54 protein-coding genes and 1 tRNA gene (1 of these 55 running past the window's edge) are annotated in these 57,671 nt (G+C 37.3%); 29 read left to right on the forward strand and 26 right to left on the reverse strand.

The window, feature by feature from the left end:
• The 3 genes from QW284_08555 to QW284_08565 all read left to right on the forward strand — a co-directional run.
• Nucleotides 1-812, forward strand: an 812-nt coding sequence (locus QW284_08555; protein MEM0339715.1) for a TCP-1/cpn60 chaperonin family protein, incomplete at its 5' end; no start/stop codon positions are given.
• 119 nt (nucleotides 813-931) lie between these two features.
• Nucleotides 932-1,303 carry a DNA-directed RNA polymerase subunit K gene (locus QW284_08560; GenBank protein ID MEM0339716.1) on the forward strand — a complete coding sequence of 124 codons (372 nt, stop codon included), beginning with the start codon at nucleotides 932-934 and terminating at the stop codon, nucleotides 1,301-1,303.
• A 135-nt stretch (nucleotides 1,304-1,438) separates the two neighbouring features.
• A complete protein-coding gene (locus QW284_08565) occupies nucleotides 1,439-3,520 on the forward strand; it encodes a DNA topoisomerase I (protein MEM0339717.1) in 2,082 nt (693 codons plus the stop codon).
• On the opposite strand, the gene QW284_08570 is transcribed toward QW284_08565, so the two are convergent.
• Nucleotides 3,510-4,052 (reverse strand): signal peptidase I, encoded by a 543-nt coding sequence (locus tag QW284_08570; protein ID MEM0339718.1) that lies wholly within the window; start codon nucleotides 4,050-4,052, stop codon nucleotides 3,510-3,512. The genes QW284_08565 and QW284_08570 overlap by 11 nt on opposite strands.
• Nucleotides 4,036-4,359, reverse strand: a complete 324-nt coding sequence (locus QW284_08575; protein ID MEM0339719.1) for a chromatin protein Cren7 — start codon at nucleotides 4,357-4,359, stop codon at nucleotides 4,036-4,038. Before QW284_08575 ends, QW284_08570 begins: the two co-directional genes overlap by 17 nt.
• Before the next feature lie 108 nt (nucleotides 4,360-4,467).
• Here QW284_08575 and eno point away from each other — a divergent pair, with 108 nt between their 5' ends.
• The 3 genes from eno (at nucleotide 4,468) to QW284_08590 (ending at nucleotide 7,466) form a co-directional block, all read left to right on the forward strand.
• Nucleotides 4,468-5,757, forward strand: a complete 1,290-nt coding sequence (gene eno / locus QW284_08580; GenBank protein ID MEM0339720.1) for a phosphopyruvate hydratase — start codon at nucleotides 4,468-4,470, stop codon at nucleotides 5,755-5,757.
• Between the two features lie 187 nt (nucleotides 5,758-5,944).
• The gene (locus tag QW284_08585; GenBank protein ID MEM0339721.1) at nucleotides 5,945-7,099 is read left to right on the forward strand and encodes a TGS domain-containing protein; all 1,155 of its coding nucleotides are present in this window, start codon (nucleotides 5,945-5,947) and stop codon (nucleotides 7,097-7,099) included.
• A gap of 55 nt (nucleotides 7,100-7,154) precedes the next feature.
• On the forward strand, nucleotides 7,155-7,466 hold the full coding sequence (locus QW284_08590) for a hypothetical protein (protein ID MEM0339722.1): 312 nt from the start codon (nucleotides 7,155-7,157) through the stop codon (nucleotides 7,464-7,466).
• A 7-nt stretch (nucleotides 7,467-7,473) separates the two neighbouring features.
• Here QW284_08590 and QW284_08595 read toward each other — a convergent pair whose 3' ends face one another.
• The 4 genes from QW284_08595 to QW284_08610 form a co-directional block, all read right to left on the reverse strand.
• The gene (locus QW284_08595) at nucleotides 7,474-7,899 is read right to left on the reverse strand and encodes a DUF2286 domain-containing protein (protein MEM0339723.1); all 426 of its coding nucleotides are present in this window, start codon (nucleotides 7,897-7,899) and stop codon (nucleotides 7,474-7,476) included.
• A 63-nt stretch (nucleotides 7,900-7,962) separates the two neighbouring features.
• Nucleotides 7,963-8,205, reverse strand: coding sequence for a hypothetical protein (locus tag QW284_08600; GenBank protein ID MEM0339724.1), 243 nt, complete (start codon nucleotides 8,203-8,205; stop codon nucleotides 7,963-7,965).
• A 166-nt stretch (nucleotides 8,206-8,371) separates the two neighbouring features.
• Entirely contained in the window at nucleotides 8,372-11,188 is a 2,817-nt protein-coding gene (locus QW284_08605; GenBank protein MEM0339725.1) for a DNA-directed DNA polymerase I, read from the reverse strand.
• A gap of 106 nt (nucleotides 11,189-11,294) precedes the next feature.
• Entirely contained in the window at nucleotides 11,295-12,032 is a 738-nt protein-coding gene (locus tag QW284_08610) for a DapH/DapD/GlmU-related protein (protein MEM0339726.1), read from the reverse strand.
• Between the two features lie 151 nt (nucleotides 12,033-12,183).
• On the opposite strand from QW284_08610, the gene ppdK reads away from it, so the two are divergent.
• The 4 genes from ppdK to QW284_08630 all read left to right on the forward strand — a co-directional run bounded on the left by ppdK (nucleotide 12,184) and on the right by QW284_08630 (nucleotide 20,363).
• Entirely contained in the window at nucleotides 12,184-15,039 is a 2,856-nt protein-coding gene (gene ppdK, locus QW284_08615; protein MEM0339727.1) for a pyruvate, phosphate dikinase, read from the forward strand.
• A gap of 121 nt (nucleotides 15,040-15,160) precedes the next feature.
• The gene (locus QW284_08620; GenBank protein ID MEM0339728.1) at nucleotides 15,161-17,374 is read left to right on the forward strand and encodes a CDC48 family AAA ATPase; all 2,214 of its coding nucleotides are present in this window, start codon (nucleotides 15,161-15,163) and stop codon (nucleotides 17,372-17,374) included.
• 107 nt (nucleotides 17,375-17,481) lie between these two features.
• Nucleotides 17,482-19,965: a tRNA(Met) cytidine acetyltransferase TmcA gene (locus QW284_08625; protein ID MEM0339729.1), complete on the forward strand. Its 2,484-nt coding sequence runs from the start codon at nucleotides 17,482-17,484 to the stop codon at nucleotides 19,963-19,965.
• 5 nt (nucleotides 19,966-19,970) lie between these two features.
• On the forward strand, nucleotides 19,971-20,363 hold the full coding sequence (locus QW284_08630) for a hypothetical protein (protein MEM0339730.1): 393 nt from the start codon (nucleotides 19,971-19,973) through the stop codon (nucleotides 20,361-20,363).
• Here QW284_08630 and QW284_08635 read toward each other — a convergent pair.
• From QW284_08635 to QW284_08655, 5 genes are read right to left on the reverse strand one after another with little or no spacing between them, the layout of a single operon-like run.
• Nucleotides 20,347-21,042: a metallophosphoesterase gene (locus QW284_08635; GenBank protein ID MEM0339731.1), complete on the reverse strand. Its 696-nt coding sequence runs from the start codon at nucleotides 21,040-21,042 to the stop codon at nucleotides 20,347-20,349. The genes QW284_08630 and QW284_08635 overlap by 17 nt on opposite strands.
• Nucleotides 21,035-21,961, reverse strand: coding sequence for a hypothetical protein (locus QW284_08640; GenBank protein ID MEM0339732.1), 927 nt, complete (start codon nucleotides 21,959-21,961; stop codon nucleotides 21,035-21,037). The genes QW284_08635 and QW284_08640 overlap by 8 nt, the downstream gene beginning before the upstream one ends.
• A 2-nt stretch (nucleotides 21,962-21,963) precedes the next feature.
• Complete coding sequence (locus tag QW284_08645) at nucleotides 21,964-22,377, reverse strand: hotdog fold domain-containing protein (GenBank protein MEM0339733.1); 414 nt, start codon at nucleotides 22,375-22,377, stop codon at nucleotides 21,964-21,966.
• A 14-nt stretch (nucleotides 22,378-22,391) separates the two neighbouring features.
• Nucleotides 22,392-23,171 carry an endonuclease NucS gene (gene nucS / locus QW284_08650; GenBank protein ID MEM0339734.1) on the reverse strand — a complete coding sequence of 260 codons (780 nt, stop codon included), beginning with the start codon at nucleotides 23,169-23,171 and terminating at the stop codon, nucleotides 22,392-22,394.
• Nucleotides 23,168-24,178, reverse strand: a complete 1,011-nt coding sequence (locus QW284_08655; GenBank protein ID MEM0339735.1) for a DHH family phosphoesterase — start codon at nucleotides 24,176-24,178, stop codon at nucleotides 23,168-23,170. The genes nucS and QW284_08655 overlap by 4 nt, the downstream gene beginning before the upstream one ends.
• A gap of 168 nt (nucleotides 24,179-24,346) precedes the next feature.
• On the opposite strand from QW284_08655, the gene twy1 reads away from it, so the two are divergent.
• The 4 genes from twy1 to alaS all read left to right on the forward strand — a co-directional run bounded on the left by twy1 (nucleotide 24,347) and on the right by alaS (nucleotide 29,715).
• Nucleotides 24,347-25,408, forward strand: coding sequence for a 4-demethylwyosine synthase TYW1 (gene twy1, locus QW284_08660; GenBank protein ID MEM0339736.1), 1,062 nt, complete (start codon nucleotides 24,347-24,349; stop codon nucleotides 25,406-25,408).
• Between the two features lie 51 nt (nucleotides 25,409-25,459).
• A complete protein-coding gene (locus QW284_08665) occupies nucleotides 25,460-26,464 on the forward strand; it encodes an MBL fold metallo-hydrolase (protein MEM0339737.1) in 1,005 nt (334 codons plus the stop codon).
• Nucleotides 26,465-26,547: 83 nt separating this feature from the next.
• The gene (rpl12p, locus tag QW284_08670) at nucleotides 26,548-26,883 is read left to right on the forward strand and encodes a 50S ribosomal protein P1 (protein ID MEM0339738.1); all 336 of its coding nucleotides are present in this window, start codon (nucleotides 26,548-26,550) and stop codon (nucleotides 26,881-26,883) included.
• Nucleotides 26,884-26,973: 90 nt separating this feature from the next.
• Nucleotides 26,974-29,715 carry an alanine--tRNA ligase gene (alaS, locus tag QW284_08675; GenBank protein MEM0339739.1) on the forward strand — a complete coding sequence of 914 codons (2,742 nt, stop codon included), beginning with the start codon at nucleotides 26,974-26,976 and terminating at the stop codon, nucleotides 29,713-29,715.
• Between the two features lie 44 nt (nucleotides 29,716-29,759).
• Here the strand turns inward: alaS and QW284_08680 are convergent, their stop codons facing one another.
• Nucleotides 29,760-30,125 (reverse strand): hypothetical protein, encoded by a 366-nt coding sequence (locus QW284_08680; protein ID MEM0339740.1) that lies wholly within the window; start codon nucleotides 30,123-30,125, stop codon nucleotides 29,760-29,762.
• A gap of 603 nt (nucleotides 30,126-30,728) precedes the next feature.
• Between QW284_08680 and QW284_08685 the strand changes: the two genes are divergently transcribed.
• From QW284_08685 to QW284_08705, 5 genes are read left to right on the forward strand one after another with little or no spacing between them, the layout of a single operon-like run.
• Complete coding sequence (locus QW284_08685; protein ID MEM0339741.1) at nucleotides 30,729-31,229, forward strand: hypothetical protein; 501 nt, start codon at nucleotides 30,729-30,731, stop codon at nucleotides 31,227-31,229.
• Nucleotides 31,226-31,504, forward strand: a complete 279-nt coding sequence (locus QW284_08690; protein ID MEM0339742.1) for a hypothetical protein — start codon at nucleotides 31,226-31,228, stop codon at nucleotides 31,502-31,504. The genes QW284_08685 and QW284_08690 overlap by 4 nt, the downstream gene beginning before the upstream one ends.
• Nucleotides 31,505-31,555: 51 nt before the next feature.
• Nucleotides 31,556-33,772, forward strand: coding sequence for a glycoside hydrolase family 31 protein (locus QW284_08695; GenBank protein MEM0339743.1), 2,217 nt, complete (start codon nucleotides 31,556-31,558; stop codon nucleotides 33,770-33,772).
• Between the two features lie 60 nt (nucleotides 33,773-33,832).
• Nucleotides 33,833-35,182 (forward strand): FAD-dependent oxidoreductase, encoded by a 1,350-nt coding sequence (locus QW284_08700; GenBank protein ID MEM0339744.1) that lies wholly within the window; start codon nucleotides 33,833-33,835, stop codon nucleotides 35,180-35,182.
• A gap of 57 nt (nucleotides 35,183-35,239) precedes the next feature.
• Nucleotides 35,240-36,355, forward strand: coding sequence for a hypothetical protein (locus QW284_08705; protein ID MEM0339745.1), 1,116 nt, complete (start codon nucleotides 35,240-35,242; stop codon nucleotides 36,353-36,355).
• Nucleotides 36,356-36,401: 46 nt separating this feature from the next.
• Here the strand turns inward: QW284_08705 and QW284_08710 are convergent, their stop codons facing one another.
• Together QW284_08710 and QW284_08715 are read right to left on the reverse strand one after the other, a co-directional pair.
• Nucleotides 36,402-37,289, reverse strand: coding sequence for a hypothetical protein (locus tag QW284_08710; protein ID MEM0339746.1), 888 nt, complete (start codon nucleotides 37,287-37,289; stop codon nucleotides 36,402-36,404).
• 172 nt (nucleotides 37,290-37,461) lie between these two features.
• Nucleotides 37,462-38,238: a hypothetical protein gene (locus QW284_08715; protein MEM0339747.1), complete on the reverse strand. Its 777-nt coding sequence runs from the start codon at nucleotides 38,236-38,238 to the stop codon at nucleotides 37,462-37,464.
• A gap of 40 nt (nucleotides 38,239-38,278) precedes the next feature.
• Here QW284_08715 and QW284_08720 point away from each other — a divergent pair, with 40 nt between their 5' ends.
• Entirely contained in the window at nucleotides 38,279-40,093 is a 1,815-nt protein-coding gene (locus tag QW284_08720; GenBank protein MEM0339748.1) for a hypothetical protein, read from the forward strand.
• Here the strand turns inward: QW284_08720 and QW284_08725 are convergent.
• The 9 genes from QW284_08725 to QW284_08765 all read right to left on the reverse strand — a co-directional run bounded on the left by QW284_08725 (nucleotide 40,067) and on the right by QW284_08765 (nucleotide 48,631).
• Nucleotides 40,067-40,699, reverse strand: coding sequence for a V-type ATP synthase subunit D (locus tag QW284_08725; protein ID MEM0339749.1), 633 nt, complete (start codon nucleotides 40,697-40,699; stop codon nucleotides 40,067-40,069). The genes QW284_08720 and QW284_08725 overlap by 27 nt on opposite strands.
• On the reverse strand, nucleotides 40,696-42,111 hold the full coding sequence (locus tag QW284_08730; protein ID MEM0339750.1) for a V-type ATP synthase subunit B: 1,416 nt from the start codon (nucleotides 42,109-42,111) through the stop codon (nucleotides 40,696-40,698). The genes QW284_08725 and QW284_08730 overlap by 4 nt, the downstream gene beginning before the upstream one ends.
• Nucleotides 42,111-43,886, reverse strand: coding sequence for a V-type ATP synthase subunit A (locus QW284_08735; GenBank protein ID MEM0339751.1), 1,776 nt, complete (start codon nucleotides 43,884-43,886; stop codon nucleotides 42,111-42,113). The genes QW284_08730 and QW284_08735 overlap by 1 nt, the downstream gene beginning before the upstream one ends.
• Before the next feature lie 5 nt (nucleotides 43,887-43,891).
• Nucleotides 43,892-44,236 carry a V-type ATP synthase subunit F gene (locus QW284_08740; GenBank protein ID MEM0339752.1) on the reverse strand — a complete coding sequence of 115 codons (345 nt, stop codon included), beginning with the start codon at nucleotides 44,234-44,236 and terminating at the stop codon, nucleotides 43,892-43,894.
• Nucleotides 44,233-45,102: a hypothetical protein gene (locus tag QW284_08745; GenBank protein MEM0339753.1), complete on the reverse strand. Its 870-nt coding sequence runs from the start codon at nucleotides 45,100-45,102 to the stop codon at nucleotides 44,233-44,235. The genes QW284_08740 and QW284_08745 overlap by 4 nt, the downstream gene beginning before the upstream one ends.
• Before the next feature lie 5 nt (nucleotides 45,103-45,107).
• On the reverse strand, nucleotides 45,108-45,704 hold the full coding sequence (locus tag QW284_08750) for a V-type ATP synthase subunit E family protein (GenBank protein ID MEM0339754.1): 597 nt from the start codon (nucleotides 45,702-45,704) through the stop codon (nucleotides 45,108-45,110).
• Nucleotides 45,705-45,710: 6 nt separating this feature from the next.
• A complete protein-coding gene (locus QW284_08755) occupies nucleotides 45,711-46,193 on the reverse strand; it encodes an ATPase (GenBank protein ID MEM0339755.1) in 483 nt (160 codons plus the stop codon).
• Nucleotides 46,194-46,291: 98 nt separating this feature from the next.
• A complete protein-coding gene (locus QW284_08760; GenBank protein MEM0339756.1) occupies nucleotides 46,292-48,307 on the reverse strand; it encodes a hypothetical protein in 2,016 nt (671 codons plus the stop codon).
• Nucleotides 48,308-48,316: 9 nt separating this feature from the next.
• Nucleotides 48,317-48,631 carry a hypothetical protein gene (locus QW284_08765; protein ID MEM0339757.1) on the reverse strand — a complete coding sequence of 105 codons (315 nt, stop codon included), beginning with the start codon at nucleotides 48,629-48,631 and terminating at the stop codon, nucleotides 48,317-48,319.
• Nucleotides 48,632-48,797: 166 nt separating this feature from the next.
• Between QW284_08765 and QW284_08770 the strand changes: the two genes are divergently transcribed.
• The gene (locus QW284_08770; GenBank protein ID MEM0339758.1) at nucleotides 48,798-49,547 is read left to right on the forward strand and encodes a nucleotidyltransferase family protein; all 750 of its coding nucleotides are present in this window, start codon (nucleotides 48,798-48,800) and stop codon (nucleotides 49,545-49,547) included.
• Nucleotides 49,548-49,562: 15 nt separating this feature from the next.
• Here QW284_08770 and QW284_08775 read toward each other — a convergent pair whose 3' ends face one another.
• Together QW284_08775 and QW284_08780 are read right to left on the reverse strand one after the other, a co-directional pair.
• Nucleotides 49,563-50,474 carry a 4Fe-4S cluster-binding domain-containing protein gene (locus QW284_08775; GenBank protein ID MEM0339759.1) on the reverse strand — a complete coding sequence of 304 codons (912 nt, stop codon included), beginning with the start codon at nucleotides 50,472-50,474 and terminating at the stop codon, nucleotides 49,563-49,565.
• Nucleotides 50,458-51,171 carry a DNA polymerase subunit beta gene (locus QW284_08780; GenBank protein MEM0339760.1) on the reverse strand — a complete coding sequence of 238 codons (714 nt, stop codon included), beginning with the start codon at nucleotides 51,169-51,171 and terminating at the stop codon, nucleotides 50,458-50,460. Before QW284_08780 ends, QW284_08775 begins: the two co-directional genes overlap by 17 nt.
• Nucleotides 51,172-51,299: 128 nt before the next feature.
• On the opposite strand from QW284_08780, the gene QW284_08785 reads away from it, so the two are divergent.
• From QW284_08785 to QW284_08820, 8 genes are all read left to right on the forward strand, one after another.
• A complete protein-coding gene (locus tag QW284_08785) occupies nucleotides 51,300-52,499 on the forward strand; it encodes a site-2 protease family protein (protein MEM0339761.1) in 1,200 nt (399 codons plus the stop codon).
• A 2-nt stretch (nucleotides 52,500-52,501) separates the two neighbouring features.
• On the forward strand, nucleotides 52,502-52,951 hold the full coding sequence (gene rimI / locus QW284_08790) for a ribosomal protein S18-alanine N-acetyltransferase (protein MEM0339762.1): 450 nt from the start codon (nucleotides 52,502-52,504) through the stop codon (nucleotides 52,949-52,951).
• A 99-nt stretch (nucleotides 52,952-53,050) separates the two neighbouring features.
• A complete protein-coding gene (locus QW284_08795) occupies nucleotides 53,051-54,196 on the forward strand; it encodes an iron-containing alcohol dehydrogenase (GenBank protein ID MEM0339763.1) in 1,146 nt (381 codons plus the stop codon).
• 105 nt (nucleotides 54,197-54,301) lie between these two features.
• Nucleotides 54,302-55,438, forward strand: coding sequence for an AmmeMemoRadiSam system radical SAM enzyme (amrS, locus tag QW284_08800; GenBank protein MEM0339764.1), 1,137 nt, complete (start codon nucleotides 54,302-54,304; stop codon nucleotides 55,436-55,438).
• Between the two features lie 31 nt (nucleotides 55,439-55,469).
• Nucleotides 55,470-56,231: a TatD family hydrolase gene (locus QW284_08805; protein MEM0339765.1), complete on the forward strand. Its 762-nt coding sequence runs from the start codon at nucleotides 55,470-55,472 to the stop codon at nucleotides 56,229-56,231.
• 149 nt (nucleotides 56,232-56,380) lie between these two features.
• On the forward strand, nucleotides 56,381-56,974 hold the full coding sequence (locus QW284_08810) for a winged helix-turn-helix domain-containing protein (GenBank protein ID MEM0339766.1): 594 nt from the start codon (nucleotides 56,381-56,383) through the stop codon (nucleotides 56,972-56,974).
• 29 nt (nucleotides 56,975-57,003) lie between these two features.
• Entirely contained in the window at nucleotides 57,004-57,321 is a 318-nt protein-coding gene (locus QW284_08815) for an ASCH domain-containing protein (GenBank protein ID MEM0339767.1), read from the forward strand.
• Between the two features lie 64 nt (nucleotides 57,322-57,385).
• Nucleotides 57,386-57,473 (forward strand) — tRNA-Leu (locus tag QW284_08820).
• Between the two features lie 135 nt (nucleotides 57,474-57,608).
• On the opposite strand, the gene QW284_08825 is transcribed toward QW284_08820, so the two are convergent.
• Nucleotides 57,609-57,671, reverse strand: the end of a protein-coding gene (locus QW284_08825) for an aspartate aminotransferase family protein (protein MEM0339768.1). 1,305 nt of this gene lie beyond the right edge of the window; the window shows 63 of its 1,368 coding nt (coding positions 1,306-1,368); its start codon lies beyond the right edge, outside the window — the gene reads right to left on this strand; it ends in the stop codon at nucleotides 57,609-57,611.

A 57,671-nucleotide genomic window follows, 5' to 3' on the forward strand; every position in this document is an offset into this window, starting at 1 on the left:
AGATTTCTGCTGTTGGTGCTAATGTTGTTATTTGTCAGAAGGGTATTGATGATGTTGCTCAGCATTATCTGGCTAAGAAGGGTATTATGGCTGTTAGAAGGGTTAAGAGAAGTGACATGGAGAAACTAGAAAAAGCTACAGGTGGGAGAATAGTTACTAGTGTTAGGGATCTGACTGAGAAAGACCTTGGACAATGTGCTGTTGTAGAAGAGAGAAGGGTAGGCAACGACAAGATGGTATTTGTTGAGAACTGTAAGAACCCAAGAGCAGTCACCATTTTGCTAAGAGGAGCCAATGACATGTTGCTTGATGAGGTTGAGAGAAGCTTGAATGATGCTCTCAATACTGTTAGAAATATACTTAGAGATCCAAAGATCGTCTATGGTGGTGGAGCAGCAGAGGTAGAGGTGGCAATGAGGTTAAGGAAATGGGCAGAGACAGTTGGAGGGAGGGAACAGCTAGCTATAATGGCTTTTGCTGATGCGTTGGAGGAAATACCAACGGTGCTTGCCCAGACAGCTGGCATGGATGTTTTAGAGACCCTTATGGAGCTAAGAAAGCTCCACTCAGAAGGGAAAACAGCAGCTGGCATAGATGTAGTTAATGGTAAAGTTGCTGAAAGCATGGAGAAACTCAACGTTATCGAACCTGTAATAGTAAAGAAGCAGATACTGAAGAGTGCAACAGAGACCGCAACAACGGTACTCAAAATAGATGATGTCATAGCAGCCTCGCCAAAGAGGGAAGAGAAAGGGAAGAAAGAAGAGAAGAAAGAAGAGGAGGAAGAATCAAAAACACCTTCTCTAGACTGAGGACAACATTACAATAGAGCGATTGTTTTTAAACATAAGTTTACAGATTTTTAATCTAATAAAACTTTTATTCGCTTTATTTAAATTACAATACATGAACAACTGATAAGGTTTTTACAATGAGTAAAGATCAGCAAGTTCCAACATTAGTAAAGTCGTTAAATGAGATTAGAATAGGGCCGAAAAGACTAACAAAATACGAGAAGGCACGCATTATTTCTGCAAGGGCTATCCAACTAGCTCTAGGAGCACCTCCACTCATTGATGTTGCTAAACTAGAGTTGAAGGATCCAATTATAATCGCCTATCATGAGCTATTAGCTGGGGTTTTACCGCTACTGATTAAACGAGTAAAGCCAAATGGTGAATATCAGTTAATTCCAGTACAGCTGCTGGCACGTGTAGAAAGAGATAGAATTGAAAAATTAAAAAGCTTGCTTGAGAACATTTTTTCACTTGAAGAAAAAGAGATTATGAGATATCTTATCTGAGATTAAAATGATTTAAGAGCTATCTAGGATATTCCCTATTGGCCCACATACCTTATATATTAATTTAGTTAAGGTGGTATAGTCATAGATAGAATAGAAATATAATAAGCATATTTTGGTAAAGGATGTGCTAAAATGAAGGATTATTTGAAACAAAAAGGTATTTCAATAAATAATTATGTTCTTGTAATAGCAGAGAAGCCAAAAGCTGCTCAAAAGATTGCAGAAGCTCTAAATGCGAGCAAAAAGATTATGATTAATGGGGTTTCTATCTGGTTTACACAATGGAATGGAGCTTTTTACGTTATAGCGCCAGCAGCAGGCCATTTATTTACCTTGGCAACAGATGATGTAGGTTACCCAACATTTAATTTTAAATGGGTTCCCAGACATGTAGTCGATAAAGAGAGTAGGTATGCAAGAAAATATTTTGAAGTCCTTAGAATTCTTTCGCAGAAAGCCGTTGGATTCATTAATGCATGTGATTATGATGTGGAAGGCTCTTTAATCGGCTACATGATTATCAAGAATTTTGGTGACATTAAGAAGGCTAAGAGAGCCAAGTTTTCTAGTTTAACTCCCGCAGATATTCGAAAGGCTTTTTCTAATCTTTCAAGCATTGACTATAATATGGTTGAAGCTGGTTATTGTAGACATGTACTGGATTGGCTATGGGGCATAAACATATCAAGGATGCTAATGGATTTGCATAAACAGGTATTTGGAAAAAAGAGCATATTAAGTGCTGGAAGAGTTCAAACACCAACACTAGTTTATGCAACTGATATGGTGCTGAAAAGACGTTTACATGTTCCTGTGCCATATGCTGTAATAGATATTTCACTAGAACTAGGCAATAAAACGCTTAAACCAGTATATGAAGGAGACCCTATAGACTCTTTAGACAAGGCAAAGCAGATAATCGAAAAAATAAAGATGAAGCCCTATGCCACCATTAAAAAGGTTTATAAAGAAATAAAGGTTTATAACCCACCTCATCCATTCAATCTTCCAGATCTGCAAAAAGAGGCATATAGGATCTACAGGATAAGTCCACATAAAACACAGAAGATAGCTGAAGACCTTTATTTAGATGCCTTAATAAGCTATCCGAGGACCAACAGCCAGAAGATTCCTCAAACACTAGACATTAAAAACATATTAAACATGATTGGATTAAATAAAAACTATAGAGACCTTGTAAAGCAGATCATCAAAGAAACTAGCGGTATTTTAAAACCCAATAACGGTCCTCTAGATGATCCTGCACACCCCGCGATTTATCCTACTGGTGAAATGCCTAAAAAGCTGGATCCTCAACATGAAAAAATATATGATATTATTGTCAGAAGATTTTTAGCTACACTCTCTACACCTTTAAAGATCATGGAATTGAATGTAGTGTTAGACATTCACGGCTTACGATATTCTATTACCACAAATAAAGTTTTGGACCATGGATGGCTCAAATACTATCCATATTTCCACATAGTGGAGGATCAGTATTTGACTAATTACAAGTTTATTGAGGGTGAAGAGATCCCTATAAAGAGTTTTAATATAAAGATCATGTACACAAAAGCACCTCAAGCACCATCTAAAATATCCTTATTGAAATGGATGGAAAGCATGAACATAGGTACTGAGTCGACAAGAGCCGAGATAATAGAGTTGCTTTTTAACAGAGGATACCTAAAATCTAAGTCAAGATCTGTAGACGTATCAGACACAGGCTTTTTCGTAACTTTTCTGCTCAAGAAGTATGTAGAGGACTTGGTTAGTGTTTCACTAACTAGGAAATTTGAAGAATATTTGAGAGATATAAGGGAAGGCAAAGCCAAGTGCGACAGCGTTGTTGAGGAGGCAAAGAATGTTTTGCTGAGGTATATAAGCAATGTATTGAAAATTAAATCAGCAATAATTTACGACATATTCTCTGTGGTGCCATGTATAGATAATGTAAATTGCAAAACAATAAGCAATAAAGGAATATGTAAAGTGTGCAGGAGATTTGCAGATGAAAATGGTTTTTGCGTTTTTCATAGAGCTGCCTGGGAGAATATTCTAAGGGAATTTGAGAAATGGAGGAAGTTCGGTTTTGACTGGAGAGGTTATTTAAAAAAGATCTTATCGCTCAAATCCTCAGGACTATATGTAAAGGAGGTTGCATATTATATTCTAAACCATGAACCAGAAAAACATAGTCCTATCTCGTGATAAGACCTGTTATTTTTATTACAACGCCATTTATCTGCAAAACCTTTCCTACTACTCTCGAAACATCTATACCTCTATAACTATCATCGATTGCTTGAAGTATGTTTTCAACAAAGACATTGTTAACACCATGCAAAATTTCTATGGTGCCTTTTCTGCATTCAATGCTAGTTCTATATGAGATGAATGTTGCTTGATCAACAAACTGATTGTTATCACCTTTTGTCATATAAAGGTTCTTGCCAGAACAATTTATTATACCTATTACTCTATGTATCACAAATTCATTATAGTCATTTCTAAAAATAATTATGTCGCCAAGGTGTATGTTATCAGATGGAATAATTAACACAATATCACCGTCGTGAAGCAATGGATACATACTATACCCTTCAACAACAGCTATGGTTATTTGTTTCCATAAATAATAAGCCAAATTGGCGTAAAGCAGTAACAATATAAGCAATAAAAGCAATACTGTTTCAAGAGTTTTTAGTGTTTTGCTCATTTCCATTCTACTCTTCCTCCTCATTAGAAATCTCATCTAAATCAAGTTCGATTACATTTTCGCTTCTTTCGCTTCTACCACTACCTAGAGTAATAGTTTTCTTAGCACTCTCTATCTCTACATTCTCACTACCGACTTTCATTTTCGATATAACACTACGCCATTTGTAACCGCAGTTGGGACACTCATATATTCCCATTATAGTTATAGTCACTCTTCCTGCACTATCAGGTATTGGTGCTATTAATTGCCATGTTTTGGTGGGAGAAGATACAACTGTTCCACACTTTGGACACTTGTTTGAGATCTTTTGACTTTCCTTTTTGGGCATTCCCACTCACATGCATACCATTACTTAAGTCGCGTATATAAACCTTTGATAGAGGAGCAAAATATATTATGTTCTAACAATAATAATTTTAATCGCAAGTGATGAGCAATGTCCAATCCATACATAATAAAATTTGTAGATGCATTACAAGTGCTTGATTCACGTGGGGATCCTACCGTAGAGGTAGTTGTAGAAACTGTTGGTGGTGGCGTTGGTAGAGCCATTGCACCAGCAGGAGCATCTAGAGGTAAATTTGAGGCTCTAGAGCTTAGGGATGAAGATGCGAAAAAGTTTAAAGGGCGAGGCGTAAGCAAAGCTGTTTCAAATGTTGTAAATTATATTGCGCCAGCAATACAAGGAATTGATGCAAGAAAACAGAGAGAAGTAGATAAAATAATGATGCAGATAGATGGTACCCCCACCAAATCTAGGTTAGGTGCAAATGCAATTTTAGCAACGAGTTTAGCTGTAGCAAAGGCAGCTGCTGATACATCAAAAATTCCCCTATTTCAGTATCTAGGAGGCATGAATAGCAGAATTTTACCTGTGCCACTTTTGAATATTATTAACGGAGGTGCGCATGCAGGAAATGAACTAGCTGTCCAAGAGTTTATGATAGTTCCAATAGATTTTGATTCATTTTCAGATGCAATAAGAGCTGCAGTTGAAATATACAAGGAATTGAAATCAGTGCTAAAAAACAGGTACGGATCCTTGGCAGTCAACGTAGGTGATGAAGGCGGATATGCCCCTCCAATGAAATTTGTGAGAGAGGCTATAGAGGCTCTTTTAACAGCCATTAAAAACTGTGGCTATGATTCAGAGAAGCAGGTGAGGATATCACTAGATGCAGCAGCTTCTCAGTTTTACGATGAGGCAAATAACGTTTATGTAGTAGATGGTAACAGGCTCAGTAAAGAAAAGCTTATTGAATATTGGAAATCGTTAGCTACAGAATTCAACATTTTAAGCATTGAAGATCCATTCAACGAAGAGGAGTTTGAGGCTTATGCTGAGCTTAGAAAAGAGCTAAAAGATAAAACAATTATTGTTGGTGACGATCTTACCGTAACAAACGTTAACAGACTTGAAACAGCAATCAAATATGGCTCTGTCTCTGCTGTTATTGTTAAACCTAATCAGATAGGTACACTATCGGAGACTCTAGACTTCATATCGTTAGCTAAAAACAATGGTGTCTATACAATTATAAGTCATAGAAGTGGGGAAAGCGAAGATAATACAATAGCCCACCTTGCTGTGGCTGTGAACGGACCATTTATAAAAACTGGAGCCCCAGCAAGAGGAGAACGAACTGCCAAGTACAATGAATTGCTGAGGATAGAAAAATACCTTGCCGGCAATGCAATATACGCTGGGAAGTTCTTAAAGTTGTAGCAATTTTGTTCAGCAAAGGGCTCTTCATCAATTTTATTCAGTAGCGCCCTAGACCTCATCATGTTGCAACGCTATAGTTAATTGAGGCACAACAATTAATTAATTTTTATACCAAAATATATCACAGTGTCTAAATTAGTAGAAAGAGAAGCATAAAACATATACTGTTTTTGCTGGGTTTGAGAGAATGGTTACAAACTTACCTGCTGAAGCTAAAGCAAAATTTGCAAAATACATGGAGGCTAGAACACCTGAGGAAAAGCTTCGAGCACTAGAGGAGTTTCTTTCAGCAGTTCCAAAACATAAGGGTACAGAGAATCTTGTACGCTGGGTTAGAAAAAGGATGGCTGAGCTTAGAGAAGAAATTGAGGAGAAAAGACAGAAGAGGTCAGGAGGTGGACTCTCCTTTTTTGTTGAAAAAGAGGGGGCCGCTCAACTGATTTTACTGGGCTTCACAAAGTCTGGCAAGAGTGCTTTACTGAGATTCTTAACTGGGGCCAAAGCCGAGGTCTCAGACGTTCCATATACTACTAAGTTCCCTGTTGTCGGTATGATGCAATATGAAGATGTACAATTTCAGATTGTTGAAGCACCTTCAATAATACCAGAAGGAGGAGGATGGAACACAAAAGTAGCTGGCCTAGTTAAGAATAGTGATGGTATCATAATAGTGTTGGATGCTTCAAAAGATTATGAGAATGATTTTAAACGTATTATCGAATTTTTGAATGACAATGGAATTAGTATTGAGAGGCCTAGAGGATTTGTGGAAATTGAGAAGAGCCATGCTGGTGGGATAAGAATAGTTAATTATGGCAGATTTTTAGGTACTGAAGAGGATGTTGTCAAACTTCTTAATAGCTATAGAATATACAATGCAATAGTTAAAATATATGGTGAAGCAAATCTAGACGATGTTGAAAAAGCAATTTTTGAAAGGGTAGTGTATAAACCAGCCCTAGTTTTATTAAATAAAATAGACCTTGTTAATGATTCAAGTAACTTACATGATAGATTCTTAAAGGAATTAAAATTGCCTGCCATCTCTGTTTCAATAGTGAAGGGATTTAACAAAGATGTTATAGGAGATGCAATATTTAGATTGGTCAATATCATAAGAATATATACTAAACCTCCCAATGGAGAGCCATCATCTAGACCGCTAGTGCTAAAAAAGGGAGCTACAGTACTTGATGTCGCAAAAGCAATTCACAAAGATTTTGTGAGAAAATTTGCCTATGCCAGGGTCTGGGGTACCTCTGTAAAATATCCTGGGCAGAGGGTGGGTCTGGATCATATTTTGCATGATAGAGATGTAGTTGAAATAGTTCTTAGAAAATAAATTCATAACAATTTAAATACCTTTCACATACCTAAACACTTAGAAGGTAATTAAAATGAATGTTAAAAAACTAATACTAGTAACTGCAAAGCATCTTCCACAACATAAGTACTTTGAGGCATTGGCGAAGCAGCTAGCAGAGCAGTTAAAGGTGCCTCTGGATATAATTGAAGAGGATTATGTGTTCGTAAATACATATGGTGAGAAGGACGAATTTGGTATGGCTTGGCTTCCACAATTATTCGCGGAATTGAATGGGGAAATAAAGCCTGTTCTAACAAGGCTACCAATAAGTGAAAAGACTTTAGATGTTGATCTAGAAAAAGCGAGAAAAGAAGTACTAAATGCGTTAGGCCTTGCACAATAACATACCATTATTCCTCTTCAGTTTCTTCTTCCTCTCTATGTTCAGGCGATGTTATTCCTTTTGCCAGTTCCTCTACTTTCTCCGAAATGAACTCATCTATATATGGTGCAACAATAAATACTTTCGAATCAATTATATTATCGTCTATCCACTGATTCTCAAAGCTTACAAGGTAAACAATCACCTCCACAGTTGCAACATCACCTTTTCTCCTAAGATTAAGCTGTGAATAAAGATCATACTGCTCTTTTTTTATGGGCAACTTAATGTTTATTTCATGTTTATGTTTCATCACTATCAAATCAGATTTTTGTGGCTCCCAAATATTCAAAGCCTTCATTACAACGTCCTTTAAAACATTATTAAATTCTCCTTCGACTATGTTTTTCTCCTTTATTTCCCCTAATTCAGCTCTTAGAACTAGTATTCTCAATATTCATTACCTCTCTAATTTATTCATAGAAACAATGTATGTCGGTTTAAAAAATTATATAGTTTATATGATCAATGAAATAGTTATGAATATTATTCCTAACATTAATACAACCAAGCCGAGGTATTTTACATTCATTTTCCAAAAGGCTTTTGCTAGTTTTGCTATTCCCACACTAAGATAATATACTGTGACTATCATCACTAGTACTACACCAATCCATGCAAACATCTTTGCAATATTGCTACTATTGTTTATTAATAGCGTAAAATGATTAAGCACATCAGTTAGTTCTTCTAACCCCATATTGATTTTCCCAAAAATTTTTGTTCCAAAATGGGATATAATAAAAGTAGTACGGCATTTGCAACTGTGATGAAGGTTAAAAGCGCTGATTAATGATGAGAGCCCACAACTGAGTGGAAAATATACAGATATAAACAAGTCTATTCCAGGTCAAAATCATGCGCTTTTAACTTATTTTACCTCCTCCAACGATGTCCTCCCATGATATGTTTAAAGCTGTAAATAACTGTTCTAAAGAAGTCTTCATAGTCTCAACATATTTCTGTACATCAAGTTCTGTTATCTTTGCTAATTGTATTGGTTTTACACCTTCCTTAGACTTGGTCTTAATATATGTTATAACATCACCAGGGGATATCTGCATGCCGTATCTTTGGAGCATTAAAGCTGCTTTTACATGTTGTGGGGTGTTCTTCTTGTATTCAGAGAGTGGTTTAGATAATGTTGTTTGAAATGCTATTTCATCTAATGTGAGGAGCTTGTACTTTAGCAATATATAGTATTTTTCAAGTTCATTTCTTATCTCATTTATTACCTTAAAGGCATCTTCAGGTTCTTCTATTGTTGATAGCTGTTTGAGAATATAGGAAAACAGCTGTTTTATGAAATCAGGGGTATTCCTCTTTTTGCCAACCATTCCTTTAACATCTATTTCGCCTGATGATAACACCCCAACGTAGTTTTTCTTCAAGGCTGGGAAAGCAACGAATTTATAGATTTTATCTGTTTCTAATTCAAGACCAAATGTTTCCTCAACCCATTTTTTAAGCTCATTTAACTTAGATTCATCAGGATTCCATATAAATAGTGAGTCTGTATCACCATACAGAACGATAAGTCCTAGTTCCAAGGCTTTATCTTTTGTAGCCATAATAACCCTCCTTCCAGTTGCAGTTACGCTTTCTGCAACTGATGGGGCATAGAATGAGAAGTTCTCTGCTCCGAAAACACCATAAGCAGCATTGATAAATACCTTCATAGCTCTTTGTACAACATCATACCAGCTTCTAGTGGCATCATCAAGATTTTTGTCCTTTGCCTTCTTTTTGTATATTTTAACCCTGAAATCTCGGAGCATACCAACAATCGCTGCAGTTATTCCCGGTCTATCGAGGCATACGTGGTGTATAACTTTACCATTTTCATCTATAACATTGCTTATTTTTTTACAGACATTTGTATCTGGGTCTATAGTTTCATAGCTTAGGTTCCATCTCTTCATGATTGAAGGATATAGAGAAGCAAAATCTAGTACAATAACGTTGAAGAATATTCCTTGTGGCGGCTCCATGACAATGGCTCCAGCATATTTCTTCCCCTTAATTATTGCTTCTGTTACCTTCTTGCTTTTTAGCCTTAATATGTCATCTTTCCTTGGAATCAAATAGCCTCTTTTTCTATGCTCCCAATAAAACATATTCTTAATCCATATCGATACCGTTGAACGTGTCAAATCCTCTAATCCAAGTTTACTTATACGCATTAGTAGCAACATGAGTTTCCATACAAGCTCATTTGAGAATGTTGTTAATTCTAACGTTATTTGGGCATCTCTGAAGTTATATCTAATCAAATCTCCAAGGCTTACTTTACTTAAGTCTTCATCTAGTTGTACCTTTCCAATGCCTAATAATGCTTGGGCTACAGCATCTAAATTGGCCTCTTTGTAGCGTGCCTCAAATGCATATGTTTGAATAGCTTTGTTACTGAAGAATTTATATAAATCAACATGAAGTGATGTTCTGAGTTTTGCTTCAAATTCTATTTTATTTCCTTTAACAACCTTCTTTATTTCCATACCCAGCAATTCAGCATCGATATTAAGCTTAATGGCTCTAGATAGCAAGTATCTAAAGTCAAAATTGTCTCCATTAAATGTTAATATTATTGGATAATCTTGCAATAAATTGATGAAATCTAGAATCATATTTCTCTCACTATCATATATCTCTACCTCAACATCCTTTGGCATATCTGTAATAACCTTGAGATTCTCTCTATATAGCACAAAAACTTTTTTAAGTCCATCATTTGATGCCATAGCTATGGAAATTATTGGGTATTCTGCTGTTTCAGGAGAGGGTACTCTTCCTTCGAAAGGTGTATAAACCTCTATATCGATAGCTAATCTGTTGGGCGAGAACCATTTAGCTTCAAATAGCTTGGTGAGATGTACGGCTACATCAATTAATTCTTTGTCTTCCACACCCAAGCTTTTCTTGATATTATCAACCAAGGAATTCTCATCAATATTACTAGTATCTTTGAATTCACCTACATTTACAGAATATGGAAGGCCGGGAATAAGTAGATTGTCATATATGTAGTTGATATGATATCTTATATCAGCTTCCCATGCCTTAGCAACTCTTTCTCTAAGTGTTCTTACAGCCAAGGGATCCTTTACAACAATTTTGGTTAATACCCTCTTCATGTTGTAGAGTAAATCAATTTTTTCAACAACTTCAACATGGTCAAACGATGGGTGGGAAACTATTCTTTTAATCACAGGATCATTCCTATCATTGAACTTATCTACGCTTATGTCTGTTAGAAAATATGGTTTATGCCCTGTCTTGTCATAAAGAAACAATAGCTTATTCGATTCTGGATCGTAGAAAACTAGAACAGCTTTTTTAGCATCTCCATCGTAGTCAACTTGAAGAAGATATGCAGAGGAGATAGAGTCTACTACTACACGCTTTTTAAAGAATGGTTTTATTATAGGCTCATTTATGTCTAAGTTTTTTTGAACCACGATGTTTATATTAGATGATTCCATGATTTTCTGATACTCGCTGATATTATCGATACTCGTTCTGGAAAACGTATTAGCCTCGCGCATAGTTGCAGATGTAGCTACGGAAGCATTGTTAGCATGGCTACCTGTTTCAGATGGCTGATTAGAATCTTTGTTGGTGGATGTGGATTCTGTAGGTGGTTTTCTCGACATAAATTCTAACAATGATTTGTTTTTTCCCATATTCAAACCCGATACAATTAAACATAGTAAGTTAACTATTCAGCACTACTAGGATAGATACAGTATTAACTTGGGTTATAAAGGTGTGTAGTATTAAATGAATTGATTATCTCCAAGGAAATTTATTTAGAGCACCCTCATAATCTTTTTTCTTTGCCTCATATTCATCTCTTCTCATTATAGTTTTTGCAGGAACGCCAGCGACAACAGTATAAGGCTCAATGCTTTTAGTAACTATTGAGCCTGCTGCTATTACAGCCCCTTTCCCGATTCTAATACCTGCAACTATAGTGCTATTAGCTCCTATGATAACATCGTCCTCTACAATAGTTTCTATCAGTCTGTTGCTTGGCGGGTATCTATCATTTGTGAACACAACTCTAGGTGCTATGAAAACACGAGATCCTATAGTTACCCATGGCGGTATGTACACATTTGACTGTATGATTGTGTCATCTCCTATAGTGACGAAACCATCTATTATTGTATACGAGCCTATTTTACATCTTTTACCTATTCTTGTATCCTCTCTCAAGAGGACATAGTGCCCAGTTTCACAGTTATCATCAATCAGAACCCTCTCATATATTATAGTACCACGCCTAATAATACACTGATTTCCAATTATACTACCTTCGCTCAGCTCATCAAATATGTGATCAATCTTGCTATCTACATGCTTCTCCATCATCTCAACAATCTTTCTTCTCGAAGGATAACCAACAGTAACTTCATCGTCAATAAATGAGTTTGCGCCTATTCTTGTAGGGCCATATATTGTTGCCTCATAGCCTATTTTTGATGTTCTATCTATAGATGTCTTTTTTCCAATGAAGCCACTCAAATTTATACACCTATGTCCGAACCACACCTTCTTTTCACAATATATTTTAGCTTGTCTAATTATTCTTTACACAGTTATAGTGAGTAGCATTTATAAACTAATTCATGTAATCTTAGTCTGGTCATGAAAGCGCATTAAAGGTGTTTTTAGCATGTCTGCAAGCATAAAGAAGTATGTATATCAATTTGAGGAGGCAGACGAGAAGAATAAGAAGCTATTTGGTGGTAAAGGAGTAAGCTTAATACAAATGTCAAAACTTGGCCTTCCAGTACCACCAGGATTCATAATAACCACCGATACATGTGTAGATTTCTATGCACCTAGAAAAGCTGAAATAGATGCAATAGAGGCTGAGCTTTCAAAGAACCCCCCACCAGAAGTTAGAGATAAGCTAATAGAAAAGGTTTGGGGTATTATAGATTCTTTACAGCTACCACCAGGACTATGGGATCAGGTTGTAGAACATGTAAAAATCCTCGAGAAGAAAACAGGTAAGAGGTTTGGAGACCCCAACAATCCACTACTTGTATCAGTGAGAAGTGGCGCACCAATTTCGATGCCTGGAATGATGGACACCGTTCTCAATCTAGGTCTAAACGATCAAGTGGTTGTGGGGCTAGCGAAACTTGCTGATAATGAGTGGTTTGCATATGATGCTTATAGAAGATTCATTAACATGTTTGGAAAGATAGTACTTGGAATTGATGAAAAATTATTTAATGCTGTATTTGATGAGCTTAATGAAAAGTTTAAGAAGGAGGTAGAAGAGAAGTTCAGCGACGAGCTTCAGAAGATTAGAGAGAGAATACCTGTTTACACACCTAGACTAGATGCACAGCCACCAAGAGATATAGCGCCGAGGCTATGGCAAAGATCTGTTGAATACATGAAGGAGCTTGTTGAAAAATACAAAGAAGTTGTCAAGAAGAACTGGGGTGAGTTTCCACAAGACCCATGGAAGCAACTGGAACTAGCTATAAAAGCAGTGTTCAGATCTTGGATGAATCCAAGAGCCATATTCTATAGAATAATGAACAAAATAACACCAGAAATAGCGCATTGCACGGCTGTTAATGTTGTCACCATGGTATTTGGCAACATGGGCTGGGATAGTGGAACTGGTGTTGTATTCAGCAGGGATGTTGCTACGGGAGAAAATGTCTTATATGGCGAATTCTTGCCAAATGCGCAAGGAGAAGATGTTGTAGCAGGTATACGAACACCATATCCCGTATCAGAGTTAAAGAGAATTAATCCAAAGCTATATGAGGATCTCTATAATGCTGCCAAGCTATTAGAGAAAGTGAACAAGGATGTACAAGACATAGAATTTACAGTTGAAAGAGGCAAGCTATACTTCTTACAATGCAGAGATGCAAAGATGACTCCACTAGCAAGAGTTAAAACAGTTGTTGACATGGTCAAAGAGGGTATATTAACAAAAGAAGAGGCAATACTTAAGGTAAGCCCAGAGCACGTCATTCAATTGCTCTATCCAAGAATAGATCCCAAAGCGAAGGCAACCCCAATAGCAAAGGGACTTCCAGCATCCCCAGGTGCTGTGAGCGGACAGGCAGTTTTCCACCCTGATGATGCAGTTAGATGGGCTAAGGAGGGTAAGAAGGTTATACTTGTAAGAACAGAGACAAAGCCTGACGACGTTCACGGATTCTATGCAGCAGTTGGAATATTAACAAGCAGAGGTGGTATGACAAGCCATGCAGCAGTTGTAGCAAGAGCAATAGGCAAAACAGCTGTTGTTGGAGCAGAGGCTCTGGAGGTCCATGAGGAAGAGAAGTACTTTAGAGTTGGCAACATTGTTGTAAGAGAAGGCGACTGGATTACAATTGATGGTAATTCAGGCAATGTGTATTTAGGTGTTGTTCCAACAGTTGAGGCAGGGCTTATACCAGAGCTTGCTGAATTGCTTGAATGGGCTGATAAAATCAGGAAGCTTGGTGTAAGAGCAAATGCTGATGTTCCAACAGATGCAGAAATAGCTTTGAAGTTCGGCGCTGGAGGTATTGGTCTGCTACGAATAGAGAGAATGTTTAGAAAGCCAGAGAGGTTAGAGTTACTAAGGAAGGTTATATTAGCTGAGAACACAGAAGAGAGGATCAAGCATCTAAAGCCTTTAGCTGAGATGATCAAGCAGGACTTCAAAGAGATCTTCAAAATAATGAATGAAAAGCCTGTAATTGTTAGACTAATTGATCCACCACTTCACGAGTTCTTGCCAAAGCCTGAAGAGGTTCTAAGAGAAATCTACGAACTTAGAATGAAGAACGCATCGGAAGAGATTATCAAGGAGAAGGAGTGGTTGTACAAGAGAGTCTCGCTCTTGCAGGAAGCAAACCCAATGCTTGGTCACAGAGGTGTTAGAGTGGGTGTATCATATCCAGAATTCTACTACTATCTCGCCACAGCCATACTAGAGGCAGCAGCAGAGCTTAAGAAGGAAGGTTACAAACCGATAGTGGAGATAATGATACCTCAGGTAGCAGAGGTAAATGAAATTAGATATGTTAAGCAAAAGGCTATACTACCTGCACTAGAAGATGTTAAGAAGAGGTATGGTATTGAGCTAGATGTTAAAATAGGCACCATGGTTGAGACGGTTAGAGCATGTCTAGTAATGGATGAGATAGCAAAAGAGGTAGATTTCATAAGCTTTGGTACAAATGATCTTACCCAAGCAACATTTAGCTTCAGCAGAGATGATGCAGAGAACAAGTTCCTACCTCTATATCTACAAGAAAAGATATTGCCAGCCAATCCATTTGAGACCTTGGATGTAAAAGGTGTTGGTAAGCTAATTGAAATGGCTGTCAAAATGGCGAGGGCAAGCAATCCCAAAATAGAGATTGGAATTTGTGGAGAGCATGGAGGCGATCCAGCTTCGATAATGTTCCTACACAAAGTGGGCTTAGACTATGTCAGTGCATCTCCATTCAGAGTGCCTGTAGCTAGGTTAGCGGCTGCTCAAGCAGCTCTGAAACACAAGTGATTTTGAGGATAAAGTCGAATCATTTTCTACAATAATTTTTGTTCCATTCTAAAGTTTTTTATCAAAAACCTTTTATGCTTGTTAGAGACTTTTAATAAATGCACTTGAGGGTGTTTTTGCCATGTCAGGCGATAAAGAGGTTACACTAAGAGTTGAATCTGCTAAACAACGAGATGTTGGAAAAAAGATTGCTAGGGTGCCAAGAAAAGTTTTTAAGGAGCTTGGCCTTGAGGTCGGCGACTATATTGAGATTAGAAGTAATAAGGGAGTTACTGTAGCCCAAGCATGGCCTGCATATCCTGAGGATGAGGGTTACGAAATAATAAGAATAGATGGGTTTATGAGAGAAGCACTTAATGTGAGCGTAGGTGATGTGGTATCTGTGAGAAAAGCTAATGCTGTGCCTGCACAAAGAGTTGTCTTAGCTTTTGACGAATCTGATTTTCTTGGTGCTGATTATGATCCTAGGTATAGGGAATATTATGCAAGGAATCTGGCACAGTATCTAAAGAGGGAGTTGCTTCAAAAGCCATTGATTAGGGGAGATATAGTTGTTCTATCATATTTCGGTTACTTTGGAAACCCAATTAGACTTAGGGTAATATCAACAATACCTTCTCAAATAGTCTATGTTACAGAGTCTACAGATATTGTTATAAGACCAGAACCTGTTAGAGGAGCACCTGCAGGAGTGCCAAGGGTTACATGGGAGGATATTGGTGATTTAGAAGAGGTAAAGGAAAAGATAAGAGAGATTGTTGAGCTTCCTCTAAAGCATCCAGAGCTTTTTGAGAGGCTTGGTATAGAGCCTCCCAAGGGCATTCTTCTCTACGGCCCACCAGGTGTTGGAAAAACTCTGCTAGCAAAAGCTTTGGCAAATGAGACAGGCGCTTACTTTTTGGCGATTAACGGGCCAGAGATAATGTCTAAATACTATGGAGAATCTGAGCAAAGGCTTAGGCAGATTTTTGAGGAGGCTAAAAAGAATGCTCCTGCAATAATATTTATTGATGAGATTGATGCAATAGCTCCTAAGAGAGAGGAGGTAGTGGGCGAAGTAGAGAAAAGAGTTGTTGCCCAGCTTTTAGCACTGATGGATGGTTTGGAGGAGAGAGGAAAGGTTATAGTCATAGGCGCTACCAATAGACCAGATGCTGTTGACCCTGCACTAAGAAGACCTGGGAGATTTGACAGAGAGATTGAGGTGCCACCACCAGACAAGAGAGCGAGGAGAGAGATACTCGCAGTGCATACACGGAACGTTCCTCTTGCAGAAGATGTTGATCTAGATAAACTTGCTGAGATGACCTATGGTTATACGGGAGCAGATCTTGCTGCACTTGTTAAGGAAGCTGCTATGAACGCGCTCAGACGCTTCTTGAAAGAACATGCAATAGATCTTGATAAACCAATTCCTTCAGAATTGCTTCAAAAACTAAAGGTTACCATGGCAGACTTTTACAAGGCTATGAAGAATATAGCCCCATCACTTATGAGAGAAGTGCTTATTGAGGTTCCTGAGGTTCATTGGGACGATATAGGAGGTTTAGATCTTGTTAAGCAACAACTCAGAGAGGCAGTTGAATGGCCAATAAGATATCCTCACATATTTGAACAAATGGGTATAAGACCTCCCAAGGGCATTCTTCTCTACGGCCCACCAGGTTGCGGGAAAACCTTGTTAGCAAAGGCAGCTGCAACAGAAAGTGGTGCCAACTTTATAGCGGTGAAAGGACCTGAGGTACTAAGCAAATGGGTTGGAGAATCAGAGAAAGCAATAAGAGAGATTTTCAAAAGAGCTAGAAAAGCTGCTCCAACTATAATATTCTTTGATGAGATAGATGCCATAGCACCAATAAGAGGACATGACATATCTGGTGTTACAGATAGGATAGTTAATCAATTGCTTACTGAAATGGATGGTATTGAAGCATTAAGAGGAGTGGTTGTTATAGGCGCTACCAACAGACCAGATCTCTTAGACCCTGCACTACTGAGACCAGGAAGATTCGACAGAATAATATTTGTTCCTCCGCCAGATCTCAAAGCGAGGTACGAAATATTAAAGATACATACGAGGAAGATTCCGCTGGCTGAGGATGTCGATCTAATTGAACTTGCAAAAAAGACTGAGGGTTATAGTGGAGCAGATTTAGAAGCTCTGGTGAGAGAGGCTGTGATGCTTGCGCTAAGAGAGGATCTGACTCCAAGACCAATATCATTTAAATACTTTATAAAAGCAATGGAATATGTAAAACCCAGTCTTACAAAAGATAGACTTGAGGCATACGAAAAGATTCAAGAGGAGTTGTCAAGAAGAATTATGTACATGTGAAAGTATGTACTTTTTACCAAAGCTTTCATATATTTTTAAACTAGGCAAGTTTGAATTTTGAGTACGGATTCTTAAGATGTTCTCTTCAAGATTAAACAGTGGTGAAGATGATTAAAAGAGATGAGATAGCAGGGCATCTCAGAAATAAGAACTATAAACAGTTTAGAGAGCATTTCTTAAATGAGCTTCGCAAAGCTATTGAAAATAGGTATAGATTGCTACTTATACTTGCTGGCGATGATCATAGAAAGCAGATAATAATGTTATCAGATATTGTAATAAATTTTCTAAGGGTTTTTCTTAGTTATAGAGATTATGCAAGAATGCTTTATGTATATCATGACGAATTTGATGATGCCAACCTTAGAAAAAGTGTATTCAATTCCTTGGTTAAAAGTTATATCAAGAAAAAGAAGATTAATGTAAAATTAGAGCTTGCAGTATATGAAAACTCTGATAAGTATTTGGGAACTACGTATCAAGTCTTGATAATGGATCTTACAAATAGTTTACGACCACTAGATATTGGAAGACTTGTTGGGATAGTTGAGGGAGGTGGCATAGTCGTTTTACTAGTTCCCAAATGGGATGACTGGCACAATAGAAAAAATTTGTTTCAAATGTCTCTAACAGTTCCACAACATCCAGAGCCTAGAAAAGTTTTTGTCAAATGGTTTAAGGACATAACCTTGAATAGCCCTGGTATATTTATATATGATATTGACGTTGATGGAATCATAAAAATGGATAACATTAATCTAAATACTTCTGGGAGGAAGGAGATAAAACTACCTGTTGGGTCCAGATTTCCAGTAGAATTATACAAACTGGCTTTAACGCAAGATCAAGTAGAGGCTGTTAAGATTTTAGAGAATTTCATTGACCCTCCTAAAAAGCCTTTTAAGAGAATTACAGCAATATACATTGCTGATAGAGGTAGGGGAAAGTCATGTGCAATTGGAATTGGGTTGGCAGGTCTCATCAACGCATTGCTGGAGGTTAAGAATAAAATAAGAATAGCTGTTACAGCACCTTCTCTAAACAATGTCCAATCATTGATGCTATTAGCTATGAAAGCTCTCGACACTATAGGCTTGAGGTATAAGAAGTTTGAAAAAAATGGTATGATATATGAAATAAGAGGTGATAAATTTAGTATTGAATACTGGGAGCCAGCTGTAATACCGAAACTAGATGTTGATATAGCTGTTGTTGATGAAGCTGCTGGGATACCTGTCCCCCTTCTTCATAAAATATGGAGCAGATTTAGAAGAACGATTTTTGCTACAACAATACATGGCTATGAGGGTGCTGGTAGAGGTTTTTCAATAAGGTTCTTGAAGAGAATTAGAGAAGATAGAGAGACAAATTTAATGTTATTTGAGATGGAGGAGCCTATAAGATATTCAAACAATGACCCAGTTGAGAAATGGCAGTTTAGGGTGCTTTTACTCGATGCAGAACCAGATGAACTAACAGAAGATGACATGAAGCTAATCGAGGAAAAGAGATTTGTTTACCTAAAACTACAGCCAGAATCATTATTCACATTGGAGAACGAAAAAATCCTAAAGAGCCTTTTCGGCATATATGTATTGGCCCATTATAGAAATGAGCCAGACGACCTAGCAATGATGGCTGATGCACCACATCATAGCATAAGAGCACTAGCTCTTGAGAATGGTAAAATAGTTGCAGCAGCTCAACTTGCTGAAGAAGGCCCCATACCAGATGAATATATAGATTCTCTGTTGAGAGGGGGTAAGATACCAGGGAATATAATACCTGATAGATTGTTGAAACATGGTAGGATTAGGGAGATAGGATCTGGTAAGGGATGGAGAATTGTGCGAATAGCTGTACATCCTAGTGTGCAAGGGAGGGGAATAGGTTCTTTTCTCCTAAACGAGCTTGCCAAGGAGGCTAGTGAAAGAGGCTATGATTGGATTGGAAGTGGCTTTGGGGCAACAAGTGAGCTACTTCATTTCTGGATAAAAAATGGGTTTGTGCCCCTACATATATCGCCTGATAGAAATCCCGTTAGTGCTGAATATACAGTTCTTATTTTGAAACCATTAAACGATAAATGGAAACATATTGTTGAAATAATATATGGAGAATTTGTTGAAAAACTAATTGAGAGCATGCATGACACATATAGGGATTTAGAAGTTGATGTGGCATGGCAACTTCTAAAGGCATTTAAGAAAACGGATATAAATGTTTGTAAAGAACCTTCTTTAACCCCAATTCAATTAGATAGACTACTAAGTTATGTGGAAGGATATATGACATACGAATCTTGTTGCGATGTCATAACAATTATTATAAAGCATTATTGGAGATCTCATGAGAGTTGTAGAATGTTAGAGTCGGCAGAAGAGAAATTGACTATATTAAAAACATTGCAGGGACTGTCATGGGATCAGTGTGCAAGTTTGCTAGGGGCTAAAAAAGCTAAGCTTCTTGATGATATGAGGAGGATAGTATCTAAGATTTTAGCCCACTTTTTCGCAATAAACGAAAATAATATAGACAAACTTTTAGGTAAGGTGTCATTGAATGATTATACAGAAAAGAGAGGAGGGTGACTAAGTTGAGGCCAAAATGGAGCGATATTGTAAAAGACGCATTTAGAAAAGGCCAAGATGTCTACATGCAGTGCCCTACATGTTCAAGTCTGAGTTACTGTACAGATGGTCTAGAACCCGAGAAGCCTATAGACATAATCACATTAAATAGTTGTTGTGCTTGCATTCTACAAATCCTATTAGATGCCACACCAAATGTGATAGCATTGCATATGCAAAGCTTTGATGATGCTGTAGAATCAGTATATATTTTGGATGATGTTTTGCTAGATGTGACAGAGGATAGTGTGGTTGTAGTTCCATTAGACAAGTTAGAGGAATATATCGAAAGCATAGAGGAGTTAGATCTTGAAAAAGCAAGTACCATTAAAAGTGTTGTTGCTAATAAACTTGACTGAGATTAGCTTCAATTATATCTCCTAGTTTAACCATAGCATAGTATCCCTTTGACATCGGGCCAGGATTAATAATTGTGGTATTGCCTATTTTATCTATACATCTTGATTCGTGTACATGACCAGAGAGTACAAGAATGGGTTTAAACCTCTCAATAATATTTCTGATAGCTGTGGATCCAATGTGCTGTCCACTGTATGCTACATCGCATTTAGAGTTGTATGGTGGGGCATGAGTTGTTAAGATAATCTTGTTTCTATTGTTAATATTCTCTAGGAGAGCAGCGAGCTTCTTTTCTATAGTATCTTCAGTATTTTCAAAGAAAGTATTGAAAGGTGTTATGTTTGATCCTCCAAAACCTACAAAGACATATTCTTTGTACATGTAGAAATTCTCATGAAGATTCATAAAAATGTCGTTGTTGATGCTGGCCTCAAAATAATGCTTTGGGTTATCAACATTGCCAGGTACTGCAAGAATTTTGGAAATGTTAAACTTTTCAGCATAATTTATAAGCTTGGTTATGTATTTAATTGTGTCAAAATGTTGGCGATATGGGGCAATATCCCCACAATATATAATTAGATCGACTTTGTTAGAAACATTATTTAATATTTTTTCAATTGAATCGAGTTTTCCATGTGCATCACTAAGAACAATAATGTTGATGGAGCTACTCATCTAAGTTATCACCATATTTCATTGTCTCTTTTAATATATCTAGACCACTTTCATTGCTTACTGTATATAAACCTTTTCTGAAGGCTTCAAGTGGTTGTGGCTCAAAACCCATTAATTCTGCTGCTGTCTTTATTTCGACGTGGGCACTATACTTTCTTAAATTTTGAACAACTGATACGTAATTGACATCTCGAAATATGTGGTGGTCAAGAACAATTTGTCTCAATGTATCAAGGTTCTTGCTAATGAAAGTTTTGAGAAAGTTTAAAGAATTATTCAACTCTTCTTCTGAAAATGAATATCCCATTAAATAGGTTGGTGGCCCATCTACGATGGCTATATATGGTCTGCAAAAGTTGTATAGAAAGGAATGCTCTCGGCTAGAACCACCTTCTATATCTGATGTGAATAGTATTTCATACTCATCTTTAATACATACAGAAATAACGAATCCTAATTTAGTATTTGATCCATGGGGTAAGGGTTTGCTGAAACTGATTTTATTTGAGTCAATTTCAACTGTTTTATTATCGCATACTTTAATATTGTTTGCAAAATCTTTAATCAATTTTATGAACTTATGGGCCCTAATTCTTTGCGAAAAGTTGATATTTCTCTCAAAATCTTTTACTAGGATGGTTTTCCCTCTGAATAACGTTGGATCAATGAATCTGCCAGGGTCATGATGATCATAATGATAATGAGTTATAATAATATAGTCAGAGTCTCTGAGATAATACTGTATCTTATCAAAAGTCTCCAACAGCTTTTTAGCCTCTAATCGATGTGGTGGTAAGCCATAGCGTCTTGGAGCAAGAGCTGCTGATGGATCTATAAAGATATTAGCATCTTTTATCTGAATAAATGTTGCTTGGGATCTCACACCAAGGCTTTCAAACCCAATTAAAACAAGCTCCATTGCTATACACTTTCCTCTACAACAAATACCGTTAGTGCGTTTGCAAGCTCTTTGTCATTGCATGTTATAGTAGTTTGTACATGTATAATCTTACCCCCTTTCCCAATTACACATGATCTTACTTCCAAGTCTGCTAAGGCTTCTGGTTGCGAAACAAAGTTTATAGTATGGGAAATTGCTACGAGATATTCATCTCCAAAAATCTGTGTCTTGGCAACATTCTCGGCTGCCAAAATAGATAATAATGCAAGTGCTGATCCATGTACATTATTATATTGATCAAGAAAATCAGGTGTTAACTCCTGTAGAAACTCAATGCATTTATTTGTTTTATCTTCTCTAAACTCTTTTATCTTGACGCTGTCTTTAAATGCCAATGGAACCCCTTCTAAGTTCAGATGTTCATCGACCGCCATAATTTTCAACCTATCTACTTATAATGTTCTCGCTCACTTTTAATATACTTATCCAGTTTTTCTATGGATCCAACATTGAATTCTTGTAGTAGTTTTCTCAAATCTATAAATTGCATGCCCTCCTTATGAAGAAGAGTAAATGCGTCAGTGGTTATCGAAGGAGCTACTAGAACTCCCTCCACCTTTAATCCTTTATCCTTGTAAAAATCGACATATCTCTTTAATTGAAGCACTGCAGATACCCCTGCCTTTTCGTTCTTTACCTCAACAACTATCAGCGTCCCATCCTCTTTCTTAAGCAAAACATCTATCTTACCATATGTTGTTGCAACATCTGTGCCCAGGATCCTAGCATTTGAATTAATAATACTAATATTTGACAGTATCATTCTAACAATGTCGCTTTCCTTTCCTATTATCACAGGCTTTGCTGATGTCAGTTGACATGTTGTTATTAGATAAGCTCTATTAATTTCTATAAGTACTTCTTCTTGGGGATTTTTTCTAGAAGACTTAACAAATATTCTATTGTCTCTGCATTCATACTGTATATAGGACTTTGGTGGTTGCCAATTAAGTGGCTCAACTTTTGTCGCATCATGTACTAATAGACTGCCGTCTGGTTTTGTAATTAGTAACCGAGAACCCATTTGAGCATACGATGTTGCTCTGCCAATATATTCTATAATCATTTCGCCAACAATAATTATTACATATTTGTTTTTCAGTTCGTTCAGTTTTGCGATTATATTTGGACAAGGGGTTTCAAGATCTATGCTTATGCACATGGTCATATCTGCTTACAACAACAATACTTCTCTTTAATAAAATTTTTAACAATCGCTATAACCTCAACAAGAGATTTATCTGTTTTTATGGTCATGGAGGCAGCCTCTCTATGACCACCATAAATGATGCTCATATTGTTTCCATGTGTCAATGCAAAGCTTTTGCAAAATTCTAATGCTTGTTCATTTAATGAGCGTACCGTTATCACAATCTTTTCCTCCTCCTCTCTTACTATTACAATAGGTTGCTTAGTTTTTTTAATGTATTCAGATGATGCCACTCCAAATAGCCCTGCATATATAATGGATTCTGCAGCTCTAAATGTAGCAATGTTCCAATCACATACATGTTCAATCTTTTCCTCTATTCTCTTTAAAAGGGTTTGTAAAAGCCATTTAGCTTTAGAATATTTTTCATTGAATTCTTTAGAATTCCAGAATTCAACCCCCTTTATAATAGCCTCAACAGCACCTTTAATCAGATGTTCATTAGTTGGCTCAACAGCTAAAACAAGTTTTATTTTATCAGCAATTTCGCGGATATAAGGCTCGTTTGCAGAGCCACCTTCGCAAACGTTTGCCACCTTAACAAGAACTTCCTCGAATCCATTCAAATCTCTTATTATGGTATGCGCTAAGACCTCTGGTGTTGATTGAGCTTTACTCCAAAGCACCTTTACTCTAGGCTCTAGTTCTTGAAGCTCCTTCAATGCTATCATAGACGATGAATGATGATCTATTATGACTATGTTAATATGTTCGTTTTTACCAACAATCTCTTTGATTTTGTTGGCAATATTTGTTCCTATTGCGAGATCGAGTAATACGAGAGTATCTGCGTTTCTCAAATTCTTTAAACATCTATTTAAATCTTCTTGTAAACGCCATGGCTGTGAATATTTTAACATAATATTGTTGGGAACATAATCAAGTAAGAAATGTCTAATGTACAATCCTGCTGAGATAACACCATCACAATCGCCATGATATATTACAAATGCTTTTATGACCATTATAGCACCTGTAGACGTTACAGCATGCCTAAAATATTATCTAATCACGAAACCTTATAAATAGTTATTATATAGAGCTCATTAACCAATATTGATAGTATAAATTAATTAAAAATATAAATTAATTAAGCGAAATCATTATTGATGCTTGTTCTGTGTGATGTAAAAATGGAGGCTATTTCATCCAGTATACTGAGTCCTTTTATGAAAGCATTTGAAGTTCTGAAAAAACAGAAATATCATATAATAGGATCGCATAGCGCTGTAAAAAAATGTTATTGGGTTCATAAAGCCCTTACAGAGAGAATGTTTTGCTATAAGGCTAAATTCTATGGTATAGAATCACATAGATGTATACAGTTCTCGCCATCTGTTCTATGGTGCTGGAATTATTGTCTTCATTGTTGGCGTTATAGATCTAGGGATCAGTGGGATGAGATATGGTTTAATTTTCCTGATCAGATAGACGATCCCAGATTTCTGGTTGAAATGGCTATAAAGGAACACAGAAGAACTGTAAGTGGGTATAGAAAGTATCCTAATGTCGATAAGAAAATGTTTGAAGAGGCGCTTAATCCAAAGCATGTAGCCATAAGCTTAACGGGTGAACCAACTCTATATCCTCGATTAGGGGAATTGATAAGGGAGTTCCATAAGAAAGGCTTGACAACATTTCTTGTAACAAGAGGTGTTAGGCCAGATGTGCTAGCAAATTTGGATGAAGAACCAACTCAGCTCTATATATCTCTAGAGGCTTATGACTATGATAGTTATAATTATTTTAATACCCCAATATCTAAAGCCCTTTGGAGAAAAACTCTGGAGACTTTGGAGCTCTTACCAAGTTTCACATCCCCTACAGTTATTAGGATAACAGTTGTTAGGAGCTTTAATATGAATGAAAAGGCTATAGATGCATGGGCCAGACTTTTGGCCATCGCACAACCAACATTTGTGGAGGTCAAAGCTTATATGCATATAGGCGCGTCCATAACCAGACTTTCTCGTAGTGATATGCCTACGCATAGTGAGGTTAAAAAAGTTGCTTCAATGCTTGCAAATAGAATGGGATACAATGTCGTTTCTGAAAGCATTCCCAGTAGGGTTGTACTACTTTCAAGATTAGATAAACCTGTTATTAGGTATGGCAATCCTCCTGTATCATGGAACGACATTGACATAGGTGATGAAAACTCTGGCGAATACGGAGAAGCAGATAAGGTTTTATAGGCTTCTCAAATCCACATTTTTGCTAGGAGTACTTGGCAGGTTTTTCTAACAATGCAGGAAAGTGTTAATATTGATGTCAGTGGTGCTATCACCTTTTTTAGCAGAATATGTGTTGATGGCCACTCAAACGGTTGTATAATAAGGGCTGTAACGCATATTCATAGTGATCATACAATAGATTTAAATAAGAGCTTGTTGCTATGCAAATACATTATTGGGACTCCAATAACTATTGAACTCCTAGATATCTTAGGATATTCCATACCCAAATTAAAGAAAAAGGCCCTAGAATACAATCAAACTCTAGCCTTTAATGATACAAAAATTTGGCTTCTCTATGCAGATCACATACCAGGTTCAGCTCAAGTTGTTGCTGAAAAAGATGGTGCTATACTTGCTTATACAGGTGATTTCAAGAACCCTGGAACAAGGACGGTTATTGTTAAAGAGCCCGACATTTTAGTTATTGATGCAACATATGGAGATCCAGCATATGTTAGAGAAGGGGAGGAAGTTATATGGCAAAAGTTTATAGAGCTTATAAGAAAACTATTGAGTCAGGGATCGGTAGCTCTATATGCATATTACGGCAAAGCTCAAGAAGTTATGACAAGACTTAGAGAATATGGAATCGATGCTCCATTTCTTTTATCACATTCTCATTGGAAGGTTCACAAAGTTTTGGAGAGGTATGGATATAGAATTCAGGATGTTTTTCCATCGGGGTCGAGAGAAGCTGACGAAATTAAGAAGATGGGATGGTTCATAGAAGTGAACCACATTTCATCTTCAAAAAACTATAGAAATAGTGTAAATTCTCACATAATTCTAACAGGAAGATTTGTGAAAACAATCTATAAGTTGAACTCGGGTAATATATGGATTGTTGGAATAAGTGGTCATGGAGACTTCAATGACATTCTCTACTATGTTGATGAATCAAGACCAGAACTACTAATAGTAGATGGCTCAAGAAGCATTTATGCTGAGAAATTCGCATCAATAGTCAGAACACAGTTGGGTATCGAGGCTGAGGTGATGCCAAAACAATTTTGAGGCATTTATTTAGTCTAAAGATTATTTAAATTTATAAGAGTGGCTCTCTGTATAAGTCAAAGCGTAGCTATGGGGTGCATAAAATGGAGTATATATATGCTGTACTCCTACTCCATGCAGCAAAAAAAGACATTTCGGAGGACAATATAAAAAGAGTCCTAGAAGCGGCAGGAATAGCAATAGACGATGTAAGGGTAAAAGCTCTTGTAGCAGCTGTAAAGGAGATAAACATAGATGACGTTCTAAAATCCTCCTTTGCCATGCCTATAGCACCTACAGCAATGCCTGCTGGAGCTGTAACTGGCCAGCAGACAGTGGCTCAGCAGGCTCCTAAGGCTGAGGAGAAGAAAGAGGAGGAGAAGAAGGAGGGTGTTTCAGAAGAGCAGCTGGCAGAAGGCTTATCAGCACTCTTTGGCTGATCCACTGCAGTATAGTGTAGCAATAGACCTAACTGAAAATATAGCATTTTATTGATGTTAACATTATGCAATTAATTGATGGAGCTGCTTATGCAGAGAGCAATAGATCCAAGTTTTTATGTAACTCAAATGTTTAAAAATAAAGGATACAAAAGAGCTCAATGCCGTTACTGTAAGGCATATTTTTGGAGTATAATGGATAGGGATAACTGTGGAGATGCACCATGCACTGATTACACATTTTTTGACATAACAACAAAAAGGTCTTTGGGGTATAGAGAAGCCAGAAACGCATTTCTAGAATTTTTCAAGAGGAGAGGACACGAAATCATAGAACCGAGACCTGTTGTTGCAAGATGGAGAGAGGATCTCTACCTAACTATTGCGAGTATTGTTGTATTTCAACCCCATGTTACGTCAGGTTTAGTTCCGCCACCAGCTAACCCGCTTGTAATTGCACAGCCTTGTATAAGGCTAGAGGATATAGATTCTGTTGGATATACCCTAGGGAGACATCTAACGAACTTTACGATGGGAGGCCATCACGCATTTAACTATCCAGATAAAACTGTGTACTGGGTGGACGAAACAGTTGAATTAGCCAAAGAGTTCTTTGTAGAAGAGCTTGGAGTGCCGGAAGAGGAGATAACGTTTAAAGAGTCATGGTGGGAGGGAGGAGGAAACGCTGGACCAAGCTTCGAAGTTGCTGCCGGTGGTTTGGAGCTTGCCACACTAGTCTTTATGATGTATAAAGTTGATGGCGATAACTATATAGAGTTGCCACTAAAGATAGTGGATACGGGATACGGCATAGAAAGGATAGCTTGGTTTTCTCAAAAAACACCTACAGCTTTTCATGCAATATATGGAGATCTTGTTAGAGAGTTTCACAAGGCACTAAATGTTTTAGAACCGGATAAAGAGATTCTGTATTCTCTAGCTAGAAAAACTGGACGTTTCGACCTAACAAAAACAGAGGAGCTAGCTAATTTAGTGAGAATAATCTCAAGAGATTTAGGCATAGGCGAAAAGGAGATACAAGATCAGCTAAGAAACGTGTTTGACGTCTATGCTGTTTTAGACCATACAAAGACTATAGCATTGATGTTAGCAGATGGTATTGTACCTTCCAATAGTGGCGAGGGCTATCTTGCTAGACTAGTCATTAGAAGAACTCTGAGAAGACTAAGTAAACTAGGGTCAGAAACACCTCTTGCCGAGCTTGTTGCAAAACAACTCAACTTCTGGGGCGATATATACCCGCAAATGATAAAGTACAAAGATAGAATCCTTGAAATCATTCTTATAGAGGAAGAAAAGTTCAAAGAAATAATATCAAAAGCTTCTACAGTAATAGAAAAATATCTAAGGAAACATCTTTCAGCAGAAGATCTTATAGAGCTTTATGATTCTCATGGGATTCCTCCAGATATTGTATCACAAGAAATAGAGAAAAAACGTGGTTTAAAAATCGAGATTCCAACCAATTTCTATTCCCTTGTGGCATCACGACACAGCAGACCAAAAGCTGTTCGAGAACTAGAGGAGGTAAAACTTCCAAAGGATGTTATAGAATGGGCTAAGAAATTACCGCCAACTAAAAAGATTTTCCATGAAGAACCATACAAGAGGGCGTTTAAGGCCAGAGTCATAGATGTATATAAAAATTATGTGGTATTAGATGCTACAGCATTCTATCCTGAGGGTGGTGGCCAGCTAGGGGATTCAGGATACATAAAAACATCTGAAAATGTTTACAGAGTTATCGACACTAAGAAGGTTGGAGATGTTGTTGTGCACGTTCTTGAAAGTGTCAAAGGCTTGGAAAAGGATATGGAGGTTAGGGGAGAAATTGATTGGGGGATAAGATATAGGAGAATGAGACACCATACAGCAACTCACATAATCCTTGGGGCCTTGAGAAAGGTTCTAGGGGATCACGTATGGCAAGCAGGTGCTGAGAAGACAGAGCATAAAGCTAGACTTGATGTAACACACTACAAAATACCTTCAAAGGAAGAGATAGAAAAAATAGAAAATCTTGCTAACAGTCTTGTTGATAGTGGATTGGATGTTAACATAAGATACATGGATAGAAATGAAGCTGAGAAGACCTATGGTTTTGTTCTATATCAAGGAGGCGTCCCAATGACTCCAATAATCAGGATTGTTGAGATACCTGACTGGGATGCTGAAGCGTGTTTTGGTACACATGTTAAGAACACTAAAGAGGTAGGGGTAATAAAGATAATAAATGTTGAGAAAATAGCAGATGGAATAATAAGATTTGAATTCGTGGCAGGAACAGCATTATCGGATTATGTTAAGCAAATTGAAGGCAAACTTGAAAAAATTGGTGCCTTATTAGGTTCAAGCATTGAGGATCTTGACAAAAGAGCTGAAGGCATAGTTAAATACGTTAGAGCCTTGGAAAGCACGCTCAAATCATATAGAACAATGTATGAGAACATGCTAGTTGAGCAAATTATTAGAGGTGGCGAGTTTGTAGGAAATCTTAAACTGTATATACTAAAGCCCGAGATTCAAGATGAAGAACTTGTAAAGGGTGTTATTATTAGAGCTATAGAGAAAGAACCAAGGTTACTGCTCATAGTTTTGCAGCCAAGAAATGAAAAGATATTTGTTGAAATATCGATAGGCAAAGAATCGAGCAGATACATCGATGCCAGGGAAATTGCCAAGGCACTATCTAGAAAAATTCCATTTAGAGCAGGTGGGAAAGGTGACCATGTTACAGGCATGGCAGAAGCATCAGTAAGCGACATTGAAATTGCTGTGAAAAACATAGTAAAAGATTTAATAAAATCATAGCATGCTTTGGGCGCATTTCAGCTAAAACCTTTAAATGGTATATCCTATATTTCCATAAAGCTATACCTTATTCTTATATATTCAGAAAGCTTTTTGTCATTAGTCAAGGCATTAATTATTTTTGGATCATCGATCATCGTTATAAGATAATCTTCAATTCCATGTGCATGCTGCAAAGAACCTCTAATCCCTCTCTCTACTTGCACATATCCCAAGTTACTCAACTCTTTAACAGCCTTACTTACATCATCATAGCTAGGCACCTCCTCTTTTAGTGTTGAATTCATGCCCTCTATCTCCATATGGATCTCAGTTAACCATAGCCTTCTGTATAGCCTCAGAACCCTCAGCACATCTCCCATAATTTTTTCAATACCTTCTCTTGCGTTCAAAATAGCATTTATATCCAACTAAACCCCACCTCAAATTGTACTAGATTTAACTGGTTATTATTTTCATTGTGAAAATCAGATAAAGGTTTTGCTGCAATGTTTAAGACATCATCATTTTCCTGTACTACTGCATGGTATTCACGTCAAAAAGTTAAGGGATGATGCTAAGAAATATATTCTTAAACTTTGTTAAACCTTGAATTACTTTGAGGCATTAATCCTTAATCATCTTAAAGTTTTTGATGTATTTTGTTGATATATTTAAATAAAATGCATTAAATGGAATAATTGCTAATACCAAGTTAGGAGCTCAATGATTGCTGCTACATGTAGCTGGTAACAAAATAAGTGTCATCATATTTAAGAGGGCTTGAGAGAGACCAACTATGATATAGTTGTAGATGGAATGTATAGTTACATTAGGCAGTAACTGAGAAGATTTTGAAAGAATTTCCATACGAATTAGCTTGGCATTGTTTATGATAAGATTTGTTCAGAATATAAATAAAATTTATTAACCAAATTAAGCATTTTTATGCAAAGATTTGCATAAAATAGGTGGTTTATATATCACAAGCTCAAATAGAATCGACTAAACAGCTAGTTGGAGATGAAGGTGAAGTGAGGAGGTCAGCAGTTTGGGAGGAGGCTTTAATACAAGAGTTTATTTACGCTATTGGTCACCTTAATCACGTTGAGCAACATCTACTAGAATCAGATTCTTATGTTGGAGCACCAATTTTTGCTGACCTTGTTGATTCTTTCAGGGAGCAGAGAAAGGTTGTCGGCCAAGTGCTATTCCTGATAGAGAAGCTTGAGAGTATAAAAGGTGGTAGCACAGAGATTAGATCATCATGGGAAAGCATTTGGTGTGCATTAAAGCACTCTACTACAGCACTCATCCATATAGACGAATGTATAGAGAAGTTATTGAAGAAGATGAAAGATAATGGAAATCCTGATCTAGTCGAATGTGTAAAGTCATTGTTGATGGTTCGAGAAAATGTGCTTAAGGGAATAATTAAAATGATTGAGAGAAGCAAATCAGCAGCCGATGTTCTAACTAAGGCTAGTGCGCGGTGTAGGGATGATCTATGTTTAGAAGAGGTTGAAAAGCATTGAAGTTATCCGGATATGTATTGCTAAAAATATCTCAGGATGCACCAAGAAATGTCAGGATAAGAATTTATAAAGTGATGAATGGAACTGTAGTCACTATAAAAGGGAAGAGGTATAAGTCCAAGGGATTGGTAGAACTAATGGATGGAATAAAGATAAATGGTTCTCTATATGTATTTCCATTGGAGAACATAACCAAGTTATTAAGAGAGCTATCTGGAAAGGGGTTAGACACTTTTGTAGAAATAATTAATATGTGTACATGTAAATGCGATTAACTCATAAAATTAAAATTAGACAGGAACCATTGAATCTATGGTAGCAAATCCATGGATGAATCACACGGTATTGAAATACCTTTTGGTGTTGGCAAAGTCATAATAGAATTCTTTGACAGCAACATTGTGCATGTTGTGCATGTTCCACCAACGTCTCAATATAAAGACAATAGCATAGTTGTTATTGCAAAGCCTAAACATGTTGACATCAATGTATATAGATCTGGCGATATAGTTGCTATTTCATCAAGTGAGATTAGCGTCTACGTTGATATAAGTAAAAACAAAATAGATTTCAGATTCAAGGATCTCTCAATTGAGGAAATCAACAGGAAAGCTATTAAGCAAAGACTTTATGGCGAGGATTTTCATACTTTTGAGCAGGTATTTAAAATAGAGCCAGACTCACTGCTTCTAGGTCTTGGCCAGCATGCTGGTTATTCTGCTCATAATGCATTTGATTATAGGAATAGAACTGTTTACCTAGTACAGAGAAATACTGATATTGCTGTTCCGTTTATGGTTTCTAGCTCGGGCTATGGCATTCTATGGGACGCATACTCAATGGCTGTTGTAGAGTCTAGAGGGGATATTCTTAAGGTCTGGTTTGAGGCTAGTGACTATCTTAGCTACTATGTTATCTATGGACCTGAGCTTGATAGAGTTATAGCGGGGTATAGGTGGTTAACTGGAAAGGCTGTAATGCTGCCAAGATATGCTTTTGGTTATTGGCAATCTAAAGAGAGATACGCTTCACAAGAAGAGATTGTTTCTGTTGCAAAAATGTTTAGAGAGAGAAGAATACCTATTGACATAATTGTTCAGGATTGGAGATACTGGGGGGATTATGGTTGGAATGCATTCAAATTTGATGAAAAGTACTATCCAGATCCAAAGAAAATGGTTGAAGATATACATAAGCTTGGTATTAGATTAGCTATATCGATTTGGCCTATATTTGAAAAGAAAACACATATCTATAGAGAGGCTGAGAAAATTGAATGTATAGTTGGAGGTGGCCACGAGGGCTTTGGTCTTCTAAATGTATTTAAGGAAGAGTGCAGAGAATGGTTCTGGAGGAAGATAAATGAAGCTTTCTATAACATAGGCGTAGATGGTTGGTGGTTAGACGCCTCAGAGCCAGAGGTAGGGGCTGGTTTGGTATATTCTACTTGGCAGAAAACCCTTGATATAGGTAATGGCAAAAAGATGATAAAATTATTGAATGTTTACCCATTGTTTGAATCAGAAGCTGTTTATAAAGGACAGAGATCAATTTCAAATAAAAGGGTTCTTATATTAACAAGATCAGGTTTTGCAGGTATTCAGAGATATGGCGTTGTTAATTGGAGTGGTGATATAACGGGTGATTGGACAACTTTTAGGGCACAAATATGGGCAGGTCTAAACTATAGCTTATCTGGGCTACCATACTGGACAACAGATATTGGAGGGTTTTTCAGCGGAAACCCGGAAACTGATGGATATAGAGAATTGTTTATCAGGTGGTTCCAATGGGGTGTTTTCTGCCCTATATTCAGGGTTCATGGAACGTATTATCCAAAGGAGCCTTGGAGATTTGGGAAAGAAGCTGAGGAAATATTGGTCAAGTTCATTAGGCTTAGGTATAGGCTTTTACCGTACATATACACATTGGCTTGGATGGTATACGAAAATGATTATACTATTATGAGACCTCTTGTCATGGACTTTAGAACTGATAAAACAGCAGCCATAATCGATGACCAATATATGTTTGGGCCATTTATAATGGTATCGCCTATCACATTACCTTCAACATTTGAGAGAGATGTTTATTTACCACATGGCATATGGTATGACTTTTGGACTGGCGATAGGATATTGGGAGGTAGATGGATAAGAGTTGAATCACCTCTAGATAGAATACCATTACATGTTAGAGGTGGTGCCATACTACCCCTAGCACCTATAACTATTGAAAAAGCAGATAACTATGGAAGTGAAATAGAGTTGAGAATATATAGAGGTGAAAATAGCGAATTTATGATCTATATAGACGATGGCGAAACATATGACTATGAAAAAGGATTCTATGCAATCATACCTATCAAATGGATTGAGAAAGAGAATAAGATAATTATAGACGAGAAGAAGGGAGCAATGAGCATAGGATCTATGAAGCTTAAAATCGTGTTGGTAGATAAAGGTAGGGGAATTGGTATTGAGGAATCAAAACCTGACATAGAAGTGGAGTATACTGGTAAAAGGATAGAGCTAAAGACCTAGTCTTTCATTATACAACAGCTTTTATTTCTAAATAAAGTTGTATATATATTCGTGACTGGGATGTCAAAAAATGTCGTAATAATAGGAGGCGGTGCTGCAGGAGCATCAGCTGCTTCAAGAGCCAAGAAGCTTGATCCCTCAGCCAAAGTCATACTCATCGAGGCAACTGATATGATTACACATGGACCATGCGCTATTCCTTACTATGTTGAGGGAATAGTCAAAGACAAGAAAATGCTTGTAACATATACTCCAGAGGATTTTGAGCGCGATAGAGGCATAAAGGTTTTAACAAATACTGTTGCAAAGAGTATTGATGTAGATAAAAAGGTTGTTGCCGTAAAGAGGGATGGCAAAGAATTCACAATTGAATGGGATAAGTTGATCATTGCAACTGGTGCCACACCTATAAAGCCGAGGGTTAATGGTATTGATCTAAAAAATGTTTATACGATTAGACACCCAGTACAAGCAGATGAGCTGTCTAATGCAATTAGAAAAGCAAATAATATAGTAATTGTTGGTGGAAGCTATCTAGGGTTAGAAATAGCTGAGGCCGCTCTTTCTCTAGGCAAGAAGACAATGCTCATTGAGAAAGAAGATCAGTTGCTTCCAAAATCTCTAGATAGGGATGTGGCTGACATTGTTGCAAAAGAGGTTATGTCAAGGGGTCTCGAAATACATCTTTCTGAGCCACTAAAAGAAATTATTGGGAAGGAATTTGCAGAGGCTGTTGCAACCAGTAAAAACATTTACAAAACTGACCTAGTTATTTTAGCAACGGGTGTTAAACCAAATACAGAACTGGCTGTAAAAAGTGGTATTAAAATAGGGGTTACTGGAGCTATAGAAGTAAATGAATACATGGAGACAAACATTGAAGGTGTGTATGCGGCTGGCGATGTGGCTGAGAAAAGACATGCGATAACAGGTAAGAAGGTTTGGATACCACTAGCACCATCAGCCAATAAAGAAGGGCAAGTAGCAGGTGCAAATGCAGCTCTTGGAAGGATTTTAAGATTTCCTGGTGTTGTCGGAACAGCTATAACAAAGTTCTTTGATATGTACATCGCTAGAACAGGGCTAAATGAAGAAGAGGCAAGGGAGCATGGATTCAAAATAGAAAGTAAGTTGATAAGAGTTAGAACCAAAGCTCATTATTATCCAAAAGGCACATATGCATACATAAAGATGGTTATAGACGTGTCTACTGGAAGAATACTTGGAGCGCAGATAATTGGGTGGGAGGAATCAGTTGCTGAGTATATCAATGCTGTTGCAATAGCTATTGAAAAAGGAATGACTATAGAAGATCTATTCTTTGCAGATATAGGTTATCATCCTGCGGTTGCCCCTGTCTGGCACCCCCTAATAGTTGCAGCAAGAACATTATCTCATGGTCGCTTCTGATGACAAAATAATGCTTGCTATGATACGGAGTTTTCTATTTACGAAAAGTGATGGGTTATGCTCATACCACCTGTAGCAAGCTATGAGAAATGGAAACAGTTTTTTAAGAGGGATATTGGGAGAGCTCTAGGATATTGTGAAAGGATTGTTGGGTTATATAATAAACTCTCAATGACTTATTCCGATATAAATACGAAAAAGATTGTTGCAGGTATTATAGGTAAAAATACTATAGGTCATTGGAGGGATATTCAAAAAATTTTCGAAGAATTTTTTGGTATAAAGTGTATCAGATGTTCCGAAATCGTAAAGGATATTGCAAGTGGGATACCATATGACATGGTATTACAAAAAGTCTCACTATTTTTTGGAGAACCAAGAGCTATTAGAGAGATTGAAGCATTGATGGTTATACTAGCTGAAATCTATAAGAATTCTGTTATTGCAAGACCTCCGGCAATTACTTCTAGTATTTTTAACGTGGATTATAATACCTTAACCAGTAACCCTCTTCACATAATCAGAATATTGAGAGGCTTGTACACTTCGTTTCTGGCACTTCTACCTCTATATAATGAATTTACTTATTTTCTATTAATAACAAGAAACATGGACTATGATTTGTTTAAAAAATACTTTAGAGATTTGGACTTAGGGTTTCTGTCAAGATTTGGCATAAAGTATAGAAAAATACATTTATGCGAAGAAACTGCGATAATAGGTCATGAAAAGAATAGCGCTGGAGAAAAGATACAGATTTTGGTCAATAATATATATAGGTTTTTTAAGCAACAGCCATATGCTATAAGGAGATTTATTAGGGTTATCGATGAAGAAGAGAAATTTGTAAGAAGTATGATCGCAACACTACAAGGAATATCCACGGAATTGGGAATAAAAGTTAGTCAGAGCCTCTATAGCTCATTATATAGAAATGCTGAGAAGAGATATATTAGGGCTGGATACACTTATGTGGAGACAATTATTAGAGTAAATAGAAGAGATTGTAGTGTCAAAATAAAGGATTTCTCAATTGCGTACAAAGATTTTGTAGGATATATGGAGCCATATATGATCACAGGGCTTTTTCAACTGGATAATATTATACCCAAAGACGATTATATTGATATGTATGCAAAGATTTATATGAAACCAGGAAAGACTGGCATATAGCATGTATGTTGAGCCCTGGTTAAATTACAGTTAAGTTGATGTAGTATCACAACACTAAACTCCATAGTGTTAATGCCAAAACTATTGAAATAGGTGTTAATAATATTAAAAGCAATGTTATCAAATCCTCATCTAAGTGAAACACCTTACCCAAAACTATATTTGTTACAGCAGGTGGCATAATACTTTGGAGAATAAGTCCATGAATGTATAGATTGCTACTGAAGTCGAAACCACGCAATAGCAGAAAGGATATAAATAACATTAATAAGGGTGATAATATGTATTTAATTATACATGATGTTACAACAATTTTAGCATCATTCTTCAACGTTTTTATGCTTAACTTTCCTATTGAACCTCCAATAACAATAAACGACAAATAGAATGAGTACGAAACTAAATAATCTATGTAATTTACTGCAGTAACATCCCCCTCATATTTAACACCATACAGCATCCTTATTATTAGTGCGACAGTAAATGCAGCAAGCACAGGTAGGGACTTGAAATGAATAGCTTTTTCATGAGCTTTCCTTACGGCGATGTATGCCAAGAACATGGTCAAAAACGGTAACACAATGTTGAAGGCAATCATATATGGCAAAACATATGTACTATTACTCCACAGTATTAAGGCCAGTGGTATTGCTAAGTAACCTGAATTTGGCATTGAAAGTGATAGAGAGGCTGAGAATGCCGTAACAGGTGTTGTAATGGATCTAAGCAATAGGAAAGAGATTATCAAGATCAGAATTATGTGAAGTAATGATATAAATATTAGTGTAGTAAATTCATAGCCAATTTGAGTAAACCCAATTTTGATTATTAAGGTAATTGGGACAGCGATATAGAAAAGATAATTATTGAAAGCATCGATAAGCATATTACCGAATTTAGATCCCCATCTAGACAATATAAACCCTATTATCATCAGAAGCACCATGATTAAAGGGTTATAGATGTTCGTTTGCATCACCTTTAAAGATTTCAATAGTATTTAATTAAGCATGGCAGTAACTTTTATAAATATCTGTGATGAGCCTGTGGCACACTGAAGAGATGATGTGGAACACCTAGTCTGATAAAGATACTCCTCAATCATATCAGCTTTTCTTTCTGCATAGTAAGGTTGGTATATCAATTACCCTTACAGGGGTTAGCCATTCAATTCTCCAAATTTCTTCAACTAATCTCAAGTATTCTTTACCGCCATACATTCTAACGCTGTTTGTATGCCAAAGCAAAGTGACTATCTCAATACCTTGCCTGTTGAAGTTTTCTAGAGTTTCTATAATCCTTTGATATGCTTCATCTGGTTTGACCCCCCAGTATGTAAACATATATGTATCCATCATTGTTATGGGCAATTCCACCACATCACCAAGTATATAACACCCTGAGCTATCAAGTGATGGCCCTATTTTCGATTTACATATACTACTATCATATTTTATACCTATTGCACTTAACCTCTGTATTAAACTGGCATCTATTTTAAGATAGTGAACCCTCAAGCTCTTAACTTCTTGGGAATATATCTTCTCCAGCAAAGTCTTTTCTTGCCTGATTTTTTCAAGGTTTTCTCCGCTGTTTGAATGCAGACCAACTTCCCAGCTATTTCTCCTCAATTCGGATATGACATCACTATAAAGCTCAGCAGTTGTATAATCGTCGTAGACAGTTCTAAAGAAAAATGTTGATTTAATTCCTTGGCGCTGCTCATAATCCATTATAGCTGTTATCCCATCATATATATTTTCCCTCAAAGTAAAAAATTTATATCTATCCTCAATAGAGAATCTGTTCAAACGTGCTAGTACATGTTCTATTGTAGGACCTTTTCTACTCCAATCAACATCATGTGTTAGAACTAACAACACTTTTATTCACCTCTAGACAATGTCTTTGTGGCGATAGCTATTGGATAAATGTGTTGTTGTGGCTTCTATATCTTCTAGAAAATCTATAGCAATAGCAAAGTCTATAAAAAGTTTACTGAACATCAAAGTTGTCGGTGTTGCTCACAGCATTCACCCTCATCTTTTTTCTGGAATATTTGATTATAGATATTTATATAAGGTTAGAAGAGAGGGTACTGACTGGCCTTACATAGTAGCCATGGTTGCACATAAACATGGATGCGACGTTGTCGTTCCCGTGGATTATATCGATTTCGTAGGTTTTTCTAAATATGTGAAAATATTCTATGAGCTTGGGATAACAGTTGCAGCACCACGCTACGAAGATATTGTATTGGCATCGGATAGGGTTAGAATTGTTGACAAATTGGGCAAAGTTGTTGTGTTTCCAAAGCAGGTATTTGTGGGTAGCAGTCACGATGTTGGGGGTATATATGAGCTTTCTCCACCTCTCGTAGTAAAAAACCTTGGTGATGCATCTAACCCGTCTTTCCATCTAGATTCTGAATCAGCTGTTTCAGAAGCTGTTAGAAGAATTCCATGCGTTGTTCAGGAATATGTTGAAGGAATTGGGAGAGGATATTATGCATTAACATTTGAAGGCAAACCCATAATGGAGTTTACTCATCAGAGGATAGTTGAATATCAGCCGGTTGGTGGTGCAAGTCTATATGCGAGAGGTCCTATAGAGGATCCCCAGCTCTATGCCATTGGGAGAAGGGTTGTAGAGTTATTGAGATGGAATGGGGTTCTAATGGTTGAAACAAGATATGTTGATGAGCTGGGGGCACACTATGTAATTGAGGTGAATCCCAAGTTTTGGGGGAGCATAGATTTGGCTGTGTCGCTCGGATATCATTTTCCAGGGATACTCGTAGCTGCCTATATATACGGCGAGGAGAGTGCAAGGAAACTTGCAAAAAGGTTGAAGGTACACAGAGGAGAATTTGTATGGGTTTTGGATGGGCTAAGATACCTAGCTAAGATACCATCGACTTGGATATACATGGCTAAAAAAATGACTGCAAACCCCTTGCGAAGCGACGTCAATCTATTGGAGCCTGCAAAAAACTTGGTGCAGATTTTGAAAGCTTTAGAAAGGTTTCCTAGAGAACGCGATAGTTGGAGGACATATCTGGGGAGTTCTAGAATTGAGTTAGTTTACTGGCTTAAGAGGTTTACACAATTTTTAGAAAGTAGAAGAAGAGTCGTAATCTTTGATTTGGATGCCACATTAACTCAGCTTCCAATAGACTGGAGAAGGGTTAGACAAAAACTTGTGAAGCTTGGGCTAGTCAAAGAGTGGGAGACAATAAATAGGGCTATGGTTAGGCTTTGGAGTAGCGACAAAAAGGAGTTTGAGACTTTATCCAGCATTATAGAAGAGGTAGAACTTAGTTCCTTAAATAAGTTAAACAAGAAGGATCTCTATGTTCCTAGGCAGGTTCTGGAGCAACTCAGTAAAGAGGTTACCATATGTATCGCTACTAAACAAAGCGCGAAAGCAGCTAAAGCTATCCTCAATAAACTTGAGATTAGTGAATTTGTCTATAAGGTGATCAGTAGAGATAGTAATGTGGGGCCAATAAAAATAGCTATGTATTTCAATTGTTTAGAGGGATTCGATGATACAAAAGCTGTTGTTATAGACGACAATATCGAGTATATTGTTGAAGCTTATAGAAAGGGTTTTGCATCGATGTTAGCATCAGATAATGTGTATAGAATTGCTAGGGCTTCTAGGTTAGGCATTCCAGCAGCTCCCACAAAAAAGCTTGTGGAGCTTGTTCTATATGCTTTCAAATCTTTGAAGTAATAACGATTTTACCTTCAAGCTTCTAATCTTCTCTTCTCTCTCCATTTCATCAAACTTCATCATGAGATATCTTATAGTTGTGATAAGCCTTGGTATCAAAACCTTTTCTAGCATCATAACAATTCTTTTTACTCTTGAAATCTCCATAGCCAGCTCGATTAACTCTTTCTCGTATTCGGCAACGGAAACAAGCATCTCTAAAAACTCCTTGCGTTTTACCTGGATATCTGCAACCTCGATTGGCAATACAGGAGAGTGCATGGGTATAGAAGATAGTTCCATAGATGGCGCCACAACGCCCATAACATTTCTTGTACCCGCCACAACCTCTACGGTCTCACTAATAGTGTTTGCTCCCATATTGAGGGTCTCAAGACCGTGTATGGCGACAGCATACGAGTAGCTGTTATAGATTTCATTGAGCATTTCATGTAGTCTGCGTCTAGATTCATATGCCTTTCTGTAAACTGTGTAGAACTCCTGCATCAGAAAAGTTAGTCTATCTCTCAAAATCCTATGTATTCTTCTACTTAGCGCAAGTCTTCTTCTAAGTCTTATGAGTTCTATTTTAGTTGGTCTTGGAAGCCTTATTATTTCACTACTCAAGTCTTGCCTCCCCTATACTTTGGATGATACTTCTTGATAGTCTCTGGTCTTATTTGCCTAAGTTCATCTTCTGGTAGCATTGAGAGAAGCTCCCATGCGATATCAAGTGTTTTCTCTATTTCTCTTCTTTCATACTCTCCTTGATTGATAAATCTTCTTTCAAATTCATCAGCAAATTCTAGATATTTCTTATCTCTTTGAGACAGAGATTCAATTCCAACAATTGTAACAAGTTCTCGCAGGTATGTGCCTTCAGAGTAAGATGTCATTAGCTGTGCAAAAACTTCTCTATGATCCTCTCTAGTTTTGCCGGGCCCTATACCTTCCTTCATTAATCGAGATAGTGAGAGGAAGATATCGACAGGTGGGTATATACCCTTTCTCCACATGTCTCTAGATAAAACAATTTGTCCTTCTGTTATATACCCTGTTAAATCGGGAATCGGATGTGTAATATCATCATCAGGCATTGTTAAAATTGGCATTATAGTCATGCTACCCTTTTTACTTGAAACCCTACCAGCTCTTTCATACATTGTTGCAAGATCTGTATACATATATCCTGGGTACCCCCTTCTACCTGGGACCTCTTCTCTAGCAGCAGAAATTTCTTTCAAAGCCTCACAATAATTAGTCATATCAGTTAAAATTGTTAGAACATGCATATCATATTTCCATGCAAAGAATTCTGCTGCTGTCAGAGCTGTTCTAGGTAGTGCTAGCTTTTCAACTGTTGGCGCTGAGGCGGGTGCTATAAAAGCTATTGTCCTGTCTAGTGCACCCATAGCCTTTAACTCATTTAGGAAGTACATAGCCTCTTCATGTGTAACTCCAACAGCTCCAAATACAACAGCGAATTTCTCACCACTTCCTCTTACAGCAGCTTGTCTAACTATCTGCATAGCTAATCTGTTGTGAGGTAGACCAGAACCTGAGAATATGGGTAGCTTCTGCCCTCTAACAAGGGTTAGCATACCATCTACTACAGAAACCCCTGTCTCTATAAACTCTGAAGGTGGGACTCTTATGGCGGGATTCAGAGGCTCTCCATGAATATCTAAATAGTCTTCCGGAATTATTGGAGGCCCTCCATCAATTGGTCTTGCAAGCCCGTCGAAAATCCTTCCAAGCATATCAGAAGATACAGGAATTTTTAATGTTTCTCCAAGGAATTTCACAACAGTCTTACCTGCTGTGATCCCAAGAGATGAGCCAAACACCTGAACTACTGCAACATCCTTGCTAACATCTATCACTTGCCCTAATCTAACATCCCCATCAACATCTATTTCGACAAGTTCCCCATAGCTTATACCACCTAACGCCTTTACAAATATTAGTGCACCTCTTGTGCCAAGTATTTGCTTGCTTGCTTTTGAAGTTAGCCTTGGAGTTTCAATAGCCTTTGGCATTATTGTTTCGCCACAGTGCCAAATTCCTGGTTTAGTATTTCAAAATATTGTGGAATAACTTTCTTGAGGTCTTCAAGTGAATAGAACTTCATTTGATAAAGCATATACTTACTCTTAAATTCTCTTATTTTAGCAACAGTCAAACCCTTTGCTACAGCCTCTAAAGCTCTTCTATAGAACTCCATTATGGCCTCCATAATTATAATTCCTTTTTCGGGAGGTGAATAAGCGTCAAAGGGGTCTAAAGCACTTTGCTGCAAAAAGCCTTCTCTAATTATCCTAGCCACCTCTAATATAAGCTTATCTTCCTCTGGAAGTGCTTCAGGCCCTACAAGTCTGACTATATCACTTAATTCAGATTCTCTTTGAAGTATTCTCAATATTGTTGATCTATACTTGCCCCATTTGCCATCTGTTACCTTATCCCAATACTCCTTAACAAAGTCTACATACATGCTATAACTTGTAAGCCAGTTAATAGCTGGGAAATGCCTTCTTGTTGCAAGTCCATAGTCTAATGCGTAAAAGCTTTGGACATATCTTACAGTATTTCTTACTACAGGCTCGCTAAAGTCTCCGCCAGGCGGCGATACAGCTCCAAATATGGTTACACTTCCAAATCTCTCAGGTCTTCCAAGTGCTTTAATTCTTCCGGCCCTCTCATAGAATTCTGATAGTCTGCTAGCTAGATACGCCGGGAATCCTTCTTCACCTGGCATCTCCTCCATTCTACCACTTATCTCTCTCATAGCCTCAGCCCATCTACTAGTAGAATCGGCGACCATTATCACATCATAGCCCATATCTCTAAAGTATTCAGCAATTGTAATACCTAGGAAAACACTTGTTTCTCTTGCTGCAACAGGCATATTACTTGTGTTTGCTATGAAGACCGATCTTTCCATCATTGGCCTCCCTCTTCTAACGTCAATAAGCTTTAGAAAACTTGTTAAAGCATCTGACATCTCGTTACCTCTTTCACCACATCCAACATATATTGCTATATCAGTATGACTCCATTTTGTTATCTCTTGAAGTATAACAGTTTTCCCTGTTCCAAAACCTCCTGGAACAGCTGCCTTCCCACCTTTTGCAATTGGAAAAACATGGTCTATAACCCTAATACCTGTGATCAGAGGCTCTATTGGGGTTAGCTTCTCGGTGTATGGTCTTGGAATTCTAATTGGCCAAACATGATATAACTTGACATTGTATTCTTGATGACCAGAAGAGACGGTGGCTATAGTATCCTCAACTGCATAGTCACCTTCATCAGCAATCCACTTAAGCTCGCCTTTGACATTTGGCGGAATCATGATATAGTGCTTTACAAGGGGGGTCTCATCAACATATCCTACTATGTCACCTGGGTAAACCTTGTCACCAACATTGATATTCTTCTCCCTTACAAAATGCCATCTCTTACTTCTATCGAGTGGGGCAACCTTAGCCCCTCTCCTAATGAATATATCATTAAATAGCTTTGCAATTTCTTTTTCAGGTCTCTGAAGACCGTCATATATGGATCCTATCAACCCAGGTCCAAGCTCTGCTGACAAAGGCTTACCCGTTGCCTCCACCTTTTCCCCAACAGTAAGACCTGCTGTCTCCTCATAGACTTGTATATATACCTTCTCTCCCCTAACAGCTATAACCTCTCCAATAAGCCCCTCTTTACCAACATAAACAACTTCATACATCATTGGACTAGGTATGTCAGTAGCAATAACAAGTGGACCAGCAATTCTATATATTTTACCTGTTCTAATACTCATAAAAATTACCCTAAATGAATTTCATAGCCTATATATTTTCGGATAAGCTCTCCATAAAAAGTTTGTAGTGATGCAGATAAACTTATTTTATCGTCAGGTATAATTACAACTATCGGATATAACCTATACAAATTCAAGTCAATGAAACTCTTCCCATCGGGAACCAAACTTTTTTGGATAAGGATGATAGCCACATCGTTCTGCACCAAGAGTTTATCCAGTATACCTTTGGCATCATTCCAATTCTCTGCTACATAAACATCTTTAATGCCGAGAATCTTCATAAGTGGTTCAAACTCTTTTCTGACTATAGCACAAATCTTTTTGATTAAATCTCTTGGCAAACTCATTTGAATACCCAAGAAACTGAAAATACATACTTTAATACGTATACTTCGTAATACCTGTTAATTAGGTATAGTGTTAGCAAATCTATGACCTGGGGAGATAACGCTAGCAATTCTCTGCATTTGCTATATACATATTGGGCTTCGTATATAGTTGCTTTAGCAGGATGTGATACAATGATATTATAGAGATACTTTGCGGAATTCTCTAATTGATGCTGAACTACACCATCTATATTAGTAGCTGAAATAATTTGCTTGGTGAAACTCTCTATGGAGTTCGCTGTTGTAAAACCAAGCCTCTCTAAATTAGATATGTATTTCAAATACTTTGAAACAGCCAGGAGACTCACACAACCAAGGGCTCTAGAATAACTCTCTCTAGGTGTTTTTTGATGTTCTGCCATCTTTAAATCTGTTTTGAGCTGCTTTAGAAATGTTAATAAGAGGCACTCATAGGTCTTTTCTTTTGTACAATACATGTAAATATTCATGTCTTTAGGCTCTAAAAATCTTGGTTTCATCTCATTGAAATGTTTAGAGGACATAATCGAAGTATAGATCAAATCAAGTTCATATATCGTTAGAAATGTCCTAAAGAATTTTGAATAGAGTTCGGGAAGAAGGTTATAAACATAATTCAGCTCATTTTTTATTAACCCAATTAAATTTTCTTCCAGTTCATGTATAGTCTTTGCTGATGCTAGTTTGAGATAATCCATTCTCGAATTATATCTGGACAGCACCGATGGGAGGTCTATGAACTGATTTTCTAATGCTATCTGGATAGCCTCTTCGAGTTTTGGATTTTTATCTAGATGGGTTATCAATAGTGTTTTCAGCCCATACCTACTCATCTTATACGTCATTTACATCACAAACCAATTTTTGCTAGTTGGGGCATCATATTTCTGAGTACCTTCTTCAATCTTTCCTCATAGCTATTATCAATGATTATTTCCCCATTCATGCACTCTACTATCACACCACCAATAATATTTGTTGTATATATACCTTCAATTCTTATATTATAAGATTCTTCAACATATCTTTTAATTGCATCAATGAAGTCTATGTCTTTAGACGAAACTCTAATTGTAATACTATTTACTTTGCCAACTGAATTTAAAACCTCTTGTATAGACTCATCAATAAGTCTTTTTATTGACTCAAATCTTATGTTTTGTGGTAGAGAATTTAAAATACTGTTAACATGAATTACAACCTCTCTAATTATAGAATCTTTTGCCTCAGCAAGAATAAGTCTTGCCCTATACTTGGCTTCTGCTATTCTAGCGTCAGGATTTAGCTTAGCTACTATCTCTTTCTTCTTTTCCTCAATGAGCATCAACTTCTTCTTTTGAGCCTCCTCTATAATATTTTTCGCTTCTTCTTCAGCTTTCTTTAAAATATGTTCCGCCTCTATCTTGGCTTTCTCTAAAACAGCTCTTTTAAGTTCTTCAACACTCATATACGCTTACCAACTGGTAATAATAGACATAAACATTATGCCAAAAACCATGCCAAGAATGCCAAACAACTCCTCATACGCGGCCAAAATTATTGTGGGGCCAAATATCACTCCACGCGTTTTTATCAATTGTGCCGCTCCATCTGCACAAACCTTTCCTTGCGCATATGCTGAATAGAGTTCTACTAAGCCAACGAACATGCTTATGCCAAATACGGCTGCTGCAATATGAGGTGGTATTGAAGAGTACTTTTTGAGTAGAGATGGTAAGAAAGCGCTATAGCTCATCAGCATATAGATAAAACCGTAGACTAGTGTTTGGGTAGCAGGGAGAAAAGCTAGAGCAAATATCCTACCTCTTTGAGCAGGATCCTCACTTATTACTGGAATCCCTGCTGAAATTGCTATGTAAATTCCTAGTGTAGAGCCCACAGATGCAAGCCCTTCTGCTAGCCCAGGACCTATAAATGCAAGTATATCACTGCTCATCTTGATTCAATCCCTCGGTCTAAAATAAGTGATACTGGATTAAAAGTTTTTGGATCCAGTTGTCCTCTTCAATACCTTAACCTTATTATTTTGTTGGTTTAAATCAATTCTTTTGTTGACCCAAGTTTCACTGGACCCAGCACAACTCTTAGTGGTGCAATTCTTTTTCCGCTTCCTTCATAGAATTTCGTAGCCATTTCATATGTTATCAATCGAAGTGAGTGTATGTAGGGACCCAAAACAGAGGCGCCAAGTATGAATAAATGCAGTATGAAAGTCATTATAAGTCCCACCACAATCCCTACAGCTATATTTATAGTCGATGCGCTCTGAAAAGCTGAGTATATAAATACATTGAAAATTTCTGCTAGTAAAGCTGAGCCAGCACCTATTCCAGCAATTCTAATAAACGACATGTTATCAGCCAAGATGCCAATAACATCAAAGATCCAGAAAAACATTCCCATAAGACCCGATGTTTTAACCTTGGACAGTATGAATACAGCTAATGTTGCATAAACCGTGCACTCTATTATATTAGCAGGTATTATCCTACCTAATTTGAATATATCAACATCCATTCCTAGAAACGAGACCTTGTATGTTATAAGCGGCGGCCCAAATATTATGAATAAGACCATGCAAACTTCTAGTATTGCCGTCCATAGATCATGTGTTTTTGTAACAGCCTTTGCTATTGCGACTATGTGTGCTATTAATATGCTTATATATCCTATTAGCAACGCCAATTTAATTGATGATAGCATATACGTTACCGTAGCTTCAACATTTAAAAGTCTTGGTGGCGGAGATGGGAGGATAGGAGACAGTACAAGAGATATGTATTGGCCTATAAGCGAGCCTAGAAAGCTTCCAGAGAGGAGTCCGGTTACCATGGCGCTAAAAGCCGTTATATACACTATTTTTCTAAGCTTTTGGAGGGTTTCAGGGTTTTGGACAAAATAGGGTAGGACATACTTGGAACCTATTAGCAGACCTATTGCATAGCCTATGTCTGGAAACATTAGAGCGAAGTAAATTCCGTAGAAATATGTAAGTAGGGGTGTCGGATCCCATTCCCTAGGCAATGGATAGCCATTCAACTCTGTAAACATTTCAAAGGGTTTGAACGGCTTCAAATTGTTAAATTCCACAGGGGGCTCGGGAGAATCCTCGAATATTATCTGGGATGGTACTTTGCTCAACTCCTTTAGAAACTCTTCCTTTCTAGACCTTAAAACCCAGCCGCTAAGCAACACCAGGTACTTCGACTCTAAAGCCGTTTTCAATAACTCAATTTTGCCATATTCGATGTCTACAAGAGTCTTCAACAAGGCAATATCATATGCGTTACCCTTTATAATTTCGTCAATTCTATTCTCAATGTTTCTTAACTCTGCTTCTACGTTCAACTTCTCTTTATAAATAGCCTCAACAATTTTTAGAAGAGGAACATATCCATATACTTTTGAAAACTCTACAATTTTAACATTCCTTTGCTCAACTTCCTTTAGGATGCTCTCCAGCAGGTTTGAATCAAAAACAATTGTGGCCAAAGCGTTTTGTTCGTCGAAGACAGTCTCTCCCAATACATGTTTCGCTTTCTTCTTCAATAACTCAATTTCGTTTTTAGAACCTAGAAACGTTTTTACAGCAATTAGAGCACCATCATAGTCTAGAACACTTATATCAGCGTTGCTATACATACTCGATATTTGGTCAAGATATTTTCTTATCATATTGAGTTCTCTTAGCTTCTTAACATTCTCAAGCCTCTTCTTATCGAGTTCTCTAAGTATTTCTACCACATTGCCAAGTTTTTTATATAGACTCTGAAGAGCCTGCTTGGTACTTGTTGGCATCTCCTCAATTTTTATAGTTAATGGCTTTTCTATAAATGAGTTAATTGAGTCAAATAACTTTTTGCAGTTCTCAACTAAGGTAATGTATTCTTCAATTTCTCTAGCTTTTTCTTTCTCCTCCAACGATATAGGCTCAAAAGCACCTAGCTTCACTACCTTTTCCAATGTCATATCAGCATAGTCGCGTGGAACAATCACATAGGCTTTTAATGCTATATCAGGGTCGCTGAGAATAGCATATCTTATATTCATGAACGATACCTAGCCAATTTCAACTCCTATGACATTTGATACAATATTTTTAACAATCTCATTAATGTTCTTCTTATATGCTCTAGCTATTTCTTCTGCTTTTTTCTTAGCCTCTTCAACTATATTATGGTACTCCTTATTCACATCCTCCTCTAATTCCCTTGCAAACCTGTTCAAATCATCAATATAGCTTGTATCATTTAAAATCTCGCTAGCCTTTTTCTTAGCCTCTTCAACTATCTTCGAAGCTCTCTCTTCAGCTTCTCTAATAATTCTCTCAGCCTCAGACTCTATCTCCTTCATAATACTGCTTGCACTACCCAAAGAAAAAAACACCATTCTAAGCTGTAATAGTAATTCGAGGGCGGATATAAAAACTTTGAATAAAAGCTTCAATATAGTGTTTTGGGATAATCAAAAAGTTTTATATAGTTATGTTAACGTTAATTATAAGAGTAGTTGTATTGTATACAATATTATAGTGGTTTTCATGCAGCTGGCAACTCAGGAGAATGTCGTCGCTGTTATTTTGGCAGGTGGTGAGGGAACGAGGTTTAGGCCGTACACAGAAATTGTTCCCAAGCCGATGTTTCCCATTGGCTGTGAAGAAAAACCTCTTCTAGAGCATATAATTTGCTGGCTTCACAGGTTTGGCATAAAAGAGTTTGTTCTTCTTGTTGGATACAAGTGGAAGCAGATAAGAAACTATTTTGGCGATGGATCTAGACATGGAGTTTCGATTAGATATAGTCTAGATGATGAGGGGCATCGTGGGACTGGAGGTGCACTCTTAAAAGCATTCAAAAATGGTTTATTTAAGGATAACACGATTATTATTTGGTATGGAGATATAATAGCGCCTATTAACATCTACGACCTATTATCCTTTCACAGAAATAGAAAATCGGATGTCACCATAGTTCTTGCTGACAGATATCAAGTACCTGTTGGCGTCGCCAGGGTTAGTGATGATGACAGTGTTGTGGAGTTGGTTGAAAAGCCATGGCTAAACCTATATGTTTCAATAGGTGTGATTGTGTTGGAATCTCAGATACTGAATAATGTTGAATATTCTTTGGGAAAGTCATTTGATATAATGGGTGATCTAGTGCCATGGATTATTAAGAGGGGACATAAGGTGAAGGCCTATATTCACAGAGGTGTTTGGTATGATGTTGGAAGTCTGGAGAGATATGTTAAGATAAATTATGATGCTATAAAACAGTTTCTATGTGAGTAAGACAATGAGCTTAGTCTAATGTCTAAGTAGAGGTGCGCAAACATCTAACCGTGGCTCTATCTCCTCATCGCCTCTGATTATCATACCATCTTCTGAGACCTTATCATCTATGTTGGCACACATTCTAGCTTTTCTAAGCATCCTAGCTCTTTGCTGAATTGAGTCCTTGAATTGCGCTGGGCATAAATGGATTGGGATGGATATGTCGCTTTGTATTGCCTTAGCTAAGATTCTCTTAGCTGTTTCCATGCTTCCAACAACTGTTTTCCCATTCTCGGCTATCCCATACCCTCTAAACAGGATTCTATCTAGGTTAGTCTCGCTAACCTCCATCTCATTCAGGTTAATGAATTTAACACCTATGCTATCAGCTTTTAGCACAACTCTCCAGATCTCCTCATCATTTCTGGGTATAGCTGGAATCTCTATCCCAACATCCATCGCAGTATTCTTTACAGCATATTCGATGAGTTTCCATATGGAATCGTTAACTATGTGGAATCTTATCTCGTCAAGACCAACAATATCGAGATACTTTATAGCATTTTTTGTTGCGCCAAGACCAGATGTATAGAGGTGTATGTGGAAGCTCTGGCCAAACACATCTTTAAGTAGCTGGATGGTCTTGACTGTTAGGTCGTATCTCTGCATAGGTTCGCCACCTGTTATAGATGCACCTTCGGCTCTCACCATAGATGCCTCGTCAATGATTGTGGTCATTCCACAGATCTTCTCTTCGTCTACATAAAAAGCTTCTGAAGATCTTCGCTCTCTGCTAATTGGACAATAATAGCAGTCCATTCCACAAATGCCTGTTACAAATATAACTATTTTCAATCCTTTCATGCAAAGTCTGCAGCCCTTCGAGAGCTCTTTGTACCAATAGCCAATAATATCGTTTCCCTCTACTCTATATACAGAGCCCATAGTCTCTTACCCTATCTCTAAATAGACTATTTTCTCTACAGAGAAACTCTATATAGGCTTCTGTATCTGTGTTAATCGGCACCTCATACTCGATGAAAAGACCTGTATGACCCTCTCTAACCCTCTTTGTCAACGCCTCTACTCTATCAAGAACAACCTCTATAGACACCCTCAATTTTTTCGCGACATAGCCTTCATTACCAACAACAGGGGTCTCTACATGACCATCTTCAACAGGCTCTATAAGCATGAGCCTCTTATCAACACCTACCACTCTAACATCTCTCAAAAGATCATTGTACTCGACCATTCCACTAAATTTGTAAAACTCCACCTCAATTGGAAACAACTCTGCCAGCGGATCTGAAATGATAAGCTCTTCGAATGGGTCAAGATAGATGTATAGCTTGGGTGTGTGGATTGGCGTTGGCATAACAATTTTCTTGCTGTATATGCTGTAGCCTTGTCTCTCAATACACAGTTCTAGCAGACTGGGTGAATAAGGTCTAAGCAAAGCAACATCAACATCGCTGCGCTCGTTAACATCTCCTCTAGCAACGCTACCATGAACAATAGGGTTTATTATTCCACAGGAGGAAAGGGTCTCTAGCATTTTTATTGCTGAGGATCTCTTCTTCCTAAGAATATTCCACCTACTCTCATCATATACAACCCTTCTCCTATAACCATAAGACATTTCATTAGACCACAACAACGTTTAATTGTATTCGACACAATATTTAATGTGTGTAACAAGCTAATTAATGTTTAAAACTAGGGAGAATTTATATCTAACCATTGTTGAAGCAACTTGAGGGGCATCAATTGGAAGCAATACTGTATATAATGCTGGCATGGATAATAATCTTCACTATCTTACCCATTTTCTTTGGGGATAAAGAGGTTAGACTAGCGTCGGCAAAAGCCAAGCTTGTTCTCGGAGGCTTTTTGCTTTACATCGGAAAAGAAGTTAAGTCGAGCAAAAAGATGTCAGTCATAAAACCAATAAGAATTGCTGTAATTTTATCGATGCTTGTAGGCATGGCTCTATTCTATATATTTTTTGTCCCAATATTTATTGGAATGATTAGAGACTTTATCATGTTTTCAGCAGGAGTCTCAAACAATCCTCCACAACCTGTTGCAGTTCCTGTCCCAATATTATTCACATTCACATCAATACTAAAATACCTAGTGGTATCTATAGCAATTGGGGCTGCATTCCACGAGCTTGCTCATGCAATTACTGCTCTGAGAGAAGGTGTCGATATTAGGAGCTGGGGAATTGGAATAGCCTTTTTAATACCGTTGGCTTTCGTTGAACTAGACGACGACTCCTTTAAGAGCGCATCGTCGTTGACAAAAGCGTTGATAGCCTCGGCAGGCCCGCTAGCAAATGCCATAATAGCTTTGATGGGCATAGCATTAATAGCATTATTGCCATTTACCGGCATCTCATTTTCTCAAGCTGTTACTGTTACATCAATTGATTGTAGTATATGTAGCAATGTGGTGTGTCCAGCAGAAAAAATTGGTCTTAGAGGAGGTGATATACTCTACTCTATTAATGGCTCATTAATAAGAAGTGTCGATGATGTTGGCAATGTTCTAAAGAGGCTTAAGGTCGGAGAGAATGTAACATTTACTATATGTAGAAATGGCATCTGCAAAAATGTTTCAGCGGTTATAGATACATATAACAAGAAGCTTGGCAATAATACACCATGTATAGGCGTGTCAATGGAGAATAACTTGGTGGTGCTGAAAGGTGGAGCTCCCTATAACAATCCAATGCTAGTTGATATTCTAAATTACATTAATTTTGTGGTAATGGTTAATCTAAGCCTCTATGTGTTCAATGCAATACCACTTTTCATTACAGATGGCTCTGTGTTTCTATCATCCATCATACCGAATACAACTATGCTAAGGATTGTTGTGGACAAGAGGCTTCTAGACATTGTAAATATCATTGTGATTGCCATTGCAGCTGGAATATCAACTTACATTCTGTTAAGTGGTTGATAATGATAGTGATTAGAAGGGCTGAGAGGAATGATATAGAAAGCATTTACGAATTAGAGAAAAAATGTTTTAAAGATCCATATCCAGAAATTGTTCTAAGAATGCTCTATGAGCTTTATCCAGAGCTGTTTTTTGTAGCTGAAGAGAACGATACAAAAACTATAGTAGGGTATGTATCAGGTATGATAAGAATTGATGGGTTTGGTCACATAGTCTCGATATGCGTTGACCAGAGATATAGGGGGAGAGGTATTGGAAGGAAATTGATGGAAACAATAGAGAATGCTATGCGTACATTATTCAGCGTATGCAGATATCGGCTAGAGGTTAGGGTCAGCAACACAAATGCAATAAATCTTTATAAATCTCTTGGATATAGAATAGAAGCAATCTTGAAGAAGTATTATCTTGATGGCGAGGATGGTTATCTAATGATAAAAAACTCTTGCTAGGAAACGGACATTTGACATAATCATCTCTATAAAGCTACGGTCATCTACACAAAACTTAAAATATGTTTTCGGTAATCTTTGATTTAAGGCGATATATATATGGTTTTTACACTGAGATATGCCTCAACAACACTGCATTTCGGGGTTAATGCGTTAGAAAATGCAAAAGATTTTATATCTAAACATGAGAAAGTTGTTATAGCAGCTGGAAAAACATCAGCGAGAGTCAGCGGAGCTCTGGGGGATGTTGAAAAGATTTTGAAGGAATTTGGGACAAACTATGTGATCTACGACAATATATCTGCAAATCCGTGGGCGAGCCAGGTGGAGGAACTAGCGAAGATGATATGGAACGAGGGTGCAGATCTCGTTATAGCAATTGGCGGAGGCAGCCCTATCGATGCAGCAAAGATGGCATCTGTAATAGCGTTGAGTGGTGGAAGTGTTAAGGAGTATGCGGAAGGTGTTAGAAAGCCCAAGAGAAGTGTTCCACTTCTTGCGATAAACCTTACTCACGGTACTGGAACAGAAATTGATAGATATGCTGTGATCACTCTTGACGATACTAAGGAGAAACATGGGCTAAGCCCCAAGTACCCAGAGGTTTCTATAGACGATCCTCGATATACACTCACACTTGATAAGAGACAAACAATGTACACAGCGCTAGATGCATTTTACCATGTTTACGAATCTGCAACCTCAAAAGTTAGGAGCCTGCTCATAGAAACTCTTGCAAAAGAGGCTACAATGCTAATATCAGAAAATCTTCCAAAGCTTGTTAACGATTTAAGAAATATTGAGTTGAGAGAGAAGCTGTTGTATGCCTCAATGATAGCTGGAATAGCGATAGACTCTGGATCAACACATATAATACATGCAATCGAACATGCTCTCAGCGGTTTACAGCCAAAATTAGCACATGCTTGCGGCCTTGCATTACTTGGGCCTAGATCAGCTTTCTACACACATAAAGCGGTTCCAGAGTACTCTGCTATCATACTGAAAATCCTAGATCCAACAATAAAGCCGATAGCTGAAGATGCTGAAAAGGCTCAAAAAGCTATCGAGAGATTCCAGCAAGGGATAGGATTCAATGAGAGGCTAAGTGACTACGGTTTTACAGAGAGAGATATAGAGAAGATAATTGAATATACATTAACAAGACTCAACTATATGCATAACAACTCTCCATTTCCGCTAACAGCCGATATAATAAAAGACATAATGAAATCAGCCCTATAACTATTTTTAACTCAAACACTGTTTTATTTTCTTAGAAAAATCAGCTAAACATATTAATCTAATAGTGTTTTTAATCAGAGGATGATTCAATAGATGTGTTGATATATGCCCAAGGAGGCTATGCTTTATAGGGTTATTGATTCCTCAAAAAAGATTGTAGAGTGCACAGCTTGTCCAAGAAGATGCAAGTTGAGGGATGGCCAGTATGGATTTTGTGGCATTAGATGGAATTTTGATGGAAAGCTTTACCTGGCATCTCATGGCCTTGCTATAGCTGTTGCTATCGACCCTATAGAGAAAAAACCACTTTACCATTTCAATCCAGGTTCAATGGTGTTCTCCCTATCCACAACAGGGTGTAGCTGGGCTTGCAGTTTTTGTCAAAACTGGGATATTAGTCAGAGAAGAGTTATAGCTGGTTGGAGGCTTCCACCAGAGCTTGCAGTTGAGCTGGCCCTTAGCTATGGTGCCCAGGGTATTACCTATACATACAATGAACCTGTAGTCTTCATAGAGTACGCCTATGACATAGGAATCTTGGCTAAGAAGCAAGGACTGTTTAACACTATGGTGACAAATGGTTATATGACTGATAATACTATAGACCTAGTCTCAAGGTTTATTGATGCTACAACAGTCGATTTAAAGGGTAATGGCGATAAAGAATTTGCAAGAAAGTTTAGCCTCGTTCCTGATATAGAGTCTGTTTTCAATGCTATGGCTGAGCTAAAGAGAAAGGGAGTATTCATAGAGGTCACAGATCTTGTTGTACCAAAATATGGAGACAATATTGAAATGGCTAAAAAATTGGCTAGATGGATTGTAGAGAACCTTGGCCCTGAAACCCCTGTACATTTCCTCAGGTTCCATCCAGATTACAAGCTTTTGGACGTGCCATCCACACCTCTTACAACACTCGAGAGACACGCTCAAGTAGCAAAAGATGAGGGTCTGAAATATATTTATCTAGGCAATGTGCCAGGGCACAAACTGGAAAGCACTTATTGTCCAAATTGTGGAAGGATGTTGATAAGAAGATTTGGTTTCGATATTTTAGAGGTTAATCTGACACAGGATATGAGGTGTCCATTTTGTGGATATAAAATCAATGTAACTGGGAAGGTGCATCCAACCTATAAACTGGATAGATTTGTTTATATACCACTTGAAAACTTTACAGAGTTTGTACATGTCAAACATGATCAGGTTAGAAAGTTTGTGCTAGAGAATGCATCAAAATAAGGTACATGGTTGAAAGGGGAAAGTAGTGCATATGATTGGCCAAGAAGAGCTATCCATACCTTTTGTAGATTCTCATATACATTTGCATGAATATGATAAAGATGTTGAAGATCTTTGTAAAGACAGCTACGTATTCCTGGCCGTTTCAGATGATATGGGAAGCAGTGTGAAAACCATAGAGGTTGCAAGAAGATGCCAAAATGTTGTTCCAGCTATAGGTTACCATCCATGGAATATAAAAAATTTTGCAAACGTTGATATGGAGTTCTTTGAGGATATAGCAAAGAAAAACAATGTTAGATTCTTTGGCGAAATAGGTTTAGACAAAAGATTTGTTTTCAACACATTTGATATACAATATCAGTTATTCATAAGATTTGTTGATATTGCTCAAAGAAATAACATGGGTTTGTCTATCCATGCACCAGATGCATGGAGAGAGGCCCTAGAGGTTGTAAAGAAAAGCAATATAAAGGTGGCTATATTCCACTGGTATACAGGTCCAATAGAGCTTCTAAAGGAGATTGTTGATAATGGTTATTACATAGGAATTAATGTAGCAGCAAAGATACAGAAGAAACATCTAGATATAATAAGAAATGTACCATTAGAGAATATTGTGACGGAGTCTGATGGACCATATAGATACAGAGGACTGCTACTAGGGCCTAACATGATACCTGAGCTTATCTCTATTATTGCTAGTATTAAGAATATTGATGCAGAGATTGTCAAGGAGGTTATATGGAAAAATTTTCGTAGAATTTTAAGAGAGGTAGGAATACCAATATGATAGTTTTTTTAAAGTTTACAAGAATTCAAAATTAATGCAAGCTTCGTTCGTCACTAATTGCTATAAAGATATTTAAATTTATGGCTACTAATACAACATATTGTGGGTGTTCAAATATAAAAGCCCTTCATGATTATGCACAAAGAATATTGTCTCTCTCCTTACCATCGAATTATCCTGAGGTAGATATTGTTAGATTGGTAAACTACAGAACTTTTGAAAATTGTATAAAGAATGAGATTAGATGTGCAATAATATCTCTAATGGCGCGAGGCATTACTACGGCAGCTGAAATAGCCTCTTCGCTTGGTATTTCAAGAACAGCGATATACAGACATTTAAATACTCTCAAAAGAAATGGCCTAATTGTATATAGAGATGGCCGTTTTTATGTTGCTGCACGATTATTTTTAGTTTATGATGTCGACATTGATGAGAAAGGGTCTATTAGAATGATAATATTTCCTAATAAGGGGGGGTTTGTCGATGAAACTATAGGATTTGCATTTGTCAAGGGGGAGTACTGCAGATGTGATGTGTGCATTGCAAGAGAAAAATGCTTGACAGCTGTTAAGAATCTTGCTAAGAAGCTTGATGTAAAGATAAGATCTGAGAATCCGCTTGATGGATTCAGAGAAGTGGTTGAGGAAATAACGAGGAGAGATCTTGTTAAAATACTTCGGGAAGGTTTTTTGATAGTGAAGCTGCCTGAGGAAATAGGTGAAGAGGTTTCTGAAGAGTAGATGTTTGAAGTGTAATAATGTGAATAGAGATGAAGAAACTTGTCTTTAAACTCGATTACGCTGGGAAAATACTTTCAGGAGAGAAGAGAACAACAATAAGATTATCAACCGATCTGAAAGAAAACGAAATTGTAGAAATTTATGTTGGTCATGTAAGAATAGGAAAAGCCATTGTTAAGAAGGTTCAGAAGAAAAAACTAAGTGAGCTCTCAGATGCTGAAATAAAAGCTGATGGCTTCAACACTAGGGAAGAACTACTAAAGGCCCTTGCAAAAATATATGGCAGCAAAAGAGTTCATTCGGACCCAACAGTCTATATCATAGAATTTCAACTAATGGAATTGTAAAACTTATGCAATATACAACAAAAATTATTAACCTCAAACACAGTTAAAAATAAGTGAAAATTGTGCGGGGGTGCCCGAGCCAGGTCAAAGGGGTCGGGCTTAGGCCCCGATGGCGTAGGCCTGCGTGGGTTCGAATCCCACCCCCCGCACCAACAAACCTTATCTCTATTGATGCACACGCCCTACAATATCTCTACTTTGTGTAATGTCTATAGATAAACAGTTAAATCCATTAATCGAGAACTCTTTTTGGTTAAGAATAGCATCAAGTCTGTTTTTCATAATGTTTACATCTTTATGTATTTTATAATTTGTGATAGGAATAGCGTAAACATTGTCACAAGCTTTCT

The organism is Ignisphaera sp., assembly GCA_038735125.1.
In the GTDB taxonomy this organism is placed as follows: domain Archaea; phylum Thermoproteota; class Thermoprotei_A; order Sulfolobales; family Ignisphaeraceae; genus Ignisphaera.

Excerpts from the sequence above, each read along its gene's own strand:
- QW284_08775 (MEM0339759.1), bottom strand. The coding sequence starts at position 50,474 with ATGGGCTCTGTATATAGAGTAGAGGGAAACGATATTATTGGCTATTGG.
- QW284_08705 (MEM0339745.1), top strand. The coding sequence starts at position 35,240 with ATGCTCATACCACCTGTAGCAAGCTATGAGAAATGGAAACAGTTTTTT.
- QW284_08730 (MEM0339750.1), bottom strand. The coding sequence starts at position 42,111 with ATGCCAAAGGCTATTGAAACTCCAAGGCTAACTTCAAAAGCAAGCAAG.
- QW284_08585 (MEM0339721.1), top strand. The coding sequence starts at position 5,945 with ATGGTTACAAACTTACCTGCTGAAGCTAAAGCAAAATTTGCAAAATAC.
- alaS (MEM0339739.1), top strand. The coding sequence starts at position 26,974 with ATGCAGAGAGCAATAGATCCAAGTTTTTATGTAACTCAAATGTTTAAA.
- twy1 (MEM0339736.1), top strand. The coding sequence starts at position 24,347 with ATGGAGGCTATTTCATCCAGTATACTGAGTCCTTTTATGAAAGCATTT.
- QW284_08710 (MEM0339746.1), bottom strand. The coding sequence starts at position 37,289 with ATGATAATAGGGTTTATATTGTCTAGATGGGGATCTAAATTCGGTAAT.
- QW284_08560 (MEM0339716.1), top strand. The coding sequence starts at position 932 with ATGAGTAAAGATCAGCAAGTTCCAACATTAGTAAAGTCGTTAAATGAG.
- nucS (MEM0339734.1), bottom strand. The coding sequence starts at position 23,171 with ATGACCATGTGCATAAGCATAGATCTTGAAACCCCTTGTCCAAATATA.
- rpl12p (MEM0339738.1), top strand. The coding sequence starts at position 26,548 with ATGGAGTATATATATGCTGTACTCCTACTCCATGCAGCAAAAAAAGAC.
- QW284_08645 (MEM0339733.1), bottom strand. The coding sequence starts at position 22,377 with ATGGCGGTCGATGAACATCTGAACTTAGAAGGGGTTCCATTGGCATTT.
- rimI (MEM0339762.1), top strand. The coding sequence starts at position 52,502 with ATGATAGTGATTAGAAGGGCTGAGAGGAATGATATAGAAAGCATTTAC.
- QW284_08770 (MEM0339758.1), top strand. The coding sequence starts at position 48,798 with ATGCAGCTGGCAACTCAGGAGAATGTCGTCGCTGTTATTTTGGCAGGT.
- QW284_08780 (MEM0339760.1), bottom strand. The coding sequence starts at position 51,171 with ATGTCTTATGGTTATAGGAGAAGGGTTGTATATGATGAGAGTAGGTGG.
- QW284_08590 (MEM0339722.1), top strand. The coding sequence starts at position 7,155 with ATGAATGTTAAAAAACTAATACTAGTAACTGCAAAGCATCTTCCACAA.
- QW284_08760 (MEM0339756.1), bottom strand. The coding sequence starts at position 48,307 with ATGAATATAAGATATGCTATTCTCAGCGACCCTGATATAGCATTAAAA.
- QW284_08605 (MEM0339725.1), bottom strand. The coding sequence starts at position 11,188 with ATGGGAAAAAACAAATCATTGTTAGAATTTATGTCGAGAAAACCACCT.
- QW284_08600 (MEM0339724.1), bottom strand. The coding sequence starts at position 8,205 with ATGGGGTTAGAAGAACTAACTGATGTGCTTAATCATTTTACGCTATTA.
- QW284_08805 (MEM0339765.1), top strand. The coding sequence starts at position 55,470 with ATGATTGGCCAAGAAGAGCTATCCATACCTTTTGTAGATTCTCATATA.
- QW284_08735 (MEM0339751.1), bottom strand. The coding sequence starts at position 43,886 with ATGAGTATTAGAACAGGTAAAATATATAGAATTGCTGGTCCACTTGTT.
- QW284_08565 (MEM0339717.1), top strand. The coding sequence starts at position 1,439 with ATGAAGGATTATTTGAAACAAAAAGGTATTTCAATAAATAATTATGTT.
- QW284_08750 (MEM0339754.1), bottom strand. The coding sequence starts at position 45,704 with ATGAGTGTTGAAGAACTTAAAAGAGCTGTTTTAGAGAAAGCCAAGATA.
- QW284_08815 (MEM0339767.1), top strand. The coding sequence starts at position 57,004 with ATGAAGAAACTTGTCTTTAAACTCGATTACGCTGGGAAAATACTTTCA.
- QW284_08570 (MEM0339718.1), bottom strand. The coding sequence starts at position 4,052 with ATGAGGAGGAAGAGTAGAATGGAAATGAGCAAAACACTAAAAACTCTT.
- QW284_08795 (MEM0339763.1), top strand. The coding sequence starts at position 53,051 with ATGGTTTTTACACTGAGATATGCCTCAACAACACTGCATTTCGGGGTT.
- QW284_08620 (MEM0339728.1), top strand. The coding sequence starts at position 15,161 with ATGTCAGGCGATAAAGAGGTTACACTAAGAGTTGAATCTGCTAAACAA.
- QW284_08640 (MEM0339732.1), bottom strand. The coding sequence starts at position 21,961 with ATGGAGCTTGTTTTAATTGGGTTTGAAAGCCTTGGTGTGAGATCCCAA.
- QW284_08625 (MEM0339729.1), top strand. The coding sequence starts at position 17,482 with ATGATTAAAAGAGATGAGATAGCAGGGCATCTCAGAAATAAGAACTAT.
- QW284_08745 (MEM0339753.1), bottom strand. The coding sequence starts at position 45,102 with ATGACGTATAAGATGAGTAGGTATGGGCTGAAAACACTATTGATAACC.
- QW284_08740 (MEM0339752.1), bottom strand. The coding sequence starts at position 44,236 with ATGAGTTTGCCAAGAGATTTAATCAAAAAGATTTGTGCTATAGTCAGA.
- ppdK (MEM0339727.1), top strand. The coding sequence starts at position 12,184 with ATGTCTGCAAGCATAAAGAAGTATGTATATCAATTTGAGGAGGCAGAC.
- QW284_08665 (MEM0339737.1), top strand. The coding sequence starts at position 25,460 with ATGCAGGAAAGTGTTAATATTGATGTCAGTGGTGCTATCACCTTTTTT.
- QW284_08700 (MEM0339744.1), top strand. The coding sequence starts at position 33,833 with ATGTCAAAAAATGTCGTAATAATAGGAGGCGGTGCTGCAGGAGCATCA.
- QW284_08695 (MEM0339743.1), top strand. The coding sequence starts at position 31,556 with ATGGATGAATCACACGGTATTGAAATACCTTTTGGTGTTGGCAAAGTC.
- QW284_08655 (MEM0339735.1), bottom strand. The coding sequence starts at position 24,178 with ATGGTCATAAAAGCATTTGTAATATATCATGGCGATTGTGATGGTGTT.
- QW284_08575 (MEM0339719.1), bottom strand. The coding sequence starts at position 4,359 with ATGCCCAAAAAGGAAAGTCAAAAGATCTCAAACAAGTGTCCAAAGTGT.
- eno (MEM0339720.1), top strand. The coding sequence starts at position 4,468 with ATGTCCAATCCATACATAATAAAATTTGTAGATGCATTACAAGTGCTT.
- QW284_08755 (MEM0339755.1), bottom strand. The coding sequence starts at position 46,193 with ATGAGCAGTGATATACTTGCATTTATAGGTCCTGGGCTAGCAGAAGGG.
- amrS (MEM0339764.1), top strand. The coding sequence starts at position 54,302 with ATGCCCAAGGAGGCTATGCTTTATAGGGTTATTGATTCCTCAAAAAAG.
- QW284_08635 (MEM0339731.1), bottom strand. The coding sequence starts at position 21,042 with ATGAGTAGCTCCATCAACATTATTGTTCTTAGTGATGCACATGGAAAA.